The organism is Alteromonas sp. BL110 (assembly GCF_003443615.1).
GTDB lineage: Bacteria > Pseudomonadota > Gammaproteobacteria > Enterobacterales > Alteromonadaceae > Alteromonas.
Genome location: NZ_CP031967.1, coordinates 922,743 through 980,413, shown reverse-complemented (window position 1 = coordinate 980,413; position 57,671 = coordinate 922,743). Strand labels below are relative to the sequence as shown.

General features: G+C 44.8%; 50 protein-coding genes (2 of these 50 cut by a window edge). 33 read left to right on the top strand and 17 right to left on the bottom strand.

The features are described 5' to 3' along the window. The 4 genes in view from D1814_RS04250 to D1814_RS04235 are tightly spaced (at most 32 nt apart) and all read left to right on the top strand, a layout consistent with a single transcriptional unit that may run on beyond the window. A protein-coding gene (locus D1814_RS04250; RefSeq protein ID WP_025256525.1) for a MotA/TolQ/ExbB proton channel family protein crosses the window boundary here: on the top strand, positions 1-453 show its 3' portion. The gene continues 66 nt to the left of window position 1, outside the view; the window shows 453 of its 519 coding nt (coding positions 67-519); its start codon lies beyond the left edge, outside the window; its stop codon occupies positions 451-453. A 32-nt stretch (positions 454-485) separates the two neighbouring features. Then, entirely contained in the window at positions 486-893 is a 408-nt protein-coding gene (locus tag D1814_RS04245; RefSeq protein ID WP_015066235.1) for an ExbD/TolR family protein, read from the top strand. Positions 894-896: 3 nt separating this feature from the next. Continuing rightward, entirely contained in the window at positions 897-1,505 is a 609-nt protein-coding gene (locus tag D1814_RS04240) for an energy transducer TonB (protein ID WP_025256524.1), read from the top strand. Between the two features lie 6 nt (positions 1,506-1,511). Beyond that, on the top strand, positions 1,512-2,861 hold the full coding sequence (locus tag D1814_RS04235; RefSeq protein ID WP_118490252.1) for a tetratricopeptide repeat protein: 1,350 nt from the start codon (positions 1,512-1,514) through the stop codon (positions 2,859-2,861). Positions 2,862-2,996: 135 nt separating this feature from the next. On the opposite strand, the gene D1814_RS04230 is transcribed toward D1814_RS04235, so the two are convergent. The 4 genes from D1814_RS04230 to D1814_RS04215 form a co-directional block, all read right to left on the bottom strand. Continuing rightward, on the bottom strand, positions 2,997-4,085 hold the full coding sequence (locus tag D1814_RS04230) for a response regulator (protein ID WP_118495302.1): 1,089 nt from the start codon (positions 4,083-4,085) through the stop codon (positions 2,997-2,999). Next, positions 4,069-6,957 carry a PAS domain-containing hybrid sensor histidine kinase/response regulator gene (locus D1814_RS04225; protein ID WP_183037617.1) on the bottom strand — a complete coding sequence of 963 codons (2,889 nt, stop codon included), beginning with the start codon at positions 6,955-6,957 and terminating at the stop codon, positions 4,069-4,071. Before D1814_RS04225 ends, D1814_RS04230 begins: the two co-directional genes overlap by 17 nt. Before the next feature lie 246 nt (positions 6,958-7,203). Next, entirely contained in the window at positions 7,204-8,775 is a 1,572-nt protein-coding gene (locus D1814_RS04220) for an AMP-binding protein (RefSeq protein WP_118490251.1), read from the bottom strand. Positions 8,776-8,882: 107 nt separating this feature from the next. Further along, positions 8,883-9,362 carry a hypothetical protein gene (locus D1814_RS04215; protein ID WP_183037616.1) on the bottom strand — a complete coding sequence of 160 codons (480 nt, stop codon included), beginning with the start codon at positions 9,360-9,362 and terminating at the stop codon, positions 8,883-8,885. Positions 9,363-9,531: 169 nt separating this feature from the next. On the opposite strand from D1814_RS04215, the gene D1814_RS04210 reads away from it, so the two are divergent. Continuing rightward, positions 9,532-10,749, top strand: coding sequence for a PQQ-dependent sugar dehydrogenase (locus D1814_RS04210; protein ID WP_118495299.1), 1,218 nt, complete (start codon positions 9,532-9,534; stop codon positions 10,747-10,749). Between the two features lie 392 nt (positions 10,750-11,141). Then, complete coding sequence (locus tag D1814_RS04205) at positions 11,142-13,952, top strand: bifunctional aconitate hydratase 2/2-methylisocitrate dehydratase (protein ID WP_118490250.1); 2,811 nt, start codon at positions 11,142-11,144, stop codon at positions 13,950-13,952. Positions 13,953-14,096: 144 nt separating this feature from the next. Here the strand turns inward: D1814_RS04205 and D1814_RS04200 are convergent, their stop codons facing one another. Beyond that, the gene (locus tag D1814_RS04200) at positions 14,097-15,101 is read right to left on the bottom strand and encodes a 5'-methylthioadenosine/S-adenosylhomocysteine nucleosidase family protein (RefSeq protein ID WP_118490249.1); all 1,005 of its coding nucleotides are present in this window, start codon (positions 15,099-15,101) and stop codon (positions 14,097-14,099) included. Positions 15,102-15,444: 343 nt separating this feature from the next. Here D1814_RS04200 and D1814_RS04195 point away from each other — a divergent pair, with 343 nt between their 5' ends. The 6 genes from D1814_RS04195 to lysC all read left to right on the top strand — a co-directional run bounded on the left by D1814_RS04195 (position 15,445) and on the right by lysC (position 22,910). Next, positions 15,445-16,623 carry an alpha/beta hydrolase-fold protein gene (locus D1814_RS04195; RefSeq protein ID WP_118490248.1) on the top strand — a complete coding sequence of 393 codons (1,179 nt, stop codon included), beginning with the start codon at positions 15,445-15,447 and terminating at the stop codon, positions 16,621-16,623. 6 nt (positions 16,624-16,629) lie between these two features. Continuing rightward, a complete protein-coding gene (locus D1814_RS04190; protein ID WP_118490247.1) occupies positions 16,630-16,911 on the top strand; it encodes a DNA ligase in 282 nt (93 codons plus the stop codon). Positions 16,912-17,051: 140 nt separating this feature from the next. After that, positions 17,052-18,005, top strand: a complete 954-nt coding sequence (locus D1814_RS04185) for a DNA ligase (protein ID WP_118490246.1) — start codon at positions 17,052-17,054, stop codon at positions 18,003-18,005. 362 nt (positions 18,006-18,367) lie between these two features. Then, entirely contained in the window at positions 18,368-20,980 is a 2,613-nt protein-coding gene (gene acnB, locus D1814_RS04180) for a bifunctional aconitate hydratase 2/2-methylisocitrate dehydratase (RefSeq protein WP_118490245.1), read from the top strand. A 72-nt stretch (positions 20,981-21,052) separates the two neighbouring features. After that, positions 21,053-21,502 (top strand): DUF192 domain-containing protein, encoded by a 450-nt coding sequence (locus D1814_RS04175; protein WP_118490244.1) that lies wholly within the window; start codon positions 21,053-21,055, stop codon positions 21,500-21,502. Between the two features lie 58 nt (positions 21,503-21,560). Next, positions 21,561-22,910, top strand: coding sequence for a lysine-sensitive aspartokinase 3 (gene lysC / locus D1814_RS04170; protein WP_118490243.1), 1,350 nt, complete (start codon positions 21,561-21,563; stop codon positions 22,908-22,910). Positions 22,911-22,986: 76 nt separating this feature from the next. Here the strand turns inward: lysC and D1814_RS04165 are convergent, their stop codons facing one another. From D1814_RS04165 to lptD, 7 genes are all read right to left on the bottom strand, one after another. Continuing rightward, positions 22,987-25,011 carry a HAMP domain-containing methyl-accepting chemotaxis protein gene (locus D1814_RS04165; RefSeq protein ID WP_118490242.1) on the bottom strand — a complete coding sequence of 675 codons (2,025 nt, stop codon included), beginning with the start codon at positions 25,009-25,011 and terminating at the stop codon, positions 22,987-22,989. A 284-nt stretch (positions 25,012-25,295) separates the two neighbouring features. Continuing rightward, positions 25,296-26,123: a symmetrical bis(5'-nucleosyl)-tetraphosphatase gene (locus D1814_RS04160; protein WP_118490241.1), complete on the bottom strand. Its 828-nt coding sequence runs from the start codon at positions 26,121-26,123 to the stop codon at positions 25,296-25,298. 7 nt (positions 26,124-26,130) lie between these two features. Next, positions 26,131-26,505: a Co2+/Mg2+ efflux protein ApaG gene (apaG, locus tag D1814_RS04155; protein WP_118490240.1), complete on the bottom strand. Its 375-nt coding sequence runs from the start codon at positions 26,503-26,505 to the stop codon at positions 26,131-26,133. 8 nt (positions 26,506-26,513) lie between these two features. Beyond that, on the bottom strand, positions 26,514-27,341 hold the full coding sequence (rsmA, locus tag D1814_RS04150; protein WP_118490239.1) for a 16S rRNA (adenine(1518)-N(6)/adenine(1519)-N(6))-dimethyltransferase RsmA: 828 nt from the start codon (positions 27,339-27,341) through the stop codon (positions 26,514-26,516). Then, complete coding sequence (pdxA, locus tag D1814_RS04145; protein ID WP_118490238.1) at positions 27,338-28,324, bottom strand: 4-hydroxythreonine-4-phosphate dehydrogenase PdxA; 987 nt, start codon at positions 28,322-28,324, stop codon at positions 27,338-27,340. Before pdxA ends, rsmA begins: the two co-directional genes overlap by 4 nt. Before the next feature lie 13 nt (positions 28,325-28,337). Then, on the bottom strand, positions 28,338-29,621 hold the full coding sequence (surA, locus tag D1814_RS04140) for a peptidylprolyl isomerase SurA (RefSeq protein WP_118490237.1): 1,284 nt from the start codon (positions 29,619-29,621) through the stop codon (positions 28,338-28,340). 59 nt (positions 29,622-29,680) lie between these two features. Next, entirely contained in the window at positions 29,681-31,939 is a 2,259-nt protein-coding gene (lptD, locus tag D1814_RS04135; protein ID WP_118490236.1) for an LPS assembly protein LptD, read from the bottom strand. A 496-nt stretch (positions 31,940-32,435) separates the two neighbouring features. On the opposite strand from lptD, the gene djlA reads away from it, so the two are divergent. The 12 genes from djlA to D1814_RS04075 all read left to right on the top strand — a co-directional run bounded on the left by djlA (position 32,436) and on the right by D1814_RS04075 (position 45,361). Then, positions 32,436-33,314 (top strand): co-chaperone DjlA, encoded by an 879-nt coding sequence (gene djlA, locus D1814_RS04130; RefSeq protein WP_118495298.1) that lies wholly within the window; start codon positions 32,436-32,438, stop codon positions 33,312-33,314. After that, entirely contained in the window at positions 33,315-34,241 is a 927-nt protein-coding gene (xerD, locus tag D1814_RS04125) for a site-specific tyrosine recombinase XerD (protein ID WP_118490235.1), read from the top strand. It begins immediately after the preceding gene. A 387-nt stretch (positions 34,242-34,628) separates the two neighbouring features. Beyond that, complete coding sequence (gene dsbC, locus D1814_RS04120; RefSeq protein ID WP_183037615.1) at positions 34,629-35,351, top strand: bifunctional protein-disulfide isomerase/oxidoreductase DsbC; 723 nt, start codon at positions 34,629-34,631, stop codon at positions 35,349-35,351. A 249-nt stretch (positions 35,352-35,600) separates the two neighbouring features. Continuing rightward, the gene (recJ, locus tag D1814_RS04115; RefSeq protein WP_118490233.1) at positions 35,601-37,322 is read left to right on the top strand and encodes a single-stranded-DNA-specific exonuclease RecJ; all 1,722 of its coding nucleotides are present in this window, start codon (positions 35,601-35,603) and stop codon (positions 37,320-37,322) included. A 98-nt stretch (positions 37,323-37,420) separates the two neighbouring features. Then, the gene (locus D1814_RS04110; protein WP_118490232.1) at positions 37,421-37,702 is read left to right on the top strand and encodes a hypothetical protein; all 282 of its coding nucleotides are present in this window, start codon (positions 37,421-37,423) and stop codon (positions 37,700-37,702) included. Positions 37,703-37,788: 86 nt separating this feature from the next. Then, positions 37,789-38,505 (top strand): DNA repair protein RecO, encoded by a 717-nt coding sequence (gene recO / locus D1814_RS04105; protein WP_118490231.1) that lies wholly within the window; start codon positions 37,789-37,791, stop codon positions 38,503-38,505. 318 nt (positions 38,506-38,823) lie between these two features. Next, the gene (pdxJ, locus tag D1814_RS04100) at positions 38,824-39,561 is read left to right on the top strand and encodes a pyridoxine 5'-phosphate synthase (RefSeq protein WP_118490230.1); all 738 of its coding nucleotides are present in this window, start codon (positions 38,824-38,826) and stop codon (positions 39,559-39,561) included. Between the two features lie 20 nt (positions 39,562-39,581). Further along, the gene (gene acpS, locus D1814_RS04095; RefSeq protein WP_118490229.1) at positions 39,582-39,959 is read left to right on the top strand and encodes a holo-ACP synthase; all 378 of its coding nucleotides are present in this window, start codon (positions 39,582-39,584) and stop codon (positions 39,957-39,959) included. Positions 39,960-40,105: 146 nt separating this feature from the next. Then, a complete protein-coding gene (rlmD, locus tag D1814_RS04090) occupies positions 40,106-41,566 on the top strand; it encodes a 23S rRNA (uracil(1939)-C(5))-methyltransferase RlmD (RefSeq protein ID WP_118490228.1) in 1,461 nt (486 codons plus the stop codon). Between the two features lie 12 nt (positions 41,567-41,578). Then, on the top strand, positions 41,579-43,762 hold the full coding sequence (gene relA, locus D1814_RS04085) for a GTP diphosphokinase (RefSeq protein ID WP_118490227.1): 2,184 nt from the start codon (positions 41,579-41,581) through the stop codon (positions 43,760-43,762). After that, complete coding sequence (mazG, locus tag D1814_RS04080; protein ID WP_118490226.1) at positions 43,740-44,690, top strand: nucleoside triphosphate pyrophosphohydrolase; 951 nt, start codon at positions 43,740-43,742, stop codon at positions 44,688-44,690. Before relA ends, mazG begins: the two co-directional genes overlap by 23 nt. Positions 44,691-44,992: 302 nt before the next feature. Next, complete coding sequence (locus tag D1814_RS04075) at positions 44,993-45,361, top strand: YbaN family protein (protein ID WP_118490225.1); 369 nt, start codon at positions 44,993-44,995, stop codon at positions 45,359-45,361. A gap of 85 nt (positions 45,362-45,446) precedes the next feature. On the opposite strand, the gene D1814_RS04070 is transcribed toward D1814_RS04075, so the two are convergent. Further along, positions 45,447-46,613 carry a hydroxymethylglutaryl-CoA reductase gene (locus tag D1814_RS04070; RefSeq protein ID WP_118490224.1) on the bottom strand — a complete coding sequence of 389 codons (1,167 nt, stop codon included), beginning with the start codon at positions 46,611-46,613 and terminating at the stop codon, positions 45,447-45,449. Positions 46,614-46,863: 250 nt separating this feature from the next. Between D1814_RS04070 and D1814_RS04065 the strand changes: the two genes are divergently transcribed. Beyond that, the gene (locus tag D1814_RS04065; protein ID WP_118490223.1) at positions 46,864-48,882 is read left to right on the top strand and encodes a TonB-dependent receptor plug domain-containing protein; all 2,019 of its coding nucleotides are present in this window, start codon (positions 46,864-46,866) and stop codon (positions 48,880-48,882) included. Between the two features lie 162 nt (positions 48,883-49,044). Here D1814_RS04065 and D1814_RS04060 read toward each other — a convergent pair whose 3' ends face one another. Further along, positions 49,045-49,695, bottom strand: coding sequence for a hypothetical protein (locus D1814_RS04060; protein ID WP_118490222.1), 651 nt, complete (start codon positions 49,693-49,695; stop codon positions 49,045-49,047). 117 nt (positions 49,696-49,812) lie between these two features. After that, entirely contained in the window at positions 49,813-50,007 is a 195-nt protein-coding gene (locus D1814_RS04055) for a hypothetical protein (protein WP_118490221.1), read from the bottom strand. A gap of 183 nt (positions 50,008-50,190) precedes the next feature. Here D1814_RS04055 and rplM point away from each other — a divergent pair, with 183 nt between their 5' ends. The 7 genes from rplM to D1814_RS04020 all read left to right on the top strand — a co-directional run bounded on the left by rplM (position 50,191) and on the right by D1814_RS04020 (position 55,361). After that, positions 50,191-50,619 carry a 50S ribosomal protein L13 gene (gene rplM, locus D1814_RS04050; protein WP_012517329.1) on the top strand — a complete coding sequence of 143 codons (429 nt, stop codon included), beginning with the start codon at positions 50,191-50,193 and terminating at the stop codon, positions 50,617-50,619. 12 nt (positions 50,620-50,631) lie between these two features. Beyond that, positions 50,632-51,024: a 30S ribosomal protein S9 gene (rpsI, locus tag D1814_RS04045; protein WP_025256473.1), complete on the top strand. Its 393-nt coding sequence runs from the start codon at positions 50,632-50,634 to the stop codon at positions 51,022-51,024. 436 nt (positions 51,025-51,460) lie between these two features. Then, positions 51,461-52,090: a ubiquinol-cytochrome c reductase iron-sulfur subunit gene (petA, locus tag D1814_RS04040; protein WP_118490220.1), complete on the top strand. Its 630-nt coding sequence runs from the start codon at positions 51,461-51,463 to the stop codon at positions 52,088-52,090. A gap of 5 nt (positions 52,091-52,095) precedes the next feature. Next, positions 52,096-53,361, top strand: a complete 1,266-nt coding sequence (locus D1814_RS04035) for a cytochrome b (protein WP_118490219.1) — start codon at positions 52,096-52,098, stop codon at positions 53,359-53,361. After that, positions 53,358-54,092 (top strand): cytochrome c1, encoded by a 735-nt coding sequence (locus tag D1814_RS04030; protein ID WP_118490218.1) that lies wholly within the window; start codon positions 53,358-53,360, stop codon positions 54,090-54,092. The genes D1814_RS04035 and D1814_RS04030 overlap by 4 nt, the downstream gene beginning before the upstream one ends. A 166-nt stretch (positions 54,093-54,258) precedes the next feature. Next, the gene (gene sspA, locus D1814_RS04025) at positions 54,259-54,891 is read left to right on the top strand and encodes a stringent starvation protein SspA (RefSeq protein WP_118490217.1); all 633 of its coding nucleotides are present in this window, start codon (positions 54,259-54,261) and stop codon (positions 54,889-54,891) included. Continuing rightward, positions 54,888-55,361, top strand: a complete 474-nt coding sequence (locus tag D1814_RS04020; RefSeq protein ID WP_118490216.1) for a ClpXP protease specificity-enhancing factor — start codon at positions 54,888-54,890, stop codon at positions 55,359-55,361. Before sspA ends, D1814_RS04020 begins: the two co-directional genes overlap by 4 nt. A 275-nt stretch (positions 55,362-55,636) precedes the next feature. On the opposite strand, the gene D1814_RS04015 is transcribed toward D1814_RS04020, so the two are convergent. Both D1814_RS04015 and D1814_RS04010 read right to left on the bottom strand, forming a co-directional pair. Next, complete coding sequence (locus D1814_RS04015) at positions 55,637-56,485, bottom strand: spondin domain-containing protein (RefSeq protein ID WP_118490215.1); 849 nt, start codon at positions 56,483-56,485, stop codon at positions 55,637-55,639. A gap of 12 nt (positions 56,486-56,497) precedes the next feature. Then, complete coding sequence (locus tag D1814_RS04010) at positions 56,498-57,313, bottom strand: spondin domain-containing protein (RefSeq protein WP_118490214.1); 816 nt, start codon at positions 57,311-57,313, stop codon at positions 56,498-56,500. Between the two features lie 223 nt (positions 57,314-57,536). Between D1814_RS04010 and D1814_RS04005 the strand changes: the two genes are divergently transcribed. Further along, positions 57,537-57,671: the start of a winged helix-turn-helix transcriptional regulator gene (locus tag D1814_RS04005; protein ID WP_118490213.1), read on the top strand. It continues 618 nt past the right edge of the window; only the first 135 of its 753 coding nucleotides appear in the window; the start codon lies at positions 57,537-57,539; its stop codon lies beyond the right edge, outside the window.

The window sequence follows — 57,671 nt, the reverse complement described above, 5'->3', positions numbered from 1 at the left end:
GGTCTGCTGATATTCGTTATGTGGCTTTTGATCCTCGAGCGTGCGATGTATCTGATGGTTTGGCACAAGCAAGCCAAGAAAGAAGCGGTAGCAATGTGGACTGCACGTGCAGATCGCTCTTCTTGGTTCGCTGAGCAAGTTCGTCAGAAAACAATTTCACAGTTAACCATGCGCCTTAACGGCAGCATCCCAATTATCCAGTCGCTGGTAGCGCTTTGTCCGCTGTTAGGCTTGATGGGAACGGTTACCGGTATGATTGAAGTGTTCGATGTAATGGCGATTGCGGGCTCAGGTAATGCTCGTTCAATGGCATCAGGTGTATCGAAAGCCACTATCCCGACAATGGCGGGCATGGTTGGCGCACTTTCTGGCGTATTCGCCGCTACCTGGTTAACTCGTATGGTGAAATCAGAACGCACGCATCTTGAGGATGCATTGATTATTCAACGTTAATGCTAGCTAAGCGTTAAGGTAAGGTATTTATTATGAAGCAGCACTTTCAAAACCTAGTCGATGAGGAAGAAGCAAACATCGACATGACGCCCATGCTGGACGTTGTATTTATCATGTTGATCTTCTTTATCGTGACTGCGTCATTTGTGAAAGAAGCCGGTATTGATGTTAACCGTCCTGAAGCAGCAACTGCTGTGAAAAAGGACCGCGCTAATATACTTATCGCTATTTCAGATAAAGGCGAAATTTGGATAAACAAGCGTCGTATTGACGTTCGCGCTGTGCAAGCGAATATTGAGCGACTACATGCTGAAAACCCACAAGGTACCGTTGTTATTCAGGCTGACAAAAAAGCCACAACAGAAACCTTGATTAAGGTAATGGACGCGTCACGAGCCGCTGGCGTTTACGATGTTTCGATTGCAGCCCAAGAGCCATAAATCATGCCACGATATTTAATCGCATTTGCATTATCCCTTGCGATCACGTTAGGCCTGTTCTTCTTGATGCAATCGCTTATCAAGATGGGTGGCAGTGCTCTAACTGAACCGCCAAAGGGAAGCGTGCTTGACTTCGTAAGAGTTAAGCAGGATGAACAGGTTGAGAAAAAAGATCGCAAGCCGAAAAAGCCACCTAAGCCAGAAGAGCCGCCCCCGCAAATGGAACAGCCTCAAATGGACTCGCCTTCTCCAGATGCAGACGGCACGTCTATGGACTTTGGTGCTGAAGTGGGCGACGACATCTCGCTAGAGGGCGGGTTGGCCCTTGAATCTGGTGACGGTGAATATCTGCCTATCGTTAAAGTTGCGCCGGTATATCCACGACGCGCACTTCAGCGGGGTATTGAAGGTTTCGTTATTGTTGAATTTACAGTAACTAAGCAAGGTGCGGTACGCGACCCAATTGTTGTTGAAGCTAACCCTTCAGGCATTTTTGAACAAGCGGCTATAGATGCTGCCATGAAGTTCAAATATAAGCCTCGCGTGGTTAACGGTGAAGCAACAGAAGTGTCTGGTGTGCAAAACCGTATTACGTTCCAAATTGACGGGTAACAGAACATGATGAGAAAACAGACGAACACCTTGCTTAGTGCACTGGCGTTTGCATTTGCATCGGCCACGGTATCTGTACCTACTATGTTCATTGCTTCTAACGCTATAGCGCAAGAGGCTGAACAGCAAGATGGACAAGCGATTAAAGCTAGCGATAAGCAAACACGTCGGGTCCCTACACTTCGCGGCAAAGTCTACGAACAGCTAGCCCGTGCGCAAACGGCAGCAGATGAAGCGGGCAATGTAGGAGAAGCTATTTCCATCTTGAAAGAAGTGGAAGATAAGTCTCACTCTATGAACGCCTACGAAAAAGCCATGATGTACAACTTTTTCGGCTTCATATATTACAACAACGAAGACTACGCCAAAGCGTTGGAATCGTTCGCCAAGGTGGTAGAGCAGCAGCCTATTCCTGAAAAGTTCGAAATGACCACGCTTTTCAGTTTGGCACAGCTAAACCTTATGCAGGGCAATTACGACGACACCATCACATACCTAGAGCGTTGGGAAAGTCTAAATACAGGCCCTGTACCGGTTAAAAACAAAGTGATAAAAGCCCAGGCGTACTACCAGAATAAGAAGTACGACGAAGCTGCAATGTGGATTTCTGAAGCGGTGGCTGACCACGAAGCTGAAGGCATGATCCCCGATGAAGGGTGGTTAATTCTTCAACGTGCTATTTTTTATGAACTCAAGCAGCCTCAAAAGGTTAAAGACGTTCTTATTAAAATGGTGAAGTTGTTTGACGAGCCTAAATATTGGATCCAGCTAGCCGGTATGTACGGTGAGCTAGGTGAAGAGCGCAAGCAGTTGGCTATCATGGAAACCGCTTATCAGCGTGGGTTTGTTAATACGTCAGCTGACGTGTTTAACATGGCACAGCTTTATTACTATCACCGTGTACCTTATAAAGGTGCTAAGTTGATGGAACAGGCGATGAACGACGGTGTACTTGAGAAAAACTTACGCAACCTTAAGTTCTTAGGCCAAAGCTGGTCACTTGCCAAAGAGCAAGACAAGGCAATTCCCGTTATGATGCAAGCTGCTGAACTGTCTGAAGACGGCGAGCTAGATGCACAGTTAGCGCAAATTCTACTCAACGAAGAGCGCTTTGACGATGCCATTGCTGCTGCAGACCGTGCGGTTGAAAAAGGCGAATTAAGAAACCCTGGTTTAGTTTACTTGATTAAAGGCATGGCACTTTACAATAAAAAGCAATATGCCCTTGCGCTTAACCAATTAGCAGAAGCTGAAAAGCATCAGAAAAGCCGTGCTATGGCACAGCAGTGGAAACAGTTTGTACAAGGCGAAAAGCGGCAAGCTGATGCTATCGCTGCCGAGCTTGGCGCCAGTTAAGCCCTGCGCTCAACTCATAAACTTGTTGAAAAGGTCGATAATATCGACCTTTTTTTATGCCATTTATTTACCCTCGCCTTGAATAGCAAGTCGCTTATCTTCTTTGTTGTAGTAGATAAGGCACCGTCGCGCTAATCAAGAGCGTTGAGGGAGTAATTCGCTTACTGAAGCCATCTGTCCTTCCGCTTCTAACTGGTTCCAATACCTTTTGGTGTCCAATATTTCTTGTTTTATAGAAAGAAAACACGCTACCAGTTTTGGGTCGAAATGTTCACCCGCTCCTTCCTGAAGGTGTTCAAATGCTTCTTCATCAGACCATGCTTTTTTATAAGGGCGCTTCATCGTAAGGGCATCAAAAACATCGGCAATGGCGACAATACGAGCACTTTCAGGGATATCTTCTCCTAATAAGCCTTCAGGGTAGCCTGTACCGTTCCATTTTTCGTGATGGCATAGCGCAATTTCCGCCGCAAGGTTAAACAAAGGCGTATCGCACTGCGAGAGAATTTTATGACCAATTTGTGCATGGGTGCGCATCACTTCCATTTCGCTGTCTATTAGCCGCCGGGGGGCTTTCAAAATAGCGTCGGGAATACCTATTTTACCAGTATCGTGCATAGGCGCGGCCTGCGCTAACAAGCAAGCGTCGTCATAGGACCAGCCCCACGCAATCGCTAAACATTTGCTGTAGGCGGCCATGCGCCAAATATGGTGCCCTGTATCTGTATCATTATAATGCCCTGCTGCCGCTAACATAGTAATGGCACTTTGCTGGCTTTTGCTAAGCTCTTCAGTGCGTTTTGACACTAAGTTTTCGGTAGTACGCATTTGGTGAGCAAGGCTGATATGTGTTTTCACGCGCGCAAGGGTAATGCTGGGCGATACCGGTTTAGTAATGTAGTCGACGGCGCCAAGTTTAAAACCCTTTTCCTCGTTTTCTCCTTGGGTTAATGCCGTCACAAAAATGACCGGGATTTGACTTAACAGCCTATCGGTTTTTAGCTTCTTACAAACTTCAAACCCGTCCATACCCGGCATCATAATATCTAACAATATTAGGTCTGGGGTAAACTGCTGCACTATTTTAAGCGCAACCGCGCCGGATGGCGCAACCTTAACATCATAATAGGGGCTAAGTATGCCAAGCAATATATCAATATTGGCTGGCTCGTCATCGACAACGAGGATACTGAATCTATGTGCTACTTTATTCTGCTTGTTCATGCTTAATTTCATCTATGATCTTTTGCGCCACAACTAAAGCCCCTTCGAAATCATACACAGAGGCGCGCTGTTTTAATTGACTTATGCTGTGTGAATGAGGTGAATCACAATGGCAAGCTGCGACTTCAGTAATATGGTCAAGCGCCTTTGCATCATAAGCTTCAAGAAAGTTTTTTATTTGGTATAACGATAAGAGCAGGGGCTCCGTCCCCATTTTGTTACTTTCAACCGAGTCATTTTTCGGGTCTGTTTTATCTATGGTATGCGCAATTAAACGCAGCGTCGCATCTAGTTCGAATGAAAGCTCTGCAATGTATTTCGCAATGGCCGTATCCGGACGTTGTTGAACGTCTACAATACGTTGTAAATGTCGTTCTAGCGTACTCGCGCCAATCTGCTTAGCGTCTGCGGTTAAATTTGTTAAAAGTTCGCTTGTGCAGGACGGCGCATGAAAAATGTTCAGCAGGTCAGACATTACGCTTCGTTGGCTGTACTTGTTGTAAAAATCCAATAGCGCACTGAAAAACTTATTGAATCCATCCAAGGGCACGATTTCAACGTAGCCTGAGTGAATATGAATATCGATGGTATGAACAATTTCGTTTGCGGTGGCGGGTTTTACTAAGTGATGGCACATACCAGCTGCTAGCGCTTTTTCTGATGCTTCATTGGTTTCATCAGCACTTAGCGCGATAATTGGTGTAAACCAGTTTTCATTTTGCGTCAGTGTTTCTGCGATGTCATAACCAGATATATCTGGTAAGTGACAGTCAAGTAAGATAGCGTCAAAGACATTAGACTTACACAGCGCCAGCGCATACTCTCCCGTTGTTGCCGTTAACACTTTTACGCCTAAATCAGCAAGAATTTGTTGGCTTATCTCCACGCTAATAAGGTCATCATCTACTACTAATACTCGCTTACCTGCCAATCTGTTCGTTCGCCATTTTTTACTTTCAAGACCTTCGGTTGTCTCCTTATTTGTTGACACTCGCAAAGGTGATAAAGCAGAAATAATTTCGCTTTCTGTAAATGGAAGCTCAATAATCCGAACATCGCTGGGGAAGGTTTTTCCGAATCGCTTACGAACGTCTTCTCGACAAAATGGGGTTATCAGAACATTGACGTTTAAGTCGCGGTATTCACCAAATTGCATGTGATTGGCAAAGCGCTTCCAGCTCAATTCATCACTAGGTAAATAAGCGATGCTAAAGGGCGCCTGTTGAGGCAGTAGCCCTTCTGCCTGATCAACGATTTGACAGTTAATGCCGAGTCTTTCTAACGTTTGGCAGAGAATATGACATCCTTGCTCCACGCTCTCGTGAGTCTGAATGCAAAGTACTTCTGAGGGGACGGAAATAGGAAGTAAAGCCTCAGTAGGCTTCCCGTTATCAAGGCAAACGGGAAGCGAGAATGCAAAGCAACTCCCCTCATTGATTTGGCTTTCAAGGGTCAGCTCACCACCCATGAATTCTACAAGTCGCTTACAAATTGCAAGCCCTAACCCAGTACCACCAAACTTTCGAGAGATGGATGCGTCAGCCTGCTCGAAGGCATTGAAAAGTTTTGCTTTGCCCGCATCGCTAATTCCCATTCCGGTGTCACTTACACTAAAGAAAAGGTGCTTATCCCGCTTATCGACTTTAAGGAGAACGTAACCTTTTTCAGTAAACTTGATAGCGTTGCTTAATAGATTTATCAAGACTTGATAGATTTTTTCACTATCCCCCTTACATGGCGTGTTGGTATTGCAGCGAATATCAAAAAGTAACTGAAGCTGTTTTTGCTGTGCTTTTACTTGAAACACCTGCGCCAGTTTTTCTATCATTTTAGTTAACGTAAATGGTTCATCGAGAATGTCTATCTTATTGGCTTCAACTTTAGAAAAGTCCAAGATACTGTTCATCAGCTCGAGCAGCGCATTTGAACTGCGCTGAACTTTCTCTAAATATTGCTGGCGCTGTTCATTATCGGTAGTCTCTAAGGCTAGATGTGTTAAACCTATGATGGCGTTCATCGGCGTTCTGATTTCGTGGCTCATTGTAGCGAGAAAGTCGGTTTTTGCTTTGTTTGCACTTTGCGCTTCGTTATAGGCTTTTTGCAGCTTCTGTTCGATAGCTTTTTGACCGCTGATATCGTTAAAAACGCCCACATGCCCGTCGGGTTCACCTTCGTTGTTCATCAGCGGTACCGCAACAATAGAAATAGGGAATAGCCTACCTCGCTTATCGGTAAAAAAGTCTTCATATGAGGTATAAGACTTTCCTTCACGAATAGTGAGATTTACCGGGCATTGTTCTCTAGGTAAAAGCGTGCCGTCCCCCTTTTGATAATGGACGGTATCGTGAAAACGACGGTCTCGCAGTTCTTCTAAGGTCCACCCTAAAAGTTGAGATGCGGCTGGATTAAGAAATTGAGCTGTGCCCTCTGCGTTAACGGCATAAACCCCTTCTCCGATACTGTCGGTAATACTTCGGTAAAAGGCGCGCCCTTCAGAAAGGCGCTTTTCTAAACGCTTCTGTTGAGAAATGTCAGTCCCAATAACAATAAGACGGTCGACAAGCGCCGCTTTTGTTACAACCGGAACCACAGTAGCAAATACATACCAAGGCTCACCCGTCTTTCTTATGCTGTGTACCTCGCCTTGCCATATGTTACCTAGTGCAAGTGAGCTGAATATCTCATGCTTTTCATCTGCTGTAATATTGGTGATGTCGAAGGCGGTGATATTCTCACCCACTATTTCAGTCTCGGAAAACCCAGAGAATTCACGACATTTTTCATTAGCGCTAAGGATATTACCTTTTACATCCATAGTTGCCACCATGCCATGCTTGTCCATAGCTTGACGTTCTAGCAATGTGCTGTTCACAACAAAGGGCCTTTTGAAAGACGTGGAGTAAATCTAGAACAAGTACGCGGGTAGACGGGTAATGTCGTAAATTGCATAAGTGCAACGAAAGTGAGTTAGGTATGCTTAAGTTAAAGTCAGAACCGTGATTTTTTCAACACGTTGAGCTTATTCTTTGGTAGCAGTAGTCTGATTTTAAAATAAAAAACGCATAGGTTTACTCACTATGCGTTTTTCTATCAGTTGTTATTTTTGTGCGGTTTGGTGTTATTGGGCAGAACGCAGCTCTCGACGTAGTATTTTACCTACAGTAGATTTGGGTAGCTCTTCTAATATAGTGATCGACTTTGGAACTTTGTAGTTCGTCAACTGTGTCCTACAATGTTCGACTACGTCTTCTGTCGATACGTCCCCAGATAGCGTAATGTAAGCACACACTCGCTCTCCTGTCTTGTCATCAGGTTTACCAACAACGGCGGCTTCCATAACACTTGGGTGAGAGGTTAGTACATCCTCTATTTCGTTCGGGTAAACGTTAAAGCCTGAGACAATAATCATGTCTTTCAAGCGATCTACAATCTTAATTGCGCCAGATTCTGTGCGTATGCCGATATCACCGGTTTTGAAGAAGCCGTCTTCGGTCATTACCTTTGCCGTTTCATCATCCCGATTCCAATAGCCCATCATAACCTGCGGTCCGCGCACAGCTATTTGCCCCGACTCACCTTCTGAAGCTGGCTTATCATAACTATCAAGAAGGGCTACCTCAGTGTCTTCTAGCTCATGGCCGACTGTGCCTATTTCCTCTTTCCCTGGAATGTTGAATGAAACCACGGGCGCGGTTTCAGACAGGCCATAGCCCTCGGTGATGGTGTTACCCGTCACATCTCGCCAAATTGACACAGCTGCTTGGGTAAGCGCTGTACCGCCAGACATAGTGAGATGAAGATTAGAAAAATCAAGTTTTGCAAACTCTGGATGTCGTCCAAGACCGACAAACAGCGTATTTATACCCATAAAGGCGGATATTTTATGAGGCTTAAGTGTTTGAATGAAACCGTCGATGTCTCTCGGGTTAGGAATAAGAATAATGTGCGTGCCTTTCGCAAATAACGCCATCATACCGACCGTAAACGCATAAATATGATAAAGCGGTAACGGGCATACCAACACTTCTTCGCCGTCTTTGAAGCCTTCACCAATGCGATCAAGCATTTGAATGCAGTTAGCCATTACATTCTTATTGCTAAGTGCTGCGCCTTTAGAAACGCCGGTTGTACCTCCGGTGTATTGCAGCATGGCGAGTTCGTCTAACGCTATTGAAGGGCGAGAGAACGAAGGCAGTGCACTTCCTATTTCAATTGCTTTGGTAAAAGAAACAGTCCCGTCGAGCGATGGCGCTGTACCAGGGTCTAGCAACTCTGTTGCCGATGTCGTAATGACTGTCTCGATACCAGTATCATCTTTAATGTTGGTAAACTTAGGAAGTAAGTCACTTAAGATCACCAAGGCTTTTGCACCGCTATCGGTAAACTGGTGCTTCATCTCTCGCTCGGTGTATAGCGGGTTAGTATTTACTACGACAAGCCCCGCGCGTAATGCGGCATAAACGACGATAGGATTTTGTATGAGATTAGGAAGCTGAATGGCGACTTTTGTACCAGGAGTCAGTTTTGCATCATGCACAAAGTAGCGCGCTAACGCAGACGACTTACTGTCAATATCCGCAAACGTGAGGGTTTGTCCAAGCGCCGTATAGGCAGGTTTATCTGCGAACTTCTTCAAAACACTTTCGATATAGTCGGCTAGACATGTCACATTATCTGGGTAAGTTATCATGTTGCTTATTCCTAGTAAGGCAAAGGATGTAGGGTCTATGCCTTACATTAGCAAACTTAACTTTTTATTTACATCAGTGCTGGCTTATTTAATAGTATAAGTTTTAGTTATCGTTGGCTGCTCGAACTATCACTTAACTGAGAGTAGAAAATCCCTGCACAAACGCCCGCAAAACACTGTGCTACCAGTCCGAGAGTAGATCGAGCACCTGCAATTAGGGTGACATTTAATACAGGCTGCATGGCTAGCAACATCAATAGAAACGAGAGGCCGCCTGCAGCAGCGAAGAGAATGGACCGGCTAGTGCTGGTCGCGCTTTTTGCTTCGTGAAGGTTGAGTTGCTTAACGATAAAGTGCGTTATTAAAAAAGCTAACAGTAAAGTAACGGCGATAATAGCACCGTAAGTGGGCAAGAGACCTAAAGCGTCCTGCCATATCATGGAAAGCCAATCGCTAACGTTTAACGCGACGCTAATTTGAACCAGGCCCATCAAAACAGAGATTGAATGAAATAGACTTGCAAGTAGGAAACCGACTGCCCAAGATGGGACAAAATGAAAAATAGCGCGGCGAGTTGAGTGTCTCATGTCATACATTCCGAAGTTCGTCTGTAAGTACCATGTATTAACTATCGACAAAGCGCAACAAGAACCCTGAATGTAGTTATATTGCGCTTACTCACTAAGCATATCACTGTAGCTTAAATAAAATTAGCAAAGACGAGCGAGGACAATAACAATGAAGTCAGTGCGTATTATGAAAAGATTTCTGGTTTTCGCATTTGCTAGTGCTGCTTTTTCGCATGCTCTGGCGTTAGGTCTCGTTTCTGACGCCGATGTCGAGCCCACGCATAATACTGAAAAGCATGCAGTCATACGCGATGTGCCGGCGTCTTTAAAAAGTTTTGCTAGTAATGTAGTAACTGAGAACTTGGTAACCTCGTTAGCGTTCCCGAAGGCGTTGACAACTCTTGTAGACCACGAGAAAGCAACTACGTACATATTAATCGTGACAAGAGATGGTGAGCTCGTCATTCTTGATGATGACGGAGCGGTTTCTAGATTTTCTTTGGCTCTCGATCATTTGTATACCGAAGGGCAGGGTGGTGTGCTAGATATTCTTATCCCTTCTCAGTTTCCTGCCAATCCCACTGTATTACTCAGTTATTCCAAGGGTAATGATGATGCAAACCGTCTTGCTGTAGTAAAAGGTGAACTTTCTCTCACTTCTGGCATAAGTAACATTGAGCAGGTATTAGAACTAAAGCAAACAAAAGATACGCCTGTGCACTACGGCGGGAAGCTTCTTCAGCTTAGAACTAGTGATACGAGCGAAGAAGAGGGTTTTTTAGTCACCACAGGTGACGGGTTTGATTACCGAGAGCAAGCTCAGGTTGTTAGCTCACAGTTAGGTAAAGTGCTAGGTTTTTCCATAGCAGGCAAACCGTTCATGAGCTCTGAATTTCCAGAAAGTCCTTACGTATACACGTTAGGGCACCGCAATCCCCAAGGGTTAGTGCAGGGACCTAAAGGGCAAATATTTCTGCATGAACATGGGCCTGATGGCGGCGACGAAGTGAACTTGCTTCAAAAAGGTGCGAACTACGGTTGGCCTGTAGTTACATTAGGTAAAGACTATTCAGGGGCTAGAATTTCACCTTTTTCAACCTACCCGGGTATGACAGACCCCATTGTAGACTGGACACCATCAATCGCGCCATCATCTATGATTTACTATTCCCATGATCAATATCCAATGTTGACCAATACCTTGCTTGTTACCAGTTTGAAAGCTAAAGCCTTATATGCGGTTAATAAATCTTCAAATAATTATGTTTCTACGAAGATTTTTGACGAACTGGAAATGCGTTTAAGAGATATTGCAGTTGATCACCAAGGTAACCTACTTCTTCTGACAGACGGTGAGAATGCTAAGGTGGTAAAAGTTGCACCTAAACAGAAAAAAGCGCGATAAAAGATCAAAAAAGTGAAATTTTGTTTCAGAATTGGTGGTAATTTGTACTGGTAGCACCATAAATAGAATGAATCTTTGTCATAAGTGCAACACTATTATTTATCTTGATTGGTCAAACCATTCATATTGAAATTGAACTTGAATTTCAGTGCCTATTTTTGTAACTGATTGAAAATTAGATATAAAATTTATTTTCATTAAAAGGTTACTATTAACATCTATGCTCTACAATGTTTATTTAAATTTGGTTTGAGCGGATGTATAACCAACTGGTTACTTTCAGTCATTACGTAACTGCTAAAAATCAGTTAAAATATCCCTCATTTTTATATGCGTATAGCTAAGACCGACTTAACACTACGCCCAAGTAAAACTAAGACCGAGAGAACCATATGAGTTTGTATTCAGAATATCTGGCAGAGATCGAAACCCGTAAAACGGAACTAGGTCTTAACCCTAAGCCAATTGACAGTGCAGAACTGCTGTCTGAAATTATTGCTCAAATTAAAGATACAACAAACGAGCACCGCGAAGACTCTCTAAAATTCTTTATCTATAACACCTTGCCAGGAACAACACCTGCTGCTGGTGTTAAAGCACAATTTTTAAAAGAAATTGTACTTGGCGAAGAAAAAGTAGAAGAAATCACGCCTGAGTTTGCACTTGAGCTACTTTCGCACATGAAAGGTGGTCCATCTGTAGAAGTACTTTTAGATCTAGCGCTTTCTGATGATGAAGCAGTGGCTAAGCCAGCTGCTGAAGTTCTGAAAACGCAGGTTTACCTATACGAAGCGGATACAGAACGTCTTGAAACAGCATTTAAAGCGGGTAACACGATTGCTAAAGACGTACTAGAAAGCTACGCAAAAGCTGAATTCTTTACCAAGCTTCCTGACGTTCCAGAGAAAATTGAAGTAGTGACCTATATCGCTGCTGAAGGTGATATCTCAACTGACCTTCTTTCTCCAGGTAATCAAGCACACTCTCGTGCAGACCGTGAACTTCACGGCCAGTGCATGATTTCTCCTGAAGCGCAGCAAGAAATTGTTGAGCTAGGTAAAAAGCACCCTAACGCAAAAGTTATGCTTATTGCTGAAAAAGGCACAATGGGTGTAGGTTCTTCACGTATGTCTGGTGTGAACAACGTTGCACTTTGGGCCGGTGAGCCTACAAGCCCTTACATTCCGTTCGTAAACAAAGCACCAATTGTTGCTGGTACTAACGGTATCGCACCAATCTTCCTTACTACTGTAGACGTAACCGGTGGTATTGGTCTTGACCTTAAAAACTGGGTTAAGAAAACAGACGAAAACGGCGAAGTGGTTCGCGATGCGAACGGCGACCCAGTGCTTGAAGAAGCGTATTCTGTAGCAACTGGTACAGTACTGACTATTGATACCAAAGCGAAGAAGCTTTTCAACGGTTCAGAAGAACTTGCTGACGTATCTGCCTCATTTACTCCTCAGAAAATGGAGTTCATGAAAGCGGGTGGTTCTTACGCCGTTGTATTCGGTAAGCAGCTACAATCTTTTGCTGCACGTACACTAGGTGTTGAAGCTCCGGCAGTTTACGCGCAATCGAAAGAAGTTTCACACGAAGGCCAAGGCCTTACTGCTGTAGAAAAAATCTTTAACCGCAATGCGGTAGGCGTAAATTCAGAAGCGCCGCTTCACGCGGGTTCTGATGTTCGCGTTAAAGTAAACATTGTAGGTTCTCAGGACACCACTGGCCCAATGACCTGCCAAGAACTAGAGTCTATGGCGGCGTCAACCATTTCACCTACTGTTGACGGTGCATACCAGTCTGGTTGTCACACTGCGTCAGTATGGGATAAGAAAGCACAGGCTAACATTCCTAAGCTAATGTCATTTATGAACAACTTTGGTGTAATCACAGCACGTGACCCTGAAGGTGTTTATCACTCAATGACTGACGTTATTCACAAAGTGCTTAACGACATCACGGTAGACGACCGCGCCATCATCATTGGTGGTGACTCGCACACTCGTATGTCAAAAGGTGTAGCATTCGGTGCCGACTCAGGTACGGTTGCATTAGCGCTTGCGACAGGTGAAGCGGCAATGCCAATTCCAGAGTCTGTGAAAGTGACCTTTAAAGGTAGCATGAAAGAGCACATGGACTTCCGTGACGTGGTTCACGCTACTCAAGCGCAAATGCTTAAGCAATTCGCTGGCGAGAACGTGTTCCAAGGTCGCGTAATTGAAGTACAAATCGGTACTCTACTTGCTGACCAAGCGTTTACGTTCACTGACTGGTCTGCAGAAATGAAAGCGAAAGCGTCAATCTGTATCTCTGATAATGAGACTATGGTTGCGTCACTTGAGCTTGCTAAGAGCCGTATCCAAATCATGATCGACAAGGGTATGGATAACGAAGCAAACATGCTTCAAGGTCTAATCGACCTTGCTGACAAGCGTATTGCTGAAATCAAGTCTGGCGAAGTACCAGCACTTGCACCAGATGACAACGCTAAATACTACGCAGAAGTGGTTATCGACCTAGATCAAATCGATGAGCCAATGATTGCTGACCCAGACGTAAATAACGAAGACGTGTCTAAGCGTTATACCCACGACGTGATCCGTCCAGTTTCTTACTACGATGGTAAGCCAGTAGATCTAGGTTTCGTAGGTTCTTGTATGGTGCACAAAGGCGACATGCAAATTATCGCACAAATGCTGCGTAACCTAGAGAAGCTTAACGGCTCTGTAGAGTTTAAAGCGCCACTTGTTGTTGCTCCACCTACATACAACATTGTTGACGAGCTTAAAGCAGAAGGCGACTGGGAAGTACTTGCGAAATACGCAGGCTTTGAATTCGACGATGCTAAACCTAAAGAAGCAGCGCGTACTAAGTACGACAACATTCTTTACCTAGAGCGTCCTGGATGTAACCTATGTATGGGTAACCAAGAAAAAGCTGAGCCGGGAGATACCGTAATTGCTACCTCTACACGTCTTTTCCAAGGCCGTGTTGTAGCTGACTCTTCTGAGAAGAAAGGTGAATCACTACTAGGCTCTACGCCGCTAGTAGTACTTTCAACCGTACTAGGTCGCTTCCCAACAACTGAAGAATACAAGCAAGCGGTTGAAGGCATCGACCTCACTAAGTTTGCTCCGCCTTCAGAAGATTTGGCTGTAACACCAAAGTTTGAAGCGGACGTAGCCGTTAAGCGCGTATAAGCACTTACCGCTAGACAAAACGTTAAAAAGCCCCAGCTAAGGTTGGGGCTTTTTTTATACCTGAAATAATGGGGTCAGAGTACATTTAATTAGAAAGTACTCTGCTTCAATTGGCGAGAAATGTACTCTGACCCCACTTATCGGTTATTCGGGAGCGGTTGCTACAAGCTCGTCAAGTATACCAAGTAGCAGCTTGGTGCCTGTGCCAGAGGCTATTGCGTCAAATACATTTTCAACATTTTTACCGTGCTGACCGCCGGCTAAATCGCTAATTGAGCGGATAATTAACCAATCTACGTCGTTAACAAAACTCACCTGTGCGACGGTTGCTGATTCCATTTCTGCAACATCAGCCGTGTAGACGTCGCGCAGCCACTCTCGGTATTTAGCATTGTCTACGAATACTGAACCTGTTACTCCATTTCCACCTATATCAATCAGTATTTCCTTACCAGATGGCATAGTGATAGGCGGGATCTTTGTGAGCGCGCGTTTTGCCATTTCCAACAATGCTTTATCGGCAGTAAAATAGGGCATTCTTCTGCGGGTGTCCCATCCTTCTTTAACTACAGCTACCTCGGTAGGGTGAATAAAACCAATGTTTTTGTAGTCGGGTGCGTGCTTATCTGTCTCCCGTCGCGCTTTGTAATACTCTAGCTGTTTAGCGTAATAGTCAGGAAGCTCATAGGTGTTAGCGTCACCTTTCTTTGGGTTTATATAGACAGATTCGTCATGGAAGTACCAGCGTTCAGGCACTGCGATATCGCCTGGTGTATATTTCGGGTTTATAGCCCCTGCAATACCCATCATAACCAGCTTATCAATAGGGAAGTAATCCAACGCCATCTGCACGGTCATTGCTGCGTTGGTAATACTGACACCCGTACTAAATACAACAATGGGCTCACCTTTATAAGTGCCTAACTGATATTTAACCCCTTTAATATAAACAGTTTGCGTAATTTGAGCGTCGTCCATGGTTGCAAATGCGGCGTCAATGGCTTCAATTTCTGGCTCGTAAGCAGCAACCACGGCTGTCCATTTGTTTGTAACATTGGAAAAATCTTTTGGACCGTACTGACTAGTATCGTCATTTGCTAAAGACGATAGCGATATACACATGAATAAAACAAAACTACTTAAGCGCATAGTGACCTTATTAAATTTATTATTTGCACCAATGAGGTGCGGTTGATGAGAGAGAACTGTACGTAATTGAGATAAATAGCTATCGGAACAGCCTCAATTAAACACTAGGGCAATGTTCGAGCCAATAAGATCGCTAAATATCGGCAACTTTATTATGGTGATGATAGCAATTAATAAAGGTGTGAGCGCAGGCAACTCTTTTAGTTTGTTGCTTAAAATTTGTATACCAAGTAATGTTAAGTAAAAGCTCACCTAAATAATTAACGTATCCATAAAAATCTGCCTATTTAAGCGATTAGCATAGATCTTATTGGATACTCTTAAATAAAAGGACTTAACCCTTATGTTATTCAAGTGTATTACGCTAACCGTATTAGTGTGTTTTTTTGCTCACTCGTCTATTCAGGCCGAACCTAACGAAGAAGCAAAAAACTACGAACTGAAAGTAGAGAAGTTTCAATCTAAAGTGTTAAAGGAAGAACGAGAAATCGTTGTTCAACTTCCTAAAGGCTACGCCGAAAACTCTGACAAGAAGTACCCTGTAATTTATCGACTAGATGGTGCGGTTTATCTACCTATAATGAATGCGGTACTTGAATCACTTCAATCTGAAAATGCTGCGCCAGAAGTAATTATAGTCGCCATTGAAAATACCGATCGTTTTCGAGATCTTTTCCCTACGGCAAATGAAGACCCATACGGGCCTGTAGGTTATGGCGGGGGCGGGGCAAACTTTTTGTCTTTTATAACCACTGAACTTATCCCAATGGTTGAGAATAAATACCGGGTGCATGACTTTCGGGTGATAGCCGGGGGATCCGCGGGTGGGGTATTCGGGTTGTATGCGCTCACTCAAAATCCTGAGCTCTTTAATGCTGTGATTGCCTATAGTCCTGCGGTGTGGTGGAACTATGGCGCGCCGGCAAAAAGAACTGTTGCGTTTTTTAAATCTTCCAGTCAATTGGATCACTATATCTATACGTCCATAGGCAACGAACCGGCGCCAATGCGACCCTACTATGATGATATGATTTCGGGTATGCGGGCAAACCAACCTGCCGGTTTGAGGTGGGTAAATGATGCCTATGCCGGTGTTCGGCACAACTTGGTTACGGCAGCGTCTATTTTTAGTGCTTATCACAACCTGTTCTTGTCAGCTTATTTAAGGCCTGAACAGTTCGATGGTAATATTCAAAGCATTGGCAAATATTACGATCGCGTTTCAAAGCAACGCGGGCAGAAATTAGAGGCGCCTGAATGGGTAATTCGAGAATTAGGTTATCATTATGTGCGTTCTGAAAATTACGAAAAGGCTATTGAGCTGTTTAAGCACGATATAGCTAAGTACCCTGAAATGCCCGACCCGTATAACGGCATAGCGTATGGTTACGAGCAAATGGGTGAGTATAAAAAAGCACTTGAGAGTGTAAACAAGGCTTTGGAGCTTTCGACACCGCAGCACGATGGTTACCAAGTTTATACAGATAGACAAAAACGTTTGCATGATTTACTGGATGAGTAAGCTACTTTGAAATACCAAAGCAAAATTAATCGTATAAACAATATTACTACCGTTTTTATTATTGGGATTTGCGCTGTAACGAGCGGTTGCAGTTCTGTTTCGACAGCGCAAACTGAACACTGTATTGAGCAAGCTAATCGCGTTGAAGTTTATGAAGTGAATACGGCCGATGAGCGGCTAAACGCATGTTTAGAGACCTACCAAAAGAGACGTGACGAAGAAAGAACGTTTGGTGAGGCATTAGCCGAGGATGTGCTTATCTCAGTTCTTGATATCATCACTGACTAAGATTTTTTCAGCCAAACAAAAACCTTCCAACGTACAGTTATAAAAAGTCCAAAGGCAGAGTAATCTACTCTGCCTTTGTCGTTTTAGTCTCTTTCTAATGGCTTTAACGGACTCCGTTTAATAACTTATGGAAAGAGCTAATGCGTTATATTCTGACATCTGCCTGTGTGTTTTTAATCACGGCAGTTTCTCACGTTTGTGCACAGAGCAAGCTTGATATTGTCGACGGTTTGCAGCTTGCCAAGCAATATGAACACAGCCGCCAAGATATAAACATCACCGATTACTGGGTGAGCGAAAAGTTAGACGGTATTCGGGCACGATGGGATGGCACTGAACTTAGGACTCGAAACAACAACAAAATATTTGCGCCAGCTTGGTTTACCGTCAATTGGCCTAAAGCGACTATCGACGGTGAACTTTGGATAGAAAGAGGGCAATTTGAACTTACAGCTTCCATCGTGCTTTCTAAGTTAACGGAAGGGAAGTCGCACCTTGTCGCTAATTCTTTGACTGGGGCCGAAACTACCGCGTACGACATTGCAGCAGCGTCTATACCAGACACACGCTGGGCTAAAGTTAGGTTTATGGCCTTCGACATGCCTGTAGCAGGACAGCGTTTTGACAGCCGACTGAACAAGCTTAATAGCCTTAAAAAGGCCACTCCCAACCCCACGTTTGCCGTGATCCCTCAGTTTAAACTTTTGTCTCTAACCGCGCTCGAAGAAGAACTTAAAAAAGTAACCAAAAACGGTGGTGAAGGGCTGATGCTTCATCGCGGGAAGGCGTTTTACCAGACAGGGCGTAGTGACAATCTACTAAAGGTAAAAAATTTTGAAGATGCTGAAGCGAAAGTGTTGGCGCAACTTCCAGGGAAAGGAAAATTTAAAGGCATGATGGGTTCACTGTTGGTAGAAACATCTGACGGCATTCGATTTAAACTGGGAACGGGATTTTCTAACAAAGAGCGCCAAGCGCCTCCGGCTATAGGTAGCTGGGTAACCTTTAAGTTTTACGGTGTAACGAAAAACGGTAAGCCAAAGTTTGCGAGCTACCTTCGCACTAGACCCGGCTTTGACTTATCAAAAAAATAGTACCCTTATTAATTAGCGAAATAGCCTCAATATCGAGCCTTCAATTAGCTGTTATCTATCCTTTACGATGCACTTCAATTGAACAAGCGTCACATAAAGCTACCCCCTTGTCTTCAAAATATAAAACCCTATAACTTACTTAACCAGTAATTGTTTTTGTCACTTTATGTACAGCCCTTTAATCGCTTTTAGCTTTCAAAAGTAATGTTATGAATAGCGATTATAAGCGGATAATAGGGGCTAAAAATTTCAAAACTTAGCCTGTGAAGTTATACTGTTGATGATTAATTAAACACTCCTTGCGTCAAGTGCGTACAAGACCGTTTACTCCCATTGCGCAAGCTAACTTAGAGGAAGAGACTGTGTTACAAGACTATCGCAATCACGTTGAAGAACGTGCAGCCCAAAATATCCCCCCAAAACCTCTTAATGCAGAACAGGTAGCAGCCCTTGTCGATTTGTTGAAAAGCCCGCCAGCAGGTGAAGAAGTATTCCTATTAGAGCTGCTCTCAGAGCGTGTGCCGCCAGGTGTTGATGAAGCGGCTTACGTCAAAGCTGGTTTCTTAAGTGCCATTGCAAAAGGCGAAGACAGTTGTGAACTTATCTCAAAAGAGAAAGCTGTTGAATTGCTGGGAAATATGCATGGCGGTTATAACATTGCGACGTTAGTAGAGCTACTTGACGATGAAGACCTTGCGCCATTGGCTGCCAAGGAGTTAAAACACACGTTGCTGATGTTTGATGCCTATCACGATGTGGAAGAGAAGCACAAAGCGGGTAATGAATACGCCACTGATATTATTAAATCTTGGGCTGAAGGCGAGTGGTTTACATCACGCAAGCTAATGGACGATAAAATTACTTACACGGTGTTTAAGGTTACAGGTGAAACCAATACCGATGATTTATCACCTGCTCCGGATGCATGGTCTCGCCCAGATATTCCATTGCACGCGCTCGCTGCTTACAAAATGCCTCGCGAAGGGCTCGAGCCAGAGGAGCCAGGCGTTAAAGGACCAATGGCGCAAATAGGAGAAGTCAAAAGTAAGGGCTACCCCGTTGCTTTTGTCGGTGATGTAGTAGGTACAGGTTCATCGCGTAAGTCGGCCACTAACTCTGTTTTATGGTTCTTTGGCGAAGACTTGCCGGGTGTGCCTAATAAACGTGGTGGTGGCGTATGTATCGGTTCCAAAGTCGCACCTATTTTCTTCAACACTATGGAAGACGCGGGTGCATTAGTATTTGAAGCCGATGTGGAAAAAATGAACATGGGTGATGTAATAGACATCTATCCATTTGAAGGAAAAATTACTAATCACGAAACCGGTGAGCTACTTGCTGAATACAGCTATAAATCGAAAGTTATTTTAGATGAGGTGCGTGCCGGCGGACGTATTAACTTGATTATTGGGCGCGGTCTTACCGAAAAAGCTCGGGAAACATTAGGCTTGGGACCAACGGATCTATTCCGCACGCCAGAACAGCCGAAAGACAGCGGAGCGGGTTTCTCGCTTGCGCAGAAAATGGTAGGTAAAGCCTGTGGTGTTGAAGGCATTCGCCCCGGCACCTACTGCGAGCCTAAAATGACAACCGTAGGCTCGCAAGATACTACAGGCCCCATGACACGTGATGAGCTTAAAGATTTAGCATGCCTTGGCTTTACGGCTGATTTAACCATGCAGTCATTCTGTCACACTGCCGCTTATCCCAAGCCGGTGGATATTGAAACCCAGCACACGCTACCTGATTTTATTATGAATCGGGGTGGGGTATCGCTTCGCCCCGGTGACGGCATTATCCATAGCTGGTTAAACCGCATGCTGCTGCCTGACACAGTAGGGACTGGTGGTGACTCGCATACTCGTTTCCCATTGGGTATTTCGTTCCCTGCGGGCTCTGGCTTGGTGGCGTTTGCTGCAGCAACGGGCGTTATGCCCCTAGATATGCCTGAGTCTATATTGGTGCGCTTTAAAGGTGAGATGCAGCCGGGCATTACCTTGCGTGATCTTGTACATGCCATTCCGTTATATGGCATTAAACAAGGGCTATTAACGGTAGAGAAAAAAGGCAAAATCAATGCGTTCTCTGGCCGTATTTTAGAAATCGAAGGGTTGGAAAACCTCACTGTAGAACAGGCGTTTGAGTTGTCTGATGCGTCAGCAGAACGTTCAGCTGCAGGTTGTACTATCAACCTTTCTGAAGAGTCGATTGCAGAATACTTGCGTTCAAACATAACCATGCTTCGCTGGATGATCAACGAAGGTTATGGCGACCCTCGTACGCTAGAGCGCCGCGCGCAGAAAATGGAAGAGTGGCTAGCGAACCCAGAATTAATGCGCGCCGATGCGGATGCTGAATATGCCGAGGTTATTGAAATAGACCTTAACGACATTAAAGAGCCTATCGTGTGCTGCCCAAATGATCCTGACGATGCGAAAACCTTATCTGACGTTGCGGGCGACAAGGTAGATGAGGTATTCATTGGTTCATGTATGACAAACATTGGCCACTTCCGTGCAGCCGGTAAGTTACTTGAGCAATACAATAAAACACTTCCAACCCGTTTATGGATGTCGCCACCCACTAAGATGGATAAGGCCCAGCTAATGGAAGAGGGCTATTACAACATTTACGGTCGCGTGGGCGTACGCACCGAGATGCCGGGGTGTTCACTTTGTATGGGCAACCAAGCAAGGGTAGATGCAGGCGCCACAGTGCTTTCAACATCAACCCGTAACTTCCCTAACCGTTTAGGTGATGGAGCCAATGTGTATCTAACCTCAGCAGAGCTTGCCGCGGTTGGTGCCATTGTGGGGCGCATTCCAACTGCCGAAGAATACATGGAATACGCCAGCAAAATTAACGCAATGTCGGGAGAAGTATTCCGCTACTTAAACTTCGACAAAATGCCTAGCTTTAAAAAGGCGGAAGAAGAAGCTAAAGCGCGCATTATTCCAACGTTGAATGTTGCTTAAAATAGTGTATAAACTACAAAGCCGGTTGCCTTAGTGGTGACCGGCTTTTTTTATGGCGAAAAGGAATGTCTAATGGGAAAATCTTTCTTTATTGTTGCTGCACTTGTATTAACCTTAGGGTGTGCAAAAGCGCAGGTGGACCCTGTATCGTCACTGAATTCAGTGGACTTCGAGTCTATTACACTGGAGATAGGTGGCAAGCGCTATGAAGTTGAGTATGCCAATACCTTTGAGCAACGCGCGCAGGGCCTTATGTTCCGCAAAGCCTTGTGCGAAGACTGCGGTATGTTTTTTAAGTTTTCTAGCCCCAAATTTGCGGGCATGTGGATGAAAAACACCTTTGTTCCCCTAGACGTAGCATTTATCGACAGAAATGGCGTAATAACGGATATAAAACCTCTCACTCCCCATAGTTTGGAGTCGGTCGGATCATCGAAAGAGGTACTTTACGCGTTGGAAATGAACCAAGGGTGGTTTGCCGAGAATAATATAAAAGTAGGCGACCAAATAACGATTGATTAACCGTGTGAAGCGCGGTTGTCGCTAGCGAAAAGCTAGTTTTATTCTGGAGTTAAATATAGTGACAAATGCCTTATCGATAGCTAAGTTCGGTGGAACTAGCGTAGCGAATTACGAAGTAATGCAAAACTGCGCCCGAATTGTTGCCGGTAATGAAAAAACACGCATTGTGGTAGTCAGTGCTTCAGCTGGGGTAACAAATCACCTTGTTAGCTTAGCGCATACGCCAATGACGCAACAGCAAATCGAAGAAACCTGCCAAGCCATTGTGGATATAGAACACGCTATCCTAAATAAGCTTGACGACAAAGATGCAGTAGAGCCTAAACTTAACGATTTGCTAGAAGAAATGCGCAGCTTAGCGTTTCACGAAGAGATACTTCACCGCGATGATTTAAAAGATCAGTTGCTATCTATGGGTGAGCGAATGTCTTCACTGATGTTCTCTTCAGTGCTTGCAGAGCAAGGCGTGAAAACCATGAACTTTGATGTTCGCAAAGTACTTCGTACGGACAGCGAGTTCGGTGAAGGCGCGCCTCAAATAGATGAAATTGAAAAACTTGCTAAACAGCTGCTGGCCCCTGAAATCAAAGAGGCTATTGTAGTTACACAAGGTTTTGTTGGTGCAGATGAAGAAGGTCGTACAACAACCCTTGGTCGTGGTGGCTCTGATTTTACGGCTGCACTGCTTGCAGAAGCGCTTGATGCAGAATCCTGTGAGATCTGGACTGATGTAACCGGGGTTTACACAACTGATCCCCGCATTACACCTGCTGCCCACCCACTGCCTGAACTAAGCTTCGAAGAAGCAGCGGAAATGGCGACATTCGGTGCCAAGGTACTCCACCCTGCAACTATGGAGCCTGCGCTTCGCAAGGATATTAAAGTGTTCGTAGGTTCTAGCAAAGAGCCTGAAAAGGGCGGCACGTGGATTGTTCGAGATTGCGAGCACGAGCCTCCGTACCGTGCTATCACTCGTCGTAAAGAGCAAGTAATGGTGACAGTGAAAACACCGAAAATGATGTACGCGCAAGGGTTTCTACAGCAGGTATTTGCTATTATCGCTAAGCATAAGCTGAGTGTCGATTTGGTTACAACGTCGGAAATCTCGGTATCCTTTACCCTAGATAACCCAGCGAACTCTGTAGCTCAGCGTTTGAATAAAGAGACCATTGCCGAACTTGAAACTATCTGTGACGTTAAAGTGGAAAAAGGTTACGACCTTGTCACCGTCGTAGGTAACAACATGCAAACGGCTATTGGAGTTTCAAGTAAGATTCTATCTGCGGTATCTGATTTTAACTTACGCATGATTTGCTTTGGCGCCAACCCGCACAACTTATCGTTCTTGGTGAACGAGACCGACAGTGATGACGTGGTTCGCAAGCTGCATTCGGCGTTGTTTGAATAAGTACAATGTTTACGCAAAACGTAAAAAAAACGGTCGCCTAAAGGCGACCGTTTTTATTTGTATTATGCTTAAGAGATTAAACTTTAAACTGTCTGATAGACTGCTGCAGCTCTTCAGCAAGTCGTGCCACTTCATGACTAGATTCAGACGTTTGCTGTGCACCCGCTGTAGTCTCTTCAGCGATGCCCACAATGGTTTCAAGCTTTTCACTGATTTCTTGCGATACTGTATTTTGTTCACGGGCTGACTGCTCAATTTGAGAGCTAACGTCATGGGCTTTGTGAACCGCATCGGTAATGATATCTAGCGCTTGCGTGGCTTTTTCGGTTTGTGCAACACATGCAGCGGTCTGTTCTTTACCTTGGTCCATCACAGACACCGCTTTTTCAGCCCCAGCTTGAAGAACTTCAATCATGGCGTTGATCTCTTGTGTCGACTCCTGTGTGCGACTCGCAAGGGTTCTAACTTCATCTGCAACTACCGCAAAGCCACGCCCTTGTTCACCGGCGCGGGCAGCCTCAATCGCGGCATTTAATGCAAGCAAGTTAGTTTGATCTGCAACACCGCGAATAACGTCAAGAATACCACCAATGCTTGCGCTGTCTTGGTGAAGCTTATTGATAACGTCGGCTGCTTCTTGAACATCACGAGACAAGATCTCAATAGTGTTTTTGTTCTCCAGTGAGATCTGGCGAACATTTTCAGCTTCGGCATCTGCATGGCGAATTTGGCTAAGTGTATCTTCTGCATTTTGCACGACAAGCTGCGACGTAGAGTGCATTTCTGTGGTTGCTGTTGCTACTTGGCCGATTTGAGACTTTTGATCCTGAATAGAATGAGTGGTTTGTGCTGTCACTGCCGATGTCTGTTCCGATGCCGCAGCTAGCTGCTCTGCACGAACGTTAATAGCAGTAATCAGCTCTTTTAGGTTGCCAATAAGCGTATTACAGTTTCGTGCTAATAGCCCGAACTCGTCTTGTGCTGAATCGTCTAGACGATGAGTAAGGTCACCCGATGAAGCAACAGTAAGCAGTTCGTTTACACGATAAAGCGGACGTGTAATAGCACGCACAGTTACGTAGCCAATGAAGGCCGCTACGGCAATAGAGATGAGAACAACAACAATAACAAAGGTGTTACCCGTTGTGATAGCACCATTCACCTGGTTTTCTATATGAGACGCTTTTTTATCAGCAAGGTTAAGCAGGTTTTCAAGTGCGACAACCCCTTGGGTGATATTTGAATCTGATGCGTTAAGTGCTTGTTCAGCGTCATTTCTGCGCTCTAAGCGATCTACATGAAGCTGCACTACACCGTCGTTAGCTTTTATGGCGTTGATGGCGTCGTTTACTAAGTCGTTAATATCATCAAGTGTACCTGAGTCATCACGACCGCCCGCTGCTTCAACCATTTCACTTAGCTGGGTAACTACTTTTTCAACAACAAGGTCAACCTCGTTACCAAGTGTCTGTGAACGCACTAGCGTTTCGGTTTTGATATATTCGTAAGAAACAGTAAGTAGAGAGAGAAGCGAAGTTTCAAGCTGTCCACCAATCTCAGCAGCCCGTCTAAGGTTAGGGTCACGCTGAACTGCGTCTAGATCTGAAAAATCCAGAAGGTAGGTGGAGGCATCGTCTGCGTTATCTTCAGCATCGCCTAGTTTGTCTTGTATATTGTTACGCAAGTTGAGGTACATTTGGTGATTTTTGTACATGGTCTCAACATTAGTGATATACGCATCATAAGATTCACGAACATTGTTTAGCGTGCTTCTTAGCTCTGGCTCGTTACTAACGGCTTGTGCTAGCTTCTTATACTCATTTTCAAAGGTATCTTTGGCTGAGTCGAATGATGCTCTTTTGTCCTTAAGATCACTTAAATCTTCTTCGATATAACTTTCGAAGGTGAGTCGACCCATATTCAGGAAGCTTGCTTTAAGTGCATTACTGCCTGCTACCGTGGGCAAGGCAACGTCGTTTACTTCCTCTGTTGCAGAGCCTATAGAATTGAGGTTATAAAGTGACACAACACTTATAACGATTAGAAGTGCGCTAATCGCTACAAATCCCCCGATTACGCGTGTGGCTACCGTTATTTTCATCGGAACTCCTGGATGAGTGTTTTTTTATTTTTATCCCTAACGATATTACCCGCCTCAGCTAACAAAATATAGCACTTATAAAGGCATGCTTGCTTGAATGCTGAGCAGGTAACGAAACATCATCGTTACTTTCACAAGTAAGTGTATCGGCTACAGTGACTTAATGTTTATTTTATTTAGCACTTAAGTCTAATTGTTATTACTGGTACAACCAGTTAGAGCTGGAAAAGCTGGCTCTTATTCGGACAAGTTTCGTATCTGAAGACGTGAATACAAAAATGATTCTACGCTGGTACGCTAACCAAAGTTGAGGTATCTAAATTCAATAGCGTCATACTTTGCCCCCATACATAGCCAGTATCTAACCCAACAAACTGCGAGTTGTTTGTCTGGCCTGAAAGGGCGGCCCAGTGTCCGAAAATTACTCGCTGGCTAGCTGTGAGCTTTGTATTGTCTACTTCAAACCAAGGCCTTAGGGTGCTATTAGCAGAATTAGAAACGGTACTGGGATGAGACTTGTTGTCAAAGTCGAGGGTGCCATCGGTATGAACAAACCGCATGCGCGTACACGCATTCACAATAAAGCGCAGTCGCTCGTCATCCTCGAGTTTATCTGACCAGTTGTCGGGTGTATTCCCGTACATCTTTGAAAGAAAAATAGCGTAATCATCTGATTTTAGGATGTTACTAACTTCATCACTCAGGGCAACGCACTTATCAATAGACCATTTAGGATAAAGTCCAGCGTGAACCATTACTGATTGTTCGTCTATTTTCATTGCGAGCGGGAACTGACGCAACCAATCAATAAGCTCTGTTAAATCTGACGCATTAAGTAGTGGCTCTAATTTGTCTGATTTTTTAGCTTTGCGGATGCCGTTTACAACGGCGAGTAAGTGTAGGTCGTGGTTACCTAAAACACTACTAAATTGACTGCCAAGGGATTTAAGAAAGCGCAATGTGCTTAACGAATCTTCTCCTCTTGCAACCAAATCACCGACAGCGAGCAGCTTATCGTTTGTTTCGTCAAATTTTACTTTATCCAATACACGGCGAAGACCGTCATAACAGCCCTGAATATCGCCAATGACGTAGGTGTTACCTTTAGACATAGAAACCTTAATGAAGAATGCTTGGAATGGCTAGGCGAAATACGTTTATAGGAACGCGAAAACGCTCACCGCTTTCGAGTTCCATTACATAGTAGCCTTCCATATTGCCAACCGGTGTGTCAATGACTGCGCCACTGGTATAGTCAAAATGTTCACCAGCTTTCATTATAGGCTGTTTTCCTACCACTCCATCACCTTCTACTTCTGACGTTTTACCGTTAGCGTCGGTTATCTTCCAATAGCGACTAAGCAGCTGTACGGTATGCTCACTATTGTTTTCAATAGTAATGTGGTAGGCAAACGCGAACTGCTTGGAATCTGAGGGCAGGTGGTCAGGAAGGTGACGGGTTTTCACCCGCACCTTTATATCAAGTACATCCATAGAGGAACTTATTGCTCTTGTTGGTGCTCTTTCGCCGATACAGCATTAGCTATAGTGGCAAAGTCGTTAAGCGATAGCACTTCGGCGCGAGAAGTTGGGTCTATCCCTAACTCACGGATTTCTTCCTCACTTAAGCTGTCTTTCAGTGAGTTACGGATAGTTTTTCGGCGCTGATTAAAAGCCTGTGCGCAGACGCGTTCAAGGGTGTTTACCGACTCGACATCAACGGGTGGAGCTTGATGCGGAACTAGTTTTACAACGGCCGAATCTACCTTCGGAGGTGGCTTAAACGCACCCGGCGGCACATTTAATACGGGGATAACGTGGCAGTAATATTGCGCCATTACTGAAAGTCTGCCGTAATTCTTAGAACCTGGGCCTGCGGCTAGGCGGTTAACCACTTCTTTTTGAAGCATGAAATGCATGTCTTCAATGCAGTGAGCATGGTCAAAAAGATGGAACATTAGTGGCGTTGAGATGTTGTAAGGCAAGTTACCAAATACACGAAGCTTCTTGTCTTTTATTGGCATCTCTTTGCATAGTGCGCCGAAATCCATCGTCATCGCGTCTTGTTCAATAACAGTTAGTTTTTCGCCGTTAAATGGGTGATGCCGCAGTCGTTTGGCAAGATCGCGGTCGAGTTCAATAACCGTTAATGCGTCAACTTCTTCACAAACAGGGTCTGTTAATGCGCCTAAACCTGGTCCAATTTCTACCAGATTTTGTTCATTTTTTGGCGCGATGGCTGCAACAATTTTACCTATCACGTAGTCGTCGTGTAGGAAATTCTGCCCAAATCGCTTTCTGGCCGTATGGCCTAAATGTGTTTTACTCATTGTTGATGATGTGCAAGCTCAATGGCTTTTTCCAATGCTTTTCTGAAACTACCGGCGTCGGCCTCACCTGTACCTGCTAAATCTAATGCAGTACCGTGATCAACTGAAGTGCGAACAAAAGGTAACCCTAATGTAATATTCACTGACGCCCCAAAACCCTTGTATTTTAGCACGGGTAAGCCTTGGTCGTGATACATAGCTAGCACAACATCGGCATTTTCTAGGTATTTAGGCTGAAATATTGTGTCAGCAGGAAGGGGGCCGGTAATTTTAAGGCCCTCGTCTCTTAGTTCATTCAGTGCTGGAACAATAGTGTGGATCTCTTCAGTACCAATATGACCATCTTCACCGGCGTGCGGATTTAATCCACATACGTAAATGTGAGGTTCATTGATGCCAAACTTAAGCTTCAGGTCAGTATTAATAATATGAATAACTTTATGTAGGCGCTCGCGGGTTATCGCTTTTGCCACGTATTCAAGAGGGATGTGAGTCGTAGCTAGCGCTACATTTAAACCTTCTGTAGCTAACAGCATAACCACATCAATGGTATTAGACTGGTAAGCGAAAAACTCAGTATGTCCGCTGAAGGACACGCCGGCTTTGTTAATAATGCCTTTGTGTACTGGTCCTGTAACAACCGCGTCAAAATCGCCGTCCATATTGGCCTGACACGCTTGGCGTAGAGTTTCGACCACATAAAGCCCGTTCTCACTATCAAGTGTCCCGGGAATAACGTCAGCGGTTTTATCTATCTGCTTTATAAACAACGAACCCGCAGTTTGTATCTGCGGGTTATTTGCATCGTAATCGATTAGCGTTAGCGGAAGCCCTAAGGCGCTCGCTCGTGCTTTGAGCATGTCGCCGTCGGCAAACACGACAAGCTGGGCTTGCCATGTTTCCTGGGCCAGTTTAATGATTAAATCTGGCCCGATACCTGCCGGTTCTCCCGGCGTTATTGCTATTTTAATTGGTGTGCTCATGAATAACTTATTATTAAGATTCGACAACTTCGACGTAAGCGGCATCACGCATCTCACGTAACCAGTTTTCGGTTTCTTCTGAAAATTTACGGTTGAAGATAAGCTGATATGCTTTGTCTTCTTTGCGCTTATCTGTTGCATCATCCATACGACGGTCGATAAGTTGAATTAAGTGCCAGCCGTGAACCGTGCGCACAGGGTCGCTGTATTCGCCAGGCTTAAGCTGTGATAATGCTTCTTTAAACTCAGGTACGTAGTTACCTGGGTCAGACCAACCCAATTCACCGCCGCGAAGGGCTGAACCTGGGTCTTCTGAATGTTCTTTGGCTAGCTCTGCAAAATCTGCTTCACCGCTTTGCAATTCTTCTTTAAAGCGTACTAGCATTTCTCTTGCTTTATCTTCACTTAAAATAATTGAAGGTTTTACAAGGATATGACGTGAGTTAACTTCTTCAACAGTAACTTTCTCAATACCGCGGGTATCTAGTACTTTAAGAATGTGAAAACCAGCACCGCTTCGAATAGGACCAACAAGCGCATCTTTATCTTTGTCCTGAATCGCTTCAGCAAATAGCGTTGGCATAGCATTAATATTGAGCCATCCCATATCTCCGCCTTCTAGCGCTTCGTTACCTGATGATGAAGCTATAGCGATTTTAGCGAAGTCAGAGCCCGATTCTAATAGCGCAATAACTTTGTCTGCGCGTTCGCGTGCTGCCTGAATGTCGTCATCTGTTGGTTCAGGTGGGAAGCCAATAAGGATATGACCTAAACGGTATTCTGCCTGCGTTGCACCCTGTTGCTCCATTAGCTCGATTAGCGTATCTATTTCTTGGGGCGTGATATATACGCGGCGACGTACATTAGCACGGCGAACTTCTCCCATAATGATTTCTTCACGAATATCTTCGCGGTAGTCATCGTATGCAATGCCTTCAGCGGCTAATTGAGCGCGAAGTTGCTCAACGGTAGCATTTTGATTAGCCGCAATATTACCAATGGTCTGTTCAAGCTGAGGGTCACTGATACGAATACCCATACGCTCAGCCATTTGTAGCTGGAGACTTTTCGTGATTAAGCGCTCAATGGCCTGGGTACGAAGCGCACGATCTGAAGGTAGTTGTTGATTGTTAGCCTCGGCGTTGCGCTTTACGTCTTCAACTAGGGCTTCAATTTCGCTTTCAAGTACTACACCTTGGTCAACAATCACAGCAACGCGGTCAAGCATTACTTCTTGTGCTACGCTGTTAAACGAGAGTAGGGCACCTAACATCAATGCACGGATAATGAACTTCATACACACTCTTTTATTATTGGTTAATTGCTTTTAAGCGCTGCTGAGCGCTCAACTGCGGGTTAATTTAAACTATAAGGCTGGCGATAGCCAAACATACCGTCTTCAAGCATGCTTCTTTGGGTTCCCGACGAACCAATGCCTTTAAAAATAAACTGTAGCGAAACACCTGAGTCAAAATCATCAGTTGTCTGAACGCCACTGTCGTTGTAGCGGTTGTTCAAACTGCGCTGAGCGACAAGTCGAACTGCCCAGCAGCAAGACTCATACTGAATACCAGCGTAGGTTTCCACACTTCGATTGCGCTCTAAATCTCGATAAGTACGTCCAACCCACTGCCAATTCTCGGAAATAGGCCAACTTGCAGAAATACCAATTTGATTAATGGTTTCACCACTAAGATCGCGAACGTAGCGATGACTTAATTGAATAAAGCGCGCGTCATCCTTACGGTATTCGATGCCCACACTGCTCAAGTCAACTTTATCTGTGTCAGTGGTGACCTGCACATCAGAATGGAAAAACCAATTCTGGTTAAAGCGCCAATCGACCTCAGCGGCAAGGGCTGAGCGATCTTGATTTTTGGTTGCCGCTACCACTTTGTTATCTTCAAGGTAGAATATCTGACCCACACTAAGAACGAATTGTTCCCTATTGTTTTTATCTAACATGCGCGTGGTGGCGCCAAGAGTAATCTGGTTGTTGTCGCTAATTCTGTCAAGGCCAGTAAATTCCTGACCGCGAAACAAACCTTCAACGTCGGTTAACAGCGGTGTTGAGTCATAGAAACCGATGGCAGTTTGATCTTCATAAGACGTGTAAAGGTATTGAATTTTTGGTTCAAGGGTCATCGACATATCGTCACTAAACCAAGAGGTATCTCTTTCAAAGTATAATGCACCGTAAAGACGAGCCTGACCAAGGGTACGCTCTACATCTTCTTCTAAATCAGTCCCCTCGATATTGTCCTGCTGATATACAGTTTGAAATACCGTGGTTTCAGCGACGATTTCACCCCAAGCCGCGCGAAGTGGTACTGAGAGCGTTGGCGCAATGTGGAATCGCGTAGCGGTTGGCGCAGTATCTAGGGTGTTGTCAAAATGAGCGACTTCTGAGTCAAGGTTGAACTCAAAGTATTCGCCTAGTGCCTTGTTGTAGTTAACTTTAATTTCTGGAACCGCGCGATAGCTGTCTGCAGTATCACCCAAAACTTCAAAATCTTTTACCTGCATACTGACGGAAAGATTTTGAGAGTAGTAACTCAACCCGATATTCCGGTACAAATGGGTATCAGAGCGGCTGTAATAGTCCGACCCAAGATCTACTATGTAGTTATCGTCACTCAAGCCGTTAAAATCGATATTGAGCAGCCAGTTATCAGCAATTAACCCTTGGTGTTCAAGACGGTAAAAATATCGGTCCGGGTTTCCTGAAATATCCGAATCGCTAGGTAAATATTCAACGTAGGCTGTCCCTTGACTGCGGTCTGTTAGGTAACGAAACTCAGTATTTAGCTGAAGACCTCGCAGTGTCATCAACCGAGGGGAAATAGTCATGTCGTAGTTAGGCGCAATATTCCAGTAAAAAGGCTGAGTGTAGTCTACGCCGGTTCGACTGGAGCTTGTCAATTCGGGAAATAATAAGCCCGTTTGTCGTTCATTACTTACTGGAAACGCAAAATAAGGTAGATAAAATACCGGAACATCGGCAATGTAGAAGCGGGTGTGTTTGGCTTGACCCCATACGGTCCCTTTTTCCAAGCTGATTTCGCTGGCGCGAATCATCCAGTCTTCATCACCTTCTGGGCAAGTAGAGAAACTTACCTCTTTAAGCACTATGCCGGTATCTGTATCTAAAACAATATCTTCGGCAGCACCTTGCCCGACAAACCCAGTCAGCTTATAGCGTGTATTTTGCATCTCCAAGCGTTCTTCCTCAGAACGCAACGTTACCGCATCGCTTTCCACTTTCAGCTGCGCATCTTGGTAGGTTACATCGCCTTTGGCTATAAGGTCACGCCCACTACCGGTTCCATTGACTTGGGCCTGAGAGGCGCTAATTATCGCGGTGTCTGACGTTATGTCTACATTGCCAGAAAACAGGGCTACAGTATCCTGAATGATTTCTGTACGATTGGCTTCAACTTTCACGTGGCCCTGAGGCATCAATGCTTGGCTACTAAAAGTAACAGGTTCGACCGAGCAAAATGCAAGAGGGGCTGCATCGGAGGCTGATTGAGAATTTGAAGCTGTCGTTTCCTGTGCAAACGCGACCGTAGGCAAAAGAGTCGCGGAAACAAGCATGGCGCAGGTGTTTTTCATGCGTAAATGGGTGGCCTGTTTTGTTGTATGTTGCTTTTAAACCCAAATAAGACGATTTCCGTCTCGGTTAGTTCGACATAACGTTTAAAAAAACAGTGATTATATACCCTTCATTTTCCCTGATGTGGAAGAGTTAGGGCGTTCACTAACTACTAATACTCTATTCAAGCGCTCAATTCTAAGCACTTCTGCCGCAATTACCAACCATTCAGGCAAAAAAATGCACTTTTACATACATTACCTATCAAATAACGAAATGAATTTGCTGGCGAAACTTGATTTTATCTCGCACAGACCAAAAGTTTTACATTCAGTGTTGTCATTTTCTGGTAAACGAAATTAATTGCTTGTGGCTTTAAATTCATTACCTGGCCTTGCTGCTCTGTTTAATTCACTTAAGCATTTGATATGATGATGCGCTAAACGTTTTGTGCACGGCGTGAACTCGTATTTACAACATCAATTTTTATAGCGTGCACCTATGGAGAATGACGCGATGTCAATTTGGGGAAAAATCCTCGGTGCCTTGTTCGGCTTTATGTTTTTGAAAATCCCTGGAGCGATTCTTGGGCTAGTAGTCGGACACTTTTTTGATAAAGCCTACCGCCAAGATTTTAATCAACTAGGTGGCTTTGGGCGCTTTTTTACTGACCAGGACAATCTAAAGCAGCAAGCTATTTTCTTTCATAGCTTGTTTAGTGCATTAGGCCATCTTGCTAAGTCTGACGGTAAGGTGACTGATAGAGAGATTCAAATTGCTACAGCGTTGATGGATGAAATGCGCCTTACGGGGGATGCACGCCGCGAAGCGCAAGACGCATTCAGAGAAGGCAAAGCGCGGGATTTCCCATTAGTTGAAACCTTAAAAGGCTTCTATGATGCCAGCCACGGTCGGCGGGATATTCTGCAAGTATTCTTAGAAATTCTTATTCAAGCCGCATTTGCAGACGGTCAGCTTTCTCAAGAAGAGTACAACGTACTTGAAAAAGTGGCGAAACCACTAGGGTTTAGGCGTCGTGATTTAGATTACCTCATTTCGATGTATGAAGCTGAAATTCGATTTAGGCAGCGTGCTCACTCTGGTACAGGGCAACGTGCCCATTCGGGTTCAGGGCAGCGGCATCATGGGCAGAGAGGTCAGCAATCGGCCTACACAGAACAGCAAAGCTTAGATGATGCCTATCACATTCTAGGCGTAGCGGCATCCGACGATGAAAAAGTAATAAAGCGAGCGTATAGAAAGCGTATGGCTGAACATCACCCCGACAAACTGGTATCTAAAGGCCTACCAGAACAGGCTATGGAGATTGCCAAAAAGAAAGCGCAAGATATTCAGTCAGCTTACGAGCTGATTAAACAAAAGCGTGGCTTCTAAATGGCAAAAGTTGAACGTGAGTTAACCTATGTGCCTGCGGCAAGTCAGGCCCATATTGATAGCTTTATTGAAATGTTGTGGCTTGAAAAAGGGCTGTCAGAACATACTCAGCAAAGCTACCGTACCGATCTTACTAAGCTTGCCATTTATAGCAACAATCAAGGCGTGAAGGATATTGCTGTGCTCACTACTGAACAGCTTCAAGATTACCTTGCCTATCGCCATGATAAGGGGTTGTCTACGCGCAGTACGCAACGAGCGCTTAGCGCCATTCGCGCCTTTTTTGTGTTTCTTATAAGCAAACAAATTCGAGTAGACAGCCCTGTTTCTGTATTATCTAACCCAAAAACGCCAAAAGCTTTACCTTCTTCTTTAAGTGAGCAGCAGGTTGAAGATTTACTCAATGCGCCCCTAACTGACGACCCAATTGAATGCCGGGATAAAAGCATGCTCGAAGTGCTTTATGCCACGGGCCTTCGTGTGAGTGAGCTAATTGGATTGACGATGGATCAAGTTAGTCTTCAACAAGGTGTGGTAAGGGTGGTAGGTAAAGGAAACAAAGAGCGCTTAGTACCTTTAGGAGAAGATGCAATTGAATGGTTACTAACCTATGTAAAAACGGCGCGACCTATTCTCGCCACTAAAACATCTGATGTGGTTTTTCTTAGCAGGCGCGGACAAAAAATGACACGCCAAACATTTTGGCATCGCATTAAGTATTATGCAGTGAAAGCGGGTATTGAACAGCATTTATCCCCCCATACACTACGCCATGCTTTTGCTACTCATCTGTTAAACCACGGCGCAGATTTACGTGTAGTACAAATGTTGTTAGGTCATAGTGACCTGTCAACAACACAAATTTACACCCACGTTGCAACAGAGCGGCTGCAGACACTTATTCATAGTCATCACCCCCGAGGCTAACTATTGAAAAACGCATTGAACGAGAATGCTACAAACTGAGCGTTGTTTACGACGAGACTCTGCTTATACATGTATTAAACGAAAAGGTGTGTGATAGGATACGAACATAGTGTTACTTCTGAGTAAAGCGTGGTGGCAACTAATAAAGCGCTGTAGTGCATCAACCTCACGATTTATTTAGGGGAGCTACTATCTGTGAATTCAAAGTACATAGATAAAAAAATAATCAGCGTGAAAAGTGCAATTTTTTGCTAAGTTCTACGGTCTGAAAGTAATAAGTATGAAAATGTTTAGTGGTTGCCTTAAGCCAAATTCGCACATTTGGGCAGCTGCGTTCTAGGCCAAGTAAGTACAAACAAGCTTAAATGGCAAAATGGAGAGTATTTAGTGAAAGTAGTAAAGAAATTATTGTTAGCCAGTGTAGTTGCTGCCAGTTCGTTCTTCGGGCTTAGCGCGCAGGCCGCTGACGAAGCCGCTATCCGCGATAAATTAACGTCAATGCTTGGATTAGATGTAGAGACCATTGCAGATTCTCCTGTATCTGGTTTGGTTCAGGTATCTACAAACCGAGGCTTATTTTATGTAAGTGAAAACGGACAATATTTGCTTCAAGCTCGCGTTTTCAATATTGATGAAGAAATGCGTAATGAAACAGAGCTGGCTCTTTCAGGCTTACGTAAAGAAGGCGTAGCATCAATGGAATCTTCGTCTATTACGTTTAAAGCGGAAACCGAAAAGCACGAAATAAGTGTGTTTACCGACATTACTTGTGGCTACTGCCGTAAATTTCACAACGAAATTGATGAACTTAACGATGCGGGTATTACTGTTCATTATCTTGCGTTCCCACGTTCTGGACTAAATAGCCAGAACTATGATGATATGGTATCTGTTTGGTGTGCTAAAGACCCGCAAAAAGCGCTAACAAAAGCCAAAGCAGGCAATGATGTAGCAAGTGCCAGCTGCAAGAACAAAGTTGCAGAGCAATATATGTTAGGGCAAAAATTAGGGGTGAACGGAACGCCTAATATCGTGTTACCCGATGGCTCACTGATTCCGGGTTACCAACCAGCCGCATTGCTAGCAAAAGCATTAGAAGGCGAAGAGTAGTTATTTAAACTGACTAGCTACTGACATGAAAAAACGCACACATTGTGCGTTTTTTTGTTTTCTGCGGTATGATTCATAGCGTTATTTTTCTTACGTTCTTTCGTATGGTTTCACTTTGCAGTTAGCGCAGCGCTTCTATTTGAAAACCTGTATTCTTTATCGAATATATTCAATTTGAGTTTGCCTAAACTTTTTTCGTATCAACTGTTTAAGACAACTGCAATTACAGTATTGGTTTAGTGGTATTTCATGATTTTGCCTATTGTTCGCCGTGAGGTCTCCGGCGCCTCGTTAAGTTCCGACTTACACCCTGTTATCGACAGAATTTATCGCGGTCGCAATATTGCGAATATGGATGACTTGGAGAATGGCCTTAAAGGGCTTACGCATTTCAATGTATTAAAAGGGATGCCCCAAGCCGCGCAAATCCTTGCTAATGCCGTTGTGCAAAATAAGCGCGTTATCATAGTGGGCGATTTTGATGCCGATGGCGCTACCAGTACATCGGTATGTATACTGGCGCTTCGAGCCATGGGCTATCACAACGTTGATTTCCTGGTACCTAACCGCTTTGATTTTGGTTATGGGCTTAGCGTACCTATTGTCGATGAGGCTGCCAAACAAGGTGCAGACATTATAGTAACCGTCGATAATGGCATATCCTGCATTGACGGTGTAACTCATGCAAAATCTTTGGGCATGCAGGTTGTTGTGACCGATCACCACTTGCCAGGTGACACGCTGCCGCCAGCTGATGCGATAGTGAACCCTAACCAACCTGGTTGTGAATTTCCGTCTAAAAACTTAGCTGGCGTGGGGGTGGCGTTTTATATCATGCTTGCGCTTAAAGCCGAGTTACAGCAGCAAGGGCATTTTGAGAAAGTAGGTATAGCACCACCCAACTTAGCGTCCCTGTTAGATATTGTTGCTGTTGGCACCGTGGCCGATGTTGTGGTGTTGGATAAAAATAATCGAATTCTAGTTCATCAAGGGCTTCAGCGTATCCGTGCTGGTAAATGTCGACCTGGTATCAAAGCGCTAGTTGAAGTGGCAAACCGCGATTGCGCGCACCTAACCTCCACCGACTTAGGCTTTGTAGTAGGGCCAAGACTTAATGCTGCTGGTCGCTTAGATGATATGTCGCAGGGGATTGCTTGCTTACTAGAAGACGAAACCATTCAAGCGCGCATGATAGCGGCAGAGCTCGATGCGCTTAATAAAGAACGCCGTGAAATCGAAACTGGCATGAAAGCGCAAGCCGAAACTGTACTAGAGCAAATGGCGCTGGATGAAGGCGATATGCCAAGCGCACTGGTGGTTTATCGCGAGGACTTTCACCAAGGCGTAATTGGTATTGTGGCGGGGCGTTTAAAAGAGAAGTATCTTAAACCTGTTATCGCTTTCGCTCATCAAGACGATATTGTTATTAAAGGCTCGGCACGTTCTATCCCTGGTGTACACATTCGTGACGTACTTGATGAAGTTAATACCCGTTACCCAGGGGTTATCGAAAAATTTGGTGGCCACGCCATGGCCGCTGGATTGAGTTTGCCTGTCGCAAAGCTTCCTGACTTCGAGCAGGCTTTTATTGATGTTGCTCGTACCCATATGGAAAAGCTTGATGGCAATCATGCACTGCTCTCTGACGGTGATTTATCTTCAGAAGAACTGTGTTTGCCTTTTGCGCATTTATTGCGCCAGGCAGGGCCGTTTGGGCAGGGTTTTGAATCACCGCTATTTGACGGAGAATTTACGCTTGTCGATCAGCGCTTAGTGGGACAAAAGCACCTTAAAATGGTGTTAAAAAGTGACGGCGCCAATGAAGTAGATGCTATTGCGTTTAACGTTGATTTAAAAGCATGGCCCAATGCCATGGTAAAACGTGTACATATTGCTTACCGCCTTGATATCAATGTTTTCAGAGGGCAAGAAACTGTACAGCTTATTATTGAGCAAATAGAAGCGGTTTAAGCAAAGTTGATTTACGCACAGCCGTGAGTTGTCGAAAGCCTAGCTAGCCGAAAAGCGATACGTGGAAAGAGCTAAAAAGTAAGAGTAAAGAGGCAAGGGTGAAAAGCGAACGACAGAAGCTGGTGGAAAAGCACAGTCAGCTTAATCAAACCGACAATGTTAAAGTGATTTCTCACGTTCAGCGTGAAGAAAAAGACAGCGATTGGATACGCCACACCATTATGCTAGAAGGCATTGATGTTCCTTTTATCTACCGGCGAAAACAGCAATATCAAAGTTTAAAAGGGGCACGAGTCAACGTAACCTATTATCGCCATGTAGAGGATGTGGCTGGCATCGAATTTGAAACCATGAAAGTGGTAAGAATTAAGCGCAGCTAATAGGTCATTTGCCCTGGCCACTAAAATAAACCTTTAGCTTACACCTAAATAGCTACCGATTCGGCGCTCAACAATAGTGAACAACAATGAATAATGAATGGTTAAATGCCTATGTACTGCATAGACGCCCTTACAGGGAGACCAGCTATATTGTTGACTTTTTTACCCTGGAAGAGGGACGTGTTAGTGCGGTTGCTAAAGGGGTTAAAAATAGTAAATCAGATAAAAAGAGCCTGCTTCAACCTTTCCAACATCTTCGCCTACAGTTAAGCGGTAAGTCAGAGCTCAAAAACCTACGGCACGTTGAAAGCGTTGCTCCATCCATCAACCTTGTGGGTACTGCGTTGTTTTGTGCCATGTATGTTAACGAGCTAACCAATCGCGTTATGCCGGCGGGGCTTGCCAGCGATGGCGTGCACAACGCTTATGAAAATGCATTGCTGTCCCTTCGGGATAATAGCGACATAGAAGTGACCTTGCGACAGTTTGAATTTGCACTACTTGATGAAATGGGACTACTGCCCGACTTCACTACCGACGTAGAATACGAAATGCCAATAGAAGAAACCGGCAGTTATCGCTTTCAAATAGATGCGGGCTTTGTGCCTATTCCTGAAGACATGGCCGGTACTAGGAGGATGCGAGGCTTTCCTGGGCAAGCGTTGCTTAGTTTGTCACAAGGGGAGTTTACCCCGCTTAGTAAGAAGGTGGCTAAAGTGCTTTGTCGCGACTTGCTTAAACCTCTAATTGGTGACAAACCACTTAAAAGCCGCGAACTATTTATGCCCAAGCCAAGATTATAGGTCAGAGCGATAACACGTGAAAAAGCCAATGTATTAATGTGTTTATACATTAACGTCTGAAGATATTTGAATACTTATCTCATATACGCTCAGTTCTTTTTGTACTTACCTTGAGTACCTATATCTTTAAGTAAGCCTTCCATTAACCTCAGATTTCCTTATATTATTTTCTCTTAACTCAAATGCTTAAACAGCACCTTCTATAAAAAAATTTGCTACAATCACGACTTTCAAAAGAAGGGTGTTTGAACCCTTTAAATAATGTATTAAACATGAAGAGCAGACATCTTCTTTCGCTCTTACAGGTTAGGTGGTGAAATGAGCACGATTCTATTAGGCGTTAACATCGACCATATCGCAACGCTTCGCAATGCGCGCGGTACACATTATCCAGATCCAGTGCACGCTGCTGACATTGCTGAGCGTGCAGGTGCAGACGGCATCACTGTACACTTACGTGAAGACCGCCGTCATATCAAAGACCGCGACGTACGTATTTTAGCGCAAACCATTAACACCCGACTTAATCTGGAAATGGCAGTAACCGATGAAATGCTGGCCATTGCAGAAGAAGTAAAACCTGTTTTTTGCTGCCTAGTACCCGAAAAACGTGAAGAGTTAACCACTGAAGGTGGTCTCGATGTAGCGGGCAATTTCGAGAATATTAAAACAGCGTGCGAGCGTCTTGCAAATGCCAACATCCTAGTGTCTTTATTTATCGACGCAGATAAAGCACAGATTGATGCAGCGGCAGCATGTAACGCGCCTTACATTGAAATTCACACCGGTCAATACGCAGAAGCCACCAGTGAAGATGACCAGCAAAAAGAGCTGGCTCGCTTAGTTGAAGGTATTGAGTATGCTGACAGTTTAGGGCTCAAGGTGAATGCGGGACATGGCTTGCACTACCACAACGTCAAGCCAATCGCCGCTATTCCACAGCTGATAGAACTTAACATTGGTCACGCCATCATTGCCCGCGCCGCGTTCGACGGCCTTCATACGGCAGTAGCTGATATGCGTAAGCTTATGCTTGAAGCGCGAGCGGGCATTTAATTCAAAAGGGCGAATATAGCGTGGCGATTGCAGGGCTAGGCACTGACATTGTAGAGATTGCTCGTCTTGGTAAAGGCGAGGGAGCTAACGAGCGTTTGGCTAAGCGGGTACTTACGCCTGCAGAATGGCAGAAGTTTAGTGAGCACGCTACACCAGTACGCTTTTTAGCAAAACGCTTTGCCGCTAAAGAAGCCGCGGTGAAAGCCCTTGGTACCGGAATTGGAAATGGGATAAGTTGGCAACACATAGAGGTGCGTAACAACGACCTAGGGGCGCCAGAACTTCATTTTTCTGGTGAATTTGCTGCTATGTGTGAGGCACGGGGTATTACGCGAAGCGTGATCAGTATTTCAGATGAGCAGCATTATGCCGTCGCCACCGTTATACTAGAATCTTAATCACTTACTAAAGCGGGCGTTAATTAAAGCGCACACTACTAAAACGCAGACTCAATTTAGCCAAGGTAGATGACATCTATCTGGTCTGCGTCTGCAAGAAACGCCACAAATATAAAACCACGAAAAGCAAGTAACCGGAGTTACACTTGGCAAACCTTTTTAAACAATCCCGCAGCAAGCAAAAAGGCCTCACGTCTGCCCGCCTAGGTGGCAACACAAAAAAAGGGAACGCCAGTGCTAACGCGCAAGTCGCGGGGCTTCGATTTGGAAAAGCTAAAAAAGTCTCACAAGTTAGTAAGAATCAAAAGCCCAATACGGTCACCATTGAAGATTTCGACTGGATGGGCAACGGCGTAGTGCGCGGCAACCCCATGATGTTTGTTGAAGGCGCCCTTGTTGGGGAAACCTGCGATATAGAGGTGCTAACGAGCAAGAAGAAAGTGATTAACGCCAAAGCGACAAATATTCAATTACCAAGTGAGGCAAGACAGGCCCCTTTTTGCCCTGTGTTTGATGTATGTGGTGGTTGTCAGCTACAGCATATAAAGCCCGATGCGGCTCTTGAACAGAGAGACCACGCTCTTAGAGTAATGATGGAGCGTCAACTTTCAATGAAGGCAGAGGTTTGGCAAGCGCCATTAGTGGGTCCTCGTCCTCAATATCGCAGAAAAGCAAGATTGGCTATCGATGCCCGCAACCCAAATCAAATTAAGCTAGGCTTTCGCGAAGCGAACAGCAACAAAGTAACCAACGTAGATACCTGCCCAATTCTGGTTGACCCTTTATCAAATATCATTGGACCTTTGCGAAACGCGCTCACAGGATTTGAGTCTGCTCGATATATTGGGCACATAAGCCTTATCTCGGGTGATAATACTTCGCACCTTGTTATTAAGCATACGAAAGCCCTTGAGACAGAGCTTATCGATGCGGTGAATACGCTGGTGACCGAGTACTCTCTTGCCAACGCCGATAAAATGGAGTTAAAAATTGAAAACAAGCAAGGGCAAATTCGCAGTGTAGGGCAGGGCACGGATTTGGTTTTGAACACCGTAAATGACTGTTCTATTTCACCAAGTGCTAACGACTTTATTCAAATAAATAAAGTGGTTAACGAAAAAATGATCAATCAAGCAATGAACTGGCTCAACCCTCTGCCTAACGAGCGTATAGCCGATTGGTTTAGCGGACTAGGTAATTTTACCTTACCTATTGCTAAGTCAGGTGCTAGGGTACAAGCGGTAGAGGGTGTAGCGGAGATGGTGCGCCGCGCAAAAGATAATGCACAGCAACAGGGCATTAAAAATGTCGAGTGGCTGCATTTAGATTTGGCAGATAAGACCAATGTCGAGGCTTCATTACAGCAGGGCTTTGATAAGGTGCTGCTTGACCCTTCAAGAGAAGGGGCATTGACCGTTTGTCATGCGCTTGTAAAAGCACTACCAAAAACGATAGTGTATGTTTCTTGCAACCCAAGTACGTTTTCTAGAGACGCAAAAGTGTTGATAGACGGAGGTTATGAAATGGAAAGAGCGGGCGTAGCAGAAATGTTCCCCTTCACCCATCACATGGAGATGATGGCCTTGTTCACGCGAAAGCAGCAGTAACGAGTAAAGGATATGGTATCAACAAGAAAGGTCCACGAAGCAGACCGGCCCCCCTTTGAAGCCTGGTTAGACAGTCTTGAGCTAGGTGCTGAAACAAAAGATAAGCTAAGTGCAGTGTCTTCCATTCCAGAGCGGCTATTGGTTGGCCAGGAAATGGTTGAGATTTTGTGTCAACTTAATATGGATGATGCAACGCTTCAGGCTGCCCTGGTGTTTCCTTATTGCGAACAGCATGCTTTAAGTGAAGAAGATATTGTTGATGAGTTTGGTGGGGAGATTCGAGACCTTATCGTTGGCGTGCGTCGAATGGATGCCATTAAGTCGTTACATGCCCGTAAAGTGAACGGCTCTGGCTTTGCCGAGAGATCAGATGAGCAGCATATAGACAGCATTCGACGTATGCTGCTTGCTATGGTAGAAGACGTACGCGCCGTTGTTATTAAGATGGCCGAACGTATTTGTGCACTACAACAGGTTAAAAAAGCCGACGAAGAAACCCGTGTTATGGTGGCCCGTGAGTGCGCCAGTATTTATGCGCCATTGGCAAACCGCTTGGGCATTGGACAGTTAAAGTGGGAACTTGAAGACCTCGCGTTTCGTTACTTACACCCCGTTACCTACAAACAAATTGCCAAGCAGTTAGACGGTAAGCGCAGAGAGCGCGCCGAGTACATAGAAACTATTGTCGGCGATTTACAAGGCTTACTTGATGGTGAAGAGATCCGCGCTGAAGTTTATGGCCGTCCCAAGCATATTTTCAGCATTTGGAAAAAAATGCAGAAAAAGCGCCTTACGTTCGAGCAGCTTTTTGATATCCGTGCAGTGCGTATTATCGCCGAGCGCCTACAAGATTGTTATGCAGCGCTTGGTACCGTTCACGCAAGCTACAAGCACTTACCTAACGAGTTCGACGACTATATCGCAACCCCCAAACCTAATGGTTACCAGTCTATACACACGGTTATTGTGGGGCCTGAAGGGAAGTCGGTGGAGATTCAAATTCGTACCCAGAAAATGCATCAGGACGCAGAGCTGGGTGTGGCTGCTCACTGGAAATACAAAGAGGGCAGTACGGGTAAACAATCCGGCTATGACGAGCGCATAAACTGGCTTCGTCGCATACTTGCATGGCAAGAAGAAGTAGCTGAATCAGGTGATTTGGTTGAAGAGCTTCGCAGTCAGGTGTTTGACGATAGAGTGTACGTGTTCACACCAAAAGGGGATGTTATTGACCTTCCTCAAGGCGCTACGCCTCTTGATTTTGCTTACTACATTCATAGTAATGTAGGCCACCGCTGCATTGGCGCAAAAGTGAATGGACGCATAGTACCTTTTACTTATTTACTACAAAGTGGCGACCAGATAGAAGTTTTAACAGGGAAAGAGCCCAACCCAAGTCGCGACTGGATGCATCCTGGCCTTGGCTATGTGCATTCGTCACGGGCCCGCGCCACTATCCATTCCTTCTTTAAAAAGCAGGACAGAGATAAAAACCTTGCAGCCGGTAAAGAGCTGCTTGAGCGTGAACTGCAGCGGGCACACTTGCCTGCCAAAGTACCTAATGAGGCGTTTGAGAAGTTTAATTTACAAACTCTTGATGACTTGTACACCGCGGTAGGTGCCGGTGATGTGCGTGTTATGCAGGTGATTAACTTTATTCATCACTTGCAAGAGCCTCCAGCCCTTGAGCCTGAAATTAGCCCTAAGGTAAAAACACGCAAAACTGCGGGCGGTACGGGCAAAAAAGACGCGGTAGTGGTGCAGGGCGTAGGGCACTTAATGAGTCAGCTAGCTAACTGCTGTAAGCCAGTACCCGGCGAAGCTATTTTAGGCTATATCACGCAGGGCCGCGGCGTAAGCGTTCATAAAGAAAGCTGCAGTCAGCTGCAGCACTTATTGTCACAGCACCCTGAGCGGCAGATAGAAGTAAATTGGTCCCATGAGCTTAAAGTGGGCTTTGAGACAGGCATTGATATATTTTGCCACGATAGAAACGGCTTATTGCGCGATATTACTACGGTCTTAGCGAATGAAAACGTGCCGCTTTTAGGGGTAAACAGCTTAAGTGATAAAAATAGGCAGACGGCGCTTATTACCATATCCATCGAGGTTAATGACCTTGAGAGAGTGTCAAAAGTCTTAACCCAATTGCGACAGCTTAAAGGCGTGACAGATGCAAAACGCAAGCAAAGCTAGCCTTGACGAAATGCAGCGGCTGCTTGAAATTATGATGCAGCTGCGCGACCCCCAGTCGGGCTGTCCGTGGGACGTTAAACAAACCATGCAAAGCCTAACTCGCTACACCATAGAAGAAGCCTATGAAGTGGCGGATGCTATTGCCACTGGTGATATGCAAGATATTAAAGATGAACTAGGTGATTTGCTGTTTCAAGTGGTGTTTTATGCACAAATTGCCAGTGAATCAAAGGCGTTCTCTTTTGACGATGTGGCGCAAAGCATTAGCGAAAAACTCGTGCGTCGTCATCCTCATGTCTTTAGTGCACAATCAGAAAACGATGTGTTAGGCGGTACAAACAAAGAACGTACACCATTGAGCGATAGTGCCTTAAACGCGCAGTGGGATGCGATTAAAGCACAAGAAAAGCAGCTTAAAAAGCGGCTTAGAAAACAGGGCTCAGAGCAGAGTGACCACGCCGTAGAAACCAGTATTTTAGATAATGTACCTAAAGGCATGCCAGCACTCATGTATGCGCAAAAGTTGCAGAAAGCCTGTGCCAAGGTAGGCTTTGACTGGCCTGACGCTGCACCTGTTATAGACAAAGTGCGTGAAGAAGTAGAAGAGATTCAGCAAGAGCTTGATATGAAGCAGCGTCTTCTATGTGCTAACAGTACTGATGAAAAGTCTTTGAGTAGTAGTATGCACGATAACCAACAGGCTATCGAAGAAGAAATTGGCGATGCACTTTTTGCTATGGTCAATCTAGCAAGGCATTGTAAGGTAGATGCTGATACAGCGCTTCGCAACGCCAGTAATAAGTTTGCTTACCGTTTCAAAGGCGTAGAGCGTTTGGCGGCAGAGCAGGACGAGAAGCTCGAAGCACTGACTCTAGATGAAATGGAAGCTTTGTGGCAGCAGGTTAAACAGTCTTCCAATACTAAGTGAATTGCTCTAGCAACAGGTTCAAAACACTGACACAGATTATTCCACGACTCCTTTGGTCAAATGATATTTGGCGACATATTTATAAATAGGCCACACGTAAACGCAAAAAAATTAGACCAATGTAGATGGAAAATACATTATTTTGTCATAAGGTTAATGAGTAGGTTTGATTTACGACAAGGGCATGCAGATCCAATTTGTCTATAATCTGTGTATAAAACTAGGACCTTGGAATGGTGCTAAGCTGGTGTTGAGTGACAACACTGACCACGGAGTTGGATTGGATTGGGCGTAACTGTTATATGAAAAAAGTACTGTATTTATCGTTAGGGTTGTTTTTAACGTCCTTAGGTATTGTAGGTGCCTTCTTACCCATAATGCCAACAACGGTATTTTTGATAGGCGCGCTTTTCTGTTTTACCAAATCTTCACCACGCCTTGAGAGCTGGCTTATTCAGCACCCCAAATATGGGCCTAGTCTGGTTGCGTGGCGTAAACACGGTGCAATATCTAAAAAGGTAAAATGCATAGCGTGTTGCAGTATGCTGATAAGTTTTATTCTTATTTGTCTATTTGCATCGATGCCCATCCCCGCTTATATAGGCATTGCAACCTTTATGGGTATAGGCGCGTACTTTGTGGTTACACGCCCTAGCATTCCAGCCATTTAGTATTTGTATCAGAACTCAATGGTTCTTTGCTCGAGTTCGCTCGTCCTTTCTCAATGGAAGTCAGGCTGCGGCTAATCCTCTAGTTCTAACGGTTTCTACCTAGCCGCTCGTGACTGCTTACCCATTCGTCTGCGACTACAGCAGAACCCAGAGATAGATCCCCACATAGCACTGTCGCTGCAACAATCTCGGCAAACTTGTTAACGCTATCTCTTTGTGTACAGCCTAGTACGCTTAAACATTCATTTTGTGTAGCCAGACCCGTCCCGCCGCCGAACGTGGCTACAATTAACGATGGAATCGTAACAGAGAAGTAGTAATCTCCATTTTGCGTAATTTCAGCGTAAGTAAACCCTGCCGATGACTCTGCTACGTTAGCAACATCTTGCCCGCAAGCGATAAAAATGGCGGTAATGCCGTTGGCGAAGTGGGCACCATTGTTAACGCTACCGGCCATAAGCGCCCCCATATTTGAGTATTGGCGCTGTTTAAATAAAGCTTCAGGTGGGCAGTGCATAATATCCGTCATAAGTTGTTTTGGCAGTGTGATTTCAGCCACAACACGCTTTCCTCGGGTATGTAACGAGTTTAAGTGAGAATGCTTTTTATCGGTATCAAGGTTTGCAGCCAGCACAAAGTGTTCAATACGGCCTGTATAGTTTGCTTGAATCCATTCGCAGCCTGCTTTGGTAGCTTTACTGACCATGTTTTGGCCGGCGGCATCGCCACAGGTAAAGTTGAACCTAAGCCAACGAAGCTTAGAGGCGGCATATTGTTCGATGTCCCTTAGTTTTCCCACGCTGGTGGTGTCATCACAGGCGAGCTTTATGGCGTCAAAGTTCTGTTCGACCCACTTGCCAAATGCAAGGGCTTCACGCGCATCAGAAAACGCAAACATAGGCGCTCGTTGCATGGCATCGTCGATAACTGTAGTGGTTATGCCCCCTGCTTCTCTTGTCAGACGCATGCCTCTGCTGTAGCTGGCTGTTAATGTTCCTTCTGTTGTTGCCATCGGAACGTAGAACTCGCCTTGTGCGTGCTCTCCATTTATTAACATGGGGCCAGCAAAGCCAATAGGTACCTGTGCTACACCAGTAAAATTCTCGATATTCCCTGACAGTGAATCTGGGGGTATGGAATAGTGCGCTAAATGTTTGAGCTGGGTACCGGTTTCGCGCGTGATAAATTCCCGACGCGTTTGGCTCATATCATGGGTATAGTCGTTATCTGATGAACGCGGGATCTTAGGCATATGGCCACTCCTTTTTTCTTCATAATAGAAGTGCTGGTATCAAATGAACACTGTTTACAATTTATACATGCAGATAAATGCAGCCTATTAAGAATCACCCATAAATTGTGACGTCGTAGCGTTGTAGAAGAAGTAGAGTGTATACGCAGGAATTTGCCTTGAATGCATGATTTCATAAGGTGGAATAGTATGAGACTGTTAATAAATTATGATGTAATGCGCGCTCTGTATAATGGATTTATGGATAATCATGCCAACGACACTTTTAAAGCCATCACTTTTCATCATGGCATTAACAGCCTTCAATTCTCCGGTTTTTATGTCGCACGCTTATGCTCATGAAAAAGAGCATGGTGAACACGATAGTCACGAAGAAGAAAAGGTCGAAAAAATAGTGGTTCAAGCAACGCGCTCAGGTCGTATTGCAGACGATCAGCCTGTTCGCGTTGAATTGATTAATCGAGAAGAGATTCAGGAAAAGGCTGCGATGCGACCGGGTAATATTTCTATGTTGGTCGCCGAAACCGGAGGTGTGAGAATGCAAACCACATCTCCAGCTCTTGGCAGTGCGAATATACGTCTGCAAGGTCTGTATGGTCGCTATACCCAGCTTTTATCTGATGGGCTACCGCTTTACGGTAACCAATCAGCGTCCATTGGCTTACTTCAAATTCCCCCCACAGACTTAGGGCGCGTTGAAATTATCAAAGGTTCTGCATCGTCATTGTACGGTGGCTCAGCACTTGGTGGCGTCATTAACCTCGTGTCTCGTCGCCCAAAGGATGAGTTTGAAGGTGAAGCTCTAGTGAATTTCACCACCCGTGATGGGCAAGACTTTACTACTTATATGGCAAGCCCCTTTAGCGACAGCCTAAGCGGCTCAGTGACCGCTGGTGCGCATCATCAAAGTGAAAAAGATCTCGATAACGACGGCTGGGCCGACTTGGCGGGCTATGAACGCTATACGGTAAGACCGCGTATATTCTGGGAAGGCGATGAGGGCGAGCGCCTTTACTTTACAACCGGTTATATGACGGAAAACCGTCAAGGCGGTACTGTTGGTGATGCGACTGTAGGAACCGGAGAAAATGCCGTTTCTTTTATTCGTGGGCTTGAGTCACAGCGTATCGATAGTGGCCTTGTGTTTGAAAAGCCTCTTGGCGATACGCTTACCCTTAATTCACGCTTTTCAGCCATGTCCCAAGAACATACGCATCAATTCGGCAATGAGTTATCAGGCGTAGAAAGTGATCAACACGAAAGTTACCTCGCTGAAACCAGTTTGGCTGGGTACACAGACAAAAGTGATTGGTTGGTTGGGGTCGCCTATCAATCTAATATTTACGATTCGGATACTTTCGCATCTTTTGACTACAGCTATGAGGTTCCGGGTATCTTTACCCAGGTGGATTATCAAATAAGCGATGAACTCACAACGTCAGCGAGTGCAAGGCTAGACGATCACAGTGAATATGGTACTCAATTTAGCCCACGAGTATCGTTTTTATATCGCCCAGGCGATGTCACGATTAGAGGCTCTTATGGAGAAGGGTATTTCGCCCCCACGCCTTTTGTTGAAGAAATCGAAGCTGCCGGACTGTCACGTTTATTGCCAATAGATGGTCTTCAAGAGGAACAAGCACAGACCGCATCTTTAGATGTTACTTATCGTTTTGACGATATTGAAACCAGTCTTACCTTGTTTGGCTCTAACGTTGATAACGTGACTCGCTTAGAAACGGTAGAAACGAGCAATGGAACACCGCCTACAAACGTACGCTTAGTAAACGCAGAAGGTGAATCGAAAATTAGAGGTTCTGAAGTCTTACTTCGCTACTATTGGAAAGACCTGAAGTTAACCGCAAGCTATCTTTATTTAGATGCCACAGAAGAAGTTCCCAATGCTAATGGAAGGCGCGAGCTTGCACTAACACCACAGCATTCAGCTGGCTTTGTAGCTATGTGGGAGCAGCACGGTAAGTTCATGCTAGGTTTTGAGGCGTACTATACTGGCGTTCAGCGTGTAGACGATAACCCCTATATAACCCATACCAAGCCTTATTGGCATTTAGGTTTGCTCGGACAAATAACGACAGGTCGCTACAGCTGGTTCTTAAACTTAGAAAACTTGCTTGATGTTCAGCAAACCGATGAGCACCCGTTATTGTTGCAGTCACAAGCTCCAAGTGGACGTTGGACAACCGATATCTGGTCACGCAACGATGGCTTTATTGCCAATGCAGGTGTGCGCATTAAATTTGGTGGATAGGAAGTAAACAAGACACTGGCAGTCGGTGAAGATTGCAGAAAAAGCGACAAAGCCTAGGCTGTAAAGCAGCATTGATTAAGTGGCGTTGATAGAGTGAAGGTGGAAAGTTAGTGACAACGTCCACCTTTACTTATCAATCTGCTCTCCAAGCAAAGTTAGATACTAAGCTTTAGTATCTAATCTTGCTTGGAGGGCAGCGATTTCTTCCCTACGCTTTTCATCTGCTAGTGGACGATTAGCTTTTTCAGGCGCGTTTTGAGCGCGGGTTAAAAAGGCTTGTGCTTCTTTGTATTCACCTTCATCGAAAAGGTATTCCGCATAGAAAAAGTTCTGGTCCATGCCATGTGGACTAATTTCTAGTGCGCGTTTAAATAGCTTTTCAGCTTTTTTATCACTACCAAAACTTACAGGCCAGCCCGGTACTTTGTGATAAAGCGCGGCTAAAACCGTTAACGCCGTTCCATCTAGCACCGCTTCTTCTTTTTTTATGGCGAGTTCTAAGTTTTCTTTCGCACTTTCAGCAAAATCTAGGGCGCCTAACCCCCCTTTTACACTTGCGGTACTCGATTGAGCAATGGCCAGCCAAGTAAGAGATTCTGCACTATTTTCAGATTGCTCTACGAGCTTTGTAGCTTGTTCGATAAGTTCGGAAAAGGCGGTAAGTTGCGCGTCGCCCTCTAATTGATAATTCACGGTAGCCCACTGTTGTTGAAGCTTAAGCAGTTCATCGGGTGAGGCCGCCACCGGAGTAATGAATGTCGCTGATGCTAATCCTGCGATAATAAGGGAGGAAAGTCGTTTTTTAATTGTCATGATAGTCCCAAATAAAAGAGTTTGATTAGATAAAGAATATGACCATTAAAGCGTGGTCACTAATGAGTAAAGAAAGGCTGTATTTAATACTGAAGTTGGTTCAATCCATTGGGAACTTTATCGGTTTGCTTGTCCCGTTTTCTGAAGGGTAGGAAATAACTGGTCGATAGGTTCGTTAGTGCGAGCAGCATAAAAATTGAGGCTACAAAGTGAGGTCTTTTCATTAGAGTTATTAGAAGAATTGAATGCAACGGATGTACAGTACCTTAACTCAGTTTCTTTGTCATCGGCCGATGATGGAATTTTATCCATGTTTTTTGTCGTTAGGGGTTCGCATTTCCTTCAATTCCTGTATAATTCGCGCCCTGCCCAGTTACGCCCACCTTTGGGAAGGTGGAAGAATCAGCCGGCTCGAAGGGGTCTTTGTGTTGATTTTAAGGTGATTTCTGGTGTTCAGAAATCAGTAACGACGATATTATTCGGGTGAATTTGAAAATGAAAACTTTTGTTGCTAAGCCAGAAACGGTACAACGTGACTGGTATGTGGTAGACGCCACAGACAAAACTCTAGGCCGTTTGGCTTCTGAAATCGCACTACGCCTTCGTGGTAAGCACAAGCCAGAGTACACACCTCACGTGGACACTGGTGATTACATCATCGTAATCAATGCTGAAAAAGTTGCGGTTACAGGCCGTAAAGCGCAAGACAAAATGTACTATGCGCACTCTGGTTACCCAGGTGGTCTTAAAGAGACAAACTTTGAAAAACTAATTGCTCACAAGCCAGAAATGGTTCTTGAAAAAGCAGTTAAAGGCATGTTGCCAAAAGGCCCTCTAGGTCGCGCAATGTTCCGTAAAATGAAAGTTTACGCTGGTGCAGAACACTCTCACGCAGCACAGCAACCACAAGTTTTGGACATTTAAGGAGCTATTAACATGGCAGATACTCAATACTACGGCACAGGCCGCCGCAAAAGTTCTACTGCTCGTGTGTTCCTACGTCCAGGCACAGGTAGCATTAAAGTAAACCAACGCGCTCTTGACGAGTACTTTGGTCGTGAAACAGAGTGCATGGTTGTTCGTCAGCCACTTGAACTTGTTGAAATGACTGAAAAGTTTGACGTTTACGTCACTGTTAAAGGTGGTGGTTCTAACGGTCAAGCGGGCGCAATTCGTCACGGTCTTACTCGTGCTCTTATGGAGTATGATGAAGCACTACGTCCAGCACTTCGTAAAGCTGGCTTCGTTACTCGTGACGCACGTCGCGTTGAACGTAAGAAAGTTGGTCTACACAAAGCGCGTAAGCGTCCACAATTCTCAAAGCGTTAATTTTTACGTTTTTTGTATTGCAAAAACCCGGCTTATGCCGGGTTTTTTATTGCCTAAATTTCATTATAGAGCGTGGTTTTCCAAAGTACGCCGAAGCCAAGATGGCTTTTTATTTCATAACAAAGGTTTAATTTGAGAGCGGTATCTCATCAAATATTCTTCAAAACCTTGATTTTAGGCTTTTCCCTCACTAAACCTAAACACACCTTTTGAATTAATTTATCGCTTAAATATCAGTAAAACCTTGTGTTTATAAGGGCTTTTCTTTTATCATTTGCGGTCGAAAATTTTGAAAACTTTTGTGACCTCGTAAACCAGTAAATTTTTGCTGTTACGTTGCTGTCATGACAAGCCATATGATGCATGACGCAAGCGTGATAAAACCAGTATAAGCTTGGGTTACACATCATAATTATCCAAACCTGGAGAAATGTGGATGAGCAATGTATCTGTAGATGCAACAGAGTCTGCACACAATGAAAACCAGCCAGAAAACAACACTCGTCGTCGGTTCTTGACCGTTGCCACGTCGGTAGTTGGTGGTGTAGGTGTCGTTGGTGCTGCTGTGCCTTTTATTGCGTCCTGGAATCCAAGCGCCAAAGCGAAAGCAGCCGGTGCTGACGTTGAAGTAGATATCAGCGGGATTGAGCCTGGACAATTAGTACGTGTAATGTGGCGAAGCAAGCCTGTATGGATTGTACGTCGTACGCCTGAGATTCTTGAAGAGCTAGGCACACACGAAGATAAGCTGAAAGATCCTAACTCTGAAGCTGAGCAGCAACCTACTTTTGCTCAAAATCGTTTCCGTTCGATGAAAGAAGAATATCTGATTCTAGTGGGTATCTGTACGCACCTAGGTTGCTCTCCACAGCACCTTAAAGACGGCGCTTTCGAAGAAGTGGTTGAGGGTGTGCCAGATGGTTTCTTCTGCCCGTGCCACGGTTCTAAGTTTGATATGGCAGGACGCGTATTCCAAAACGTACCGGCACCATTAAACCTAGTTGTACCGCCATATCAATTCGTTGATGACAATAACATCATCATCGGTTCAGAAGCGGAGGCTTAATTATTATGAATGCTTTCCTAGGTTGGATTGAAGAACGCATCCCAATGATGCGCGTTGCGAATATGCACGCTCTTCAATATCCTGCTCCAAAGAACATGAACTTTTGGTATGTGTTCGGTTTTCTAGCTACTATCGTTTTGGTAAACCAAATTGTTACTGGTATTTGGTTGACCATGAATTTCGTTCCATCTTCAGAAGGCGCGTTTGCCTCTGTTGAATACATCATGCGTGAGATCGACTACGGTTGGATCATTCGTTACATGCACAGTACTGGCGCATCAGCGTTCTTTATTGTGGTATATCTACACATGTTCCGCGGCATGATTTACGGTTCTTACCAGAAGCCCCGTGAGCTTCTATGGGTGTTTGGTATGTTTATCTACCTAGCGCTTATGGCTGAAGCATTCATGGGTTACGTTCTACCTTGGGGACAAATGTCTTACTGGGGCGCACAGGTAATCGTATCGCTATTTGGTGCTATTCCTGTTGTTGGTCCTGATTTGGTTATCTGGCTACAGGGTGACTACGTTATCTCTGGCGCTACACTTAACCGTTTCTTCGCACTACACGTTATTGCGTTGCCTTTGGTTATTGTAATTCTTGTGTTCCTTCACATTATCGCACTACACGAAGTAGGTTCTAACAACCCAGATGGTATTGCGATTAAGCATAAGAAAGGTTCACTACCAGAGTCTGAAAAGACGAAATATGAAATCCATGAATACTACACAAGCAAGTACGATATTGCTGATGACGTATTACCGTTCTTCCCACACATCGTACTTAAAGACCTTGTGGCATTCTGTATATTCTTAGCACTATTTACTTATGTGTTGTTCTTTGCCCCTGAAATGGGCGGTAAATTCTTAGAGCACCCTAACTTTGAAATTGCTAACCCGCTGAAAACACCTGAGCATATCTTCCCAGTGTGGTACTTCACGCCGTTCTATGCGATTTTGAAAGCGGTACCTGATAAGTTGTTCGGTGTACTAGCTATGTTTGGTGCAATTGCTGCGCTATTTGCGCTGCCTTGGCTAGACCGTGGTCGCGTTAAGTCATGGCGCTACCGTTGTGGCCTACACAAAGTGAACCTTATCGTGTTTGCAATTGTGTTTATCTTCCTAGGTTACCTAGGTGGTACGCCACAAGAAAACTGGAAAATCATTGCGTCTCAGATTGCTACCGTAATGTACTTTGGTTTCTTCGTAGCACTGTTCTTGTACAGCAAAAACGAAAATACTAAACCTGTGCCAGAGAGGATTTCTAAATGAAAAAAATGATGTGCTTTTTAGCCTTCTTCCTACCTGGCGTAGCGCTTGCGGCAGGCGGAAACGTACACCTTGATAAGGCGCCTATCGATCTAACTGATAAGGCATCTTTACAACGCGGTGCACAGTTGTTCATGAACTACTGCTTAGGCTGTCACTCAATGAAGTATCAGCGCTATCAGCGTTCATTCCAAGACTTGGGTATTCCAGACGAGTTAGGTCAAGAATATCTGCAGTTTACGGGCGACAAAGTGTCTGACTATATTACTCGTGCAATGCCTGAAGAGGCGGCTGCAGGTTGGTTCGGTGCTGCTCCACCAGACTTAACCTTGGTGGCACGTGTTCGTGGTGAAGACTGGATTTACACTTACTTGCGTTCTTTCTATGTAGATGAAAGCCGCCCGTTTGGTGTTAACAACACAGTGTTCCCAGAAGTGGGTATGCCACACGTACTTCAACCACTTCAAGGTACGCCAACGCGTACTTATGAAGAGCAAATGGTTGATGGAGAGATGGTTAAGCGTTATGTAGGTATTAAGTCAGACGGTACTGGCGCAATGTCTCCTGACGAGTACGACCAAGCTGTAGCCGATATCGTGAACTTCCTAGAGTACACGGGTGAGCCTTCAAAACTTGAATCTCACAAAATCGGTAAGTGGGTACTTATCTTTATCGCAGTATTGTTTGTATTTGTTTACTTACTGAAGAAAGAATACTGGCGAGAAGTGCACTAATCGCACAGATTTATGTATAATATGAAAAGGGGGCTTCTCGCCCCCTTTTTTGGTATTTACTCGTGCTACCTGAAAACCCTTTGTATAGAGTGTTCAGGTAGCACGAGTTAACGTAATAAGCTTACCATTTGTAAGCGTAAACTTGTTTCTCGACGGAGGAAATTGAATGGCCGTAGCCGCGAATAAACGTTCTATAATGACGTTGTTCTCTGACACAATTGATATTTATAGCCACCAGGTGCGTATTGTGTTGGCAGAAAAAGGTGTGGGTGTTGAAATCAGCTACACAGATCCTAGCAACCTGTCTGAAGATCTGTTGGAGCTTAACCCTTACGGTACTGTTCCAACTCTTGTTGATCGCGAGCTTGTACTTTACAAGTCGCATATCATCATGGAATACCTTGATGAGCGTTTCCCTCATCCACCACTAATGCCGGTTTATCCTGTATCACGTGGCCAAAGCCGTCTTATGATGCACCGCATTGAGCAAGACTGGTACTCGCTAGCTGCTCGAATCTTCCGTGGTGAAGGCGATGTAGAAGCTGCGCGTAACGAGCTGCGTGAAGCTTTGCTTTCACTTGCCCCTGTATTTGGTGAAATGCCTTATTTTATGAGCGAAGAGTTTAGTTTAGTTGATTGCTACCTAGCTCCGCTATTATGGCGTTTACCTGCACTAGGTATTGAATTAAACGGTGCTGGCAGCAAAGAACTTAACGCTTACATGACCCGTATTTTCTCTCGTAGCTCATTCAAAGCGTCTTTGACTGACCAAGAGCGTGAGATACACAACCCGCTATGACATCTATGACGTCAAACCAGCCCTATTTGCTTAGGGCTTTTTATGAGTGGATTGTTGATAACGATTTGACCCCTTACATTGTGGTTGATGCCACTAACGAGTTGGTTGAAGTTCCACAAGAGTTTGTTAAAGACGGTCAAATCGTTTTAAACGTATCGCCAAGTGCGTGTGTTAACTTCTCTCTTGATTTGGATGGATTGTCGTTTCAGGCGCGCTTTTCTGGGCAGCCCAGAAGGTTGAGTATGCCTTGTGAAGCGATAATGGCTATTTACGCAAGAGAAAACGGTGCAGGTACGGTATTTGCCACCGAAGAAGATATTGCACGCGCGCAGCAAGAGCGCACTGAAGCACCTGAAGATGTGTCTCAACCAAGTGGACCTACGCCGTTGGAAGACGCTGATTCGAGCGATGTTCAAGATGCGCCTGTCCCTCCTAAAAAGGGTAAGCCTAGTCTAAAGGTTATTAAGTAGCTAATTAAATAGCTGACTGGGCCATTTTCATGGCCGCTATTTAAAACTTTCATTGTTTTGACGTAGCCTGGCTTTGCAAAGCTATTCGCTTAAGCAGAGCCAGCTATTATCTTAATATGTGCCTTATCTAATATATCATTCCTCAATTCGAAGCTTGTATATTACGCCTCGCAATTAAGCGTCTATTTACAAAAATTCGTGCCTTATTAAACACGAAAACGCCCCATCACTTATAGGTAATAGGGCGCTAAAGTGGCTGATTTGCTAACGATTTATTATCGAGTTCGCGTTATCACAACACGACTTGTTGGAAAATCAAATCGATGAGCTTCGGTCAATACGGATGTAGATAACCCTTCACGGCTAGGGTCATTTGCGTTTGCACTGGTTACCACACCTTGATGAAGCCTTACTGCATCGGCGAGGTCGTCCCTTACTACATCATAACCCGCGGCTTCTCCGCCACCACCTACGGCACTTGCGGCAGGGCCAGGCATAGTAGCTGCTGTTTCTGTATTGGCCTCTGTACCGGCGTCCCAGGTCACTGTCATGAAAGTTTTAGCATCACCCACTGCCATGTTACTTACGTCAGCTGCGTTTACGCCGGTGAATGCATCATTGGTGTTAACTAACATGCTCGTAACAGTAAGGCGCAGGTCGTCGACATCAAGCTCAGGTACGACTAACGTTAATTCTGTACCCATTGAGCGCGGGCCCAGTATTCCCTCTGAACTTAGAGCATCTAAAAAATCGGTGGATTCTGCTGCTTCACTGATTACCATCGAAGGATCACCACCCTCAGCCATTATTTCAATGCCCATACTGGCAGACTCGCCTTCTTCAAACGAATAAAAGCCTGACTCATGCAATATGACGGCGGCAGGTGCAAAGGGCTGGGAATACGTCAAATTAGTAATTTGAACTGTGTAAACTGCTGAATTACCGTTGCTACCATCCTGTCCATCTGCGCCGTCTTCACCATCGGCACCATCTTGACCGTCGACGCCGGCTTCACCTTGAGGACCAGCTGGTCCTTGAGGTCCTGTATCACCGTCGTCGCCGCACGCCGCTAAAAGAGCCGATAGCATCAATAAAGTACTGAGTTTTACTATTGGATTAGTCATTGTAATAGCTCCTTAAGATGCAGGAACGGTTATAACAACACGCGCAACAGGGTTTAACCAACGGTGTACAGTTGAATCTAAATCACTTGCACCTGAAGTATTGTCGGTGTCACCAAGCGCATTGCGGTGGATGTGTACCGGACCGTCTTCACCATCTTCTATTTCACCATTAACTACCTGTGCCCCTACACCTGTGCCGCCCGTACCTAAATCAACGATACGAGTAGGTGCGCCACCGCCAGCGACACCAGGAACACCATAGCCCCCTAACGCATTTCCTGTGCCGGCTTCAACGACGTCAGTACGAGCACTATTTAGCTCATCGTTTAATTCAGTGCCTGCATCGTAAGCATTAAGATAATACGTATAGGTGCCAGGCTCAGTAGGGATTTCGATACTGTCCATACCAACGAAGGCATCATTGGTCGGTATCAACATTGACAGCAGTGAAAGATAAGGCTTGTCCATTGTATCGAAGGGATAACTTAATGTTGTTTTCGGGGCTAGAAGACCGCCAAAACGATGCCATGTGTTTGATCCATTGTCTGTATCGACAGGACCTAATAACGCCTCAAAGTTAGCGCCGCTTGAATCAGCATTTTGTTCATCATCAATAACACCCGCTTCAGCAAGCCACGCCAACGCCGATGATGCGGGCTGCCCCACTTCGAAAGCGTCGACTGTGTCATCGTGCGCAATAACTAGGCGCGGCGTAAAACTTTGCGCTTGGGTTAAATTAGTAATTTCAACATCTAATGTAACGGCTTGGCTTACTGAAATTGTTGCGAGCGACAATAGGGTAGCGCTAGCAAGTTTAGTGAATTTCATTTTATTGTCCTTGTTTATGGCTTAAATCGCATAAAAATTTAGGGCAGTAAAATTTTTAAATCATCACAAAACAATCACAAAAAGCACACGGATTTATCTCGATAAATAACAAGACTGTTAGAAATTTCTACCTCTAATTTATCGATTAAAAAATTGTTATTAATGTGAAATAAAAACACCAAGGCTCTGGTCTTTTTGTTTATTGGCGAAATAGGAGCGAGATATGATCCTTATCATCTACAGCGGAAATGAGTTTCAACAATATATATCGCAATGCTTAAGTAAGCATTGTTTTCTGCACGATGCAGTGTCGAACTTTCGCTCAGCAGCGTCGCTGCTTAAAGTGCAACATTATTCT

What these genes read in the sequence shown, in the direction of transcription:
- D1814_RS04220 (WP_118490251.1), bottom strand. Translation starts at nt 8,775, where the DNA reads ATGATAACTTACCCAGATAATGTGACATGTCTAGCCGACTATATCGAA.
- D1814_RS04240 (WP_025256524.1), top strand. Translation starts at nt 897, where the DNA reads ATGCCACGATATTTAATCGCATTTGCATTATCCCTTGCGATCACGTTA.
- pdxA (WP_118490238.1), bottom strand. Translation starts at nt 28,324, where the DNA reads ATGAGCACACCAATTAAAATAGCAATAACGCCGGGAGAACCGGCAGGT.
- D1814_RS04175 (WP_118490244.1), top strand. Translation starts at nt 21,053, where the DNA reads ATGGGAAAATCTTTCTTTATTGTTGCTGCACTTGTATTAACCTTAGGG.
- rpsI (WP_025256473.1), top strand. Translation starts at nt 50,632, where the DNA reads ATGGCAGATACTCAATACTACGGCACAGGCCGCCGCAAAAGTTCTACT.
- rplM (WP_012517329.1), top strand. Translation starts at nt 50,191, where the DNA reads ATGAAAACTTTTGTTGCTAAGCCAGAAACGGTACAACGTGACTGGTAT.
- pdxJ (WP_118490230.1), top strand. Translation starts at nt 38,824, where the DNA reads ATGAGCACGATTCTATTAGGCGTTAACATCGACCATATCGCAACGCTT.
- D1814_RS04070 (WP_118490224.1), bottom strand. Translation starts at nt 46,613, where the DNA reads ATGCCTAAGATCCCGCGTTCATCAGATAACGACTATACCCATGATATG.
- apaG (WP_118490240.1), bottom strand. Translation starts at nt 26,505, where the DNA reads ATGGATGTACTTGATATAAAGGTGCGGGTGAAAACCCGTCACCTTCCT.
- D1814_RS04200 (WP_118490249.1), bottom strand. Translation starts at nt 15,101, where the DNA reads ATGCGCTTAAGTAGTTTTGTTTTATTCATGTGTATATCGCTATCGTCT.
- rsmA (WP_118490239.1), bottom strand. Translation starts at nt 27,341, where the DNA reads ATGAGTAAAACACATTTAGGCCATACGGCCAGAAAGCGATTTGGGCAG.
- D1814_RS04230 (WP_118495302.1), bottom strand. Translation starts at nt 4,085, where the DNA reads ATGAACAAGCAGAATAAAGTAGCACATAGATTCAGTATCCTCGTTGTC.
- D1814_RS04020 (WP_118490216.1), top strand. Translation starts at nt 54,888, where the DNA reads ATGACATCTATGACGTCAAACCAGCCCTATTTGCTTAGGGCTTTTTAT.
- D1814_RS04205 (WP_118490250.1), top strand. Translation starts at nt 11,142, where the DNA reads ATGAGTTTGTATTCAGAATATCTGGCAGAGATCGAAACCCGTAAAACG.
- D1814_RS04165 (WP_118490242.1), bottom strand. Translation starts at nt 25,011, where the DNA reads ATGAAAATAACGGTAGCCACACGCGTAATCGGGGGATTTGTAGCGATT.
- D1814_RS04030 (WP_118490218.1), top strand. Translation starts at nt 53,358, where the DNA reads ATGAAAAAAATGATGTGCTTTTTAGCCTTCTTCCTACCTGGCGTAGCG.
- D1814_RS04195 (WP_118490248.1), top strand. Translation starts at nt 15,445, where the DNA reads ATGTTATTCAAGTGTATTACGCTAACCGTATTAGTGTGTTTTTTTGCT.
- D1814_RS04245 (WP_015066235.1), top strand. Translation starts at nt 486, where the DNA reads ATGAAGCAGCACTTTCAAAACCTAGTCGATGAGGAAGAAGCAAACATC.
- D1814_RS04015 (WP_118490215.1), bottom strand. Translation starts at nt 56,485, where the DNA reads ATGACTAATCCAATAGTAAAACTCAGTACTTTATTGATGCTATCGGCT.
- D1814_RS04160 (WP_118490241.1), bottom strand. Translation starts at nt 26,123, where the DNA reads ATGTCTAAAGGTAACACCTACGTCATTGGCGATATTCAGGGCTGTTAT.
- D1814_RS04215 (WP_183037616.1), bottom strand. Translation starts at nt 9,362, where the DNA reads ATGAGACACTCAACTCGCCGCGCTATTTTTCATTTTGTCCCATCTTGG.
- xerD (WP_118490235.1), top strand. Translation starts at nt 33,315, where the DNA reads ATGGCAAAAGTTGAACGTGAGTTAACCTATGTGCCTGCGGCAAGTCAG.
- lptD (WP_118490236.1), bottom strand. Translation starts at nt 31,939, where the DNA reads ATGAAAAACACCTGCGCCATGCTTGTTTCCGCGACTCTTTTGCCTACG.
- recJ (WP_118490233.1), top strand. Translation starts at nt 35,601, where the DNA reads ATGATTTTGCCTATTGTTCGCCGTGAGGTCTCCGGCGCCTCGTTAAGT.
- relA (WP_118490227.1), top strand. Translation starts at nt 41,579, where the DNA reads ATGGTATCAACAAGAAAGGTCCACGAAGCAGACCGGCCCCCCTTTGAA.
- recO (WP_118490231.1), top strand. Translation starts at nt 37,789, where the DNA reads ATGAATAATGAATGGTTAAATGCCTATGTACTGCATAGACGCCCTTAC.
- D1814_RS04075 (WP_118490225.1), top strand. Translation starts at nt 44,993, where the DNA reads ATGAAAAAAGTACTGTATTTATCGTTAGGGTTGTTTTTAACGTCCTTA.
- D1814_RS04065 (WP_118490223.1), top strand. Translation starts at nt 46,864, where the DNA reads ATGCCAACGACACTTTTAAAGCCATCACTTTTCATCATGGCATTAACA.
- D1814_RS04035 (WP_118490219.1), top strand. Translation starts at nt 52,096, where the DNA reads ATGAATGCTTTCCTAGGTTGGATTGAAGAACGCATCCCAATGATGCGC.
- mazG (WP_118490226.1), top strand. Translation starts at nt 43,740, where the DNA reads ATGCAAAACGCAAGCAAAGCTAGCCTTGACGAAATGCAGCGGCTGCTT.
- D1814_RS04210 (WP_118495299.1), top strand. Translation starts at nt 9,532, where the DNA reads ATGAAAAGATTTCTGGTTTTCGCATTTGCTAGTGCTGCTTTTTCGCAT.
- petA (WP_118490220.1), top strand. Translation starts at nt 51,461, where the DNA reads ATGAGCAATGTATCTGTAGATGCAACAGAGTCTGCACACAATGAAAAC.
- D1814_RS04235 (WP_118490252.1), top strand. Translation starts at nt 1,512, where the DNA reads ATGATGAGAAAACAGACGAACACCTTGCTTAGTGCACTGGCGTTTGCA.
- djlA (WP_118495298.1), top strand. Translation starts at nt 32,436, where the DNA reads ATGTCAATTTGGGGAAAAATCCTCGGTGCCTTGTTCGGCTTTATGTTT.
- D1814_RS04060 (WP_118490222.1), bottom strand. Translation starts at nt 49,695, where the DNA reads ATGACAATTAAAAAACGACTTTCCTCCCTTATTATCGCAGGATTAGCA.
- D1814_RS04010 (WP_118490214.1), bottom strand. Translation starts at nt 57,313, where the DNA reads ATGAAATTCACTAAACTTGCTAGCGCTACCCTATTGTCGCTCGCAACA.
- sspA (WP_118490217.1), top strand. Translation starts at nt 54,259, where the DNA reads ATGGCCGTAGCCGCGAATAAACGTTCTATAATGACGTTGTTCTCTGAC.
- surA (WP_118490237.1), bottom strand. Translation starts at nt 29,621, where the DNA reads ATGAAGTTCATTATCCGTGCATTGATGTTAGGTGCCCTACTCTCGTTT.
- D1814_RS04185 (WP_118490246.1), top strand. Translation starts at nt 17,052, where the DNA reads ATGCGTTATATTCTGACATCTGCCTGTGTGTTTTTAATCACGGCAGTT.
- D1814_RS04055 (WP_118490221.1), bottom strand. Translation starts at nt 50,007, where the DNA reads ATGGATAAAATTCCATCATCGGCCGATGACAAAGAAACTGAGTTAAGG.